The organism is Streptomyces sp. SCA2-17 (assembly GCF_044336695.1).
This window is the reverse complement of record NZ_CP117521.1, coordinates 2,624,007-2,677,717: the sequence shown is the minus strand read 5'-3', so window position 1 is coordinate 2,677,717 and position 53,711 is coordinate 2,624,007. Positions and strand designations below refer to the sequence as shown.

Genomic DNA, 53,711 nt, shown 5'->3' with positions numbered 1-53,711 from the left:
TCGGTCCAGATCGCCTTCGGCGAGATCGACCCGCGCAAGGTGAACAAGCCCCTCAAGGGTCACTTCGCCAAGGCCGACGTCACCCCGCGCCGCCACCTGGTGGAGCTGCGTACCGCTGACGCCAGCGAGTACACGCTCGGCCAGGAGATCACCGCTGCCGTGTTCGAGTCGGGCGTCAAGGTTGACGTCACCGGCAAGAGCAAGGGCAAGGGCTTCGCCGGTGTCATGAAGCGTCACAACTTCCGTGGCCTCGGCGCCGGGCACGGCACCCAGCGCAAGCACCGCTCCCCCGGTTCCATCGGTGGCTGCGCCACCCCGGGCCGTGTGTTCAAGGGCCTCCGCATGGCGGGCCGTATGGGCAACGAGCGGGTCACCACCCAGAACCTGACCGTCCACGCCGTTGACGCGGAGAAGGGCCTGCTCCTGATCAAGGGCGCGGTTCCTGGTCCGAACGGCGGCCTCGTCCTGGTCCGTACCGCGGCCAAGGGGGCCTGAGGTAACGATGAGCACCATTGACATCCTTTCGCCGGCAGGCGACAAGGCCGGGACCGTCGAGCTCCCCGCGGAGATCTTCGACGCGAAGGTCAGCGTTCCGCTGATCCACCAGGTCGTCGTCGCGCAGCTGGCCGCTGCCCGTCAGGGCACGCACAAGACCAAGACCCGTGGCGAGGTCCGCGGCGGTGGCAAGAAGCCGTACCGCCAGAAGGGCACCGGTCGCGCCCGTCAGGGTTCGACCCGCGCGCCGCAGTTCGCCGGTGGTGGCGTCGTGCACGGTCCCGTGCCGCGTGACTACTCGCAGCGCACCCCGAAGAAGATGAAGGCCGCCGCCCTGCGCGGTGCCCTCTCGGACCGCGCGCGTCACTCCCGCATCCACGTCGTCTCCGACGTGGTCGAGGGTGCGGCGTCCACGAAGGCCGCGAAGAGCCTGTTCGGCAAGATCAGCGAGCGGAAGAACCTGCTCCTGGTCGTCGAGCGCGCCAACGAGGCCGCGTGGCTCTCCGCCCGCAACCTGCCCCAGGTTCACATCCTGGAGCCGGGCCAGCTGAACACGTACGACGTGCTCGTCTCCGACGACGTGGTCTTCACCCAGGCCGCCTTCGAGTCCTTCGTGTCTGGCCCCAAGGCCGTTGAGACCGAAGGGAGCGAGGCCTGATGACTGAGGCCGTCGTCACCAGCAAGACGTTCTCGGACCCGCGCGACCTCCTGGTCAAGCCGGTCGTCTCCGAGAAGAGCTACGCGCTGCTGGACGAGAACAAGTACACGTTCATCGTCGACCCGCGCGCCAACAAGACCCAGATCAAGCAGGCCGTCGAGGCGGTCTTCTCGGTCAAGGTCACCGGGGTCAACACGATCAACCGTCAGGGTAAGCGCAAGCGCACCAAGACCGGTTTCGGCAAGCGTGCCAACACCAAGCGCGCCATCGTGACCCTCGCCGAGGGCGACCGTATCGACATCTTCGGCGGTCCGACCGCCTAAGGGCGGTCTGGATCGTCCGAAATCGGACGAGGACTGAGAAATGGGTATCCGCAAGTACAAGCCGACGACCCCGGGCCGTCGTGGCTCCAGCGTCGCCGACTTTGTCGAGATCACGCGGTCCACGCCGGAGAAGTCGCTGGTCCGCCCCCTGCACAGCAAGGGCGGCCGTAACAACGCCGGTCGTGTGACCGTTCGCCACCAGGGTGGTGGCCACAAGCGCGCCTACCGCGTGATCGACTTCCGTCGTCACGACAAGGACGGCGTGCCGGCCAAGGTCGCTCACATCGAGTACGACCCGAACCGCACCGCTCGCATCGCGCTGCTGCACTACGCAGACGGCGAGAAGCGCTACATCATCGCCCCGGCCAAGCTGAACCAGGGCGACCGGATTGAGAACGGCCCCGGTGCCGACATCAAGCCGGGCAACAACCTCCCGCTCCGCAACATCCCGGTCGGTACCACGATCCACGCGATCGAGCTCCGTCCCGGTGGTGGCGCCAAGTTCGCCCGCTCTGCCGGTTCCTCCGTGCAGCTGCTGGCGAAGGAGGGCCAGTACGCCCACCTGCGCATGCCGTCCGGCGAGGTCCGCCTGGTCGACGTCCGCTGCCGCGCCACGGTCGGCGAGGTCGGCAACGCCGAGCAGTCGAACATCAACTGGGGCAAGGCCGGCCGTATGCGCTGGAAGGGCGTTCGCCCGACCGTCCGCGGTGTCGCGATGAACCCGGTTGACCACCCGCACGGTGGTGGTGAGGGCAAGACCTCCGGTGGTCGCCACCCGGTCTCCCCGTGGGGTCAGAAGGAGGGTCGTACTCGTTCTCCCAAGAAGGCGAGCAACAAGTACATCGTCCGCCGCCGCAAGACGAACAAGAAGCGCTAGGAGCGGGTTTAGATGCCGCGTAGTCTCAAGAAGGGACCCTTCGTCGACGGACACCTCATCAAGAAGGTGGACGCTCAGAACGAAGCCGGTACCAAGAACGTCATCAAGACCTGGTCCCGTCGCTCCATGATCGTGCCGGCCATGCTCGGCCACACGCTCGCGGTGCACAACGGCAAGACGCACGTCCCGGTGTTCGTCACCGAGTCGATGGTCGGCCACAAGCTCGGCGAGTTCTCGCCGACCCGCACCTTCCGCGGCCACGTCAAGGACGACCGCAAGTCGAAGCGCCGCTAAGCGGGGTGCGAACGACTATGACTGACACCGAAGGGACAACCATGGAAGCCAGGGCCCAGGCGCGGTACATCCGCGTCACGCCCATGAAGGCCCGCCGCGTGGTGGACCTCATCCGTGGCATGGACGCCACGGAGGCTCAGGCGGTCCTGCGTTTCGCCCCGCAGGCCGCTAGCGTGCCGGTCGGCAAGGTGCTGGACAGCGCCATTGCCAACGCCGCGCACAACTACGACCACACGGACGCTTCGTCGCTGTACATCAGCGAGGCGTTCGTGGACGAGGGCCCGACCCTGAAGCGGTTCCGTCCGCGTGCTCAGGGCCGTGCCTACCGGATCCGCAAGCGGACCAGCCACATCACCGTGGTCGTCAGCAGCAAGGAAGGAACCCGGTAATGGGCCAGAAGGTTAACCCGCACGGGTTCCGGCTCGGCATCACCACGGACTTCAAGTCCCGCTGGTACGCCGACAAGCTGTACAAGGACTACGTCAAGGAAGACGTTGCCATTCGTCGCATGATGACGAAGGGCATGGAGCGCGCCGGTATCTCGAAGGTTGAGATCGAGCGCACCCGCGACCGCGTCCGCGTTGACATCCACACCGCTCGTCCGGGCATCGTCATCGGCCGCCGCGGCGCCGAGGCCGACCGCATCCGCGGTGAGCTGGAGAAGCTGACCGGCAAGCAGGTTCAGCTGAACATCCTCGAGGTCAAGAACCCCGAGGTCGACGCTCAGCTGGTGGCCCAGGCCGTCGCCGAGCAGCTGTCCTCCCGCGTCTCCTTCCGTCGCGCCATGCGTAAGAGCATGCAGTCGACGATGAAGGCCGGCGCCAAGGGCATCAAGATCCAGTGCGGTGGCCGTCTCGGCGGCGCCGAGATGTCCCGCTCGGAGTTCTACCGCGAGGGCCGTGTGCCCCTGCACACGCTCCGCGCGAACGTCGACTACGGCTTCTTCGAGGCCAAGACGACCTTCGGTCGCATCGGCGTCAAGGTCTGGATCTACAAGGGCGACGTCAAGAACATCGCCGAGGTTCGCGCCGAGAACGCTGCCGCCCGTGCGGGCAACCGCCCGTCGCGTGGTGGCGCCCAGGACCGCCCGGCCCGTGGTGGCCGTGGTGGCGAGCGTGGCGGCCGCGGCCGCAAGCCGCAGCAGAACGCCGCTGCCGAGGCCCCCAAGGCCGAGGTCGCTGCCGCTGCTCCGGCTGAGTCCACCGGAACGGAGGCCTGACCGACATGCTGATCCCTCGCAGGGTCAAGCACCGCAAGCAGCACCACCCCAAGCGGAACGGCATGGCCAAGGGTGGCACCGAGCTCGCCTTCGGTGAGTACGGCATCCAGGCCCTGACCCCGGCCTACGTGACGAACCGTCAGATCGAGTCCGCTCGTATCGCCATGACGCGTCACATCAAGCGTGGCGGCAAGGTGTGGATCAACATCTACCCGGACCGTCCGCTGACCAAGAAGCCGGCCGAGACCCGCATGGGTTCCGGTAAGGGTTCTCCGGAGTGGTGGATCGCGAACGTCAAGCCCGGTCGGGTGATGTTCGAGCTGTCTTTCCCGAACGAAAAGGTCGCTAAGGAGGCGCTCACCCGCGCCGCCCACAAGCTTCCGATGAAGTGCCGCATTGTTCGGCGCGAGGCAGGTGAGTCGTGATGGCCGCTGGTATCAAGGCGACCGAGCTGCGTGAGCTGAACGACGAGGACCTCGTCGCGAAGCTCCGTGAGGCCAAGGAAGAGCTGTTCAACCTCCGCTTCCAGGCGGCGACCGGGCAGCTTGAGAACCACGGTCGGCTCAAGTCCGTCCGTAAGGACATCGCCCGGATCTACACCCTGATGCGCGAGCGTGAGCTGGGCATCGAGACGGTGGAGAGCGCCTGATGAGCGAGAAGAATGTGACTGAGACGAACCAGCGCGGTTTCCGCAAGACCCGTGAGGGTCTCGTCGTCAGCGACAAGATGGACAAGACCGTCGTCGTCGCTGTCGAGGACCGTGTCAAGCACGCGCTGTACGGCAAGGTCATCCGCCGTACGAACAAGCTCAAGGCGCACGACGAGCAGAACGCTGCCGGTGTCGGCGACCGCGTCCTCATCATGGAGACGCGTCCGCTGTCGGCGAGCAAGCGCTGGCGCATCGTCGAGATCCTCGAGAAGGCCAAGTAATTACCTGAGGGGATTCCCTCTCAGGCCAGTTCCGCCAGGCTCGGCGTGGGGCCCTCACTCTCAGTGAGGCCCCCGCCGGGAACCGGCAGACGATCAGGAGATAGACGTGATCCAGCAGGAGTCGCGACTTCGGGTCGCCGACAACACTGGTGCCAAGGAGATCCTTTGCATCCGTGTTCTCGGTGGTTCGGGTCGCCGCTACGCGGGCATCGGTGACGTCATCGTCGCCACCGTCAAGGACGCGATCCCCGGTGGCAACGTGAAGAAGGGTGACGTCATCAAGGCCGTCATCGTTCGCACCGTCAAGGAGCGCCGCCGTCCGGATGGCTCGTACATCCGTTTCGACGAGAACGCTGCTGTCGTTCTCAAGAACGACGGTGACCCCCGCGGCACCCGTATCTTCGGCCCCGTGGGCCGAGAGCTGCGCGAGAAGAAGTTCATGAAGATCGTCTCGCTCGCGCCGGAGGTGCTGTAACCGATGAAGATCAAGAAGGGCGACCTGGTCCAGGTCATCACCGGTAAGGACAAGGGCAAGCAGGGCAAGGTCATCGTGGCCATGCCCAGCGAGAACCGCGTCCTCGTCGAGGGTGTCAACCGGGTCAAGAAGCACACCAAGGCCGGCCAGACCGCTCGCGGTTCGAAGACCGGCGGCATCGTGACGACCGAGGCCCCGATCCACGTGAGCAACGTTCAGCTCGTCGTGGAGAAGGACGGCAAGAAGGTCGTCACCCGCGTCGGTTACCGCTTCGACGACAACGGCAACAAGATCCGCGTTGCCAAGCGCACCGGTGAGGACATCTGATGACTGCCACCACCAACGCGCCGCGTCTCAAGCTGCGCTACCGCGAAGAGATCATCGGCAAGCTGCGTGAGGAGTTCTCCTACGAGAACATCATGCAGGTTCCCGGCCTCACCAAGATCGTGGTCAACATGGGTGTGGGCGACGCCGCCCGCGACTCCAAGCTGATCGAGGGCGCCATCCGCGACCTCACCACGATCACCGGCCAGAAGCCCGCCGTCACCAAGGCTCGCAAGTCCATCGCGCAGTTCAAGCTGCGTGAGGGCCAGCCGATCGGCGCCCACGTCACCCTCCGTGGTGACCGCATGTGGGAGTTCCTGGACCGCACCCTGTCGCTCGCGCTGCCGCGCATCCGCGACTTCCGTGGTCTGTCCCCGAAGCAGTTCGACGGTCGGGGCAACTACACCTTCGGTCTCACGGAGCAGGTCATGTTCCACGAGATCGACCAGGACAAGATCGACCGCGTCCGGGGTATGGACATCACCGTGGTGACCACGGCGACCAACGACGACGAGGGCCGCGCCCTCCTTCGTCACCTCGGCTTCCCGTTCAAGGAGGCGTAAGCGAGATGGCGAAGAAGTCTCTGATTGCCAAGGCTGCTCGCAAGCCCAAGTTCGGTGTGCGCGCGTACACCCGCTGCCAGCGCTGCGGCCGTCCGCACTCCGTGTACCGCAAGTTCGGCCTCTGCCGCGTGTGCCTTCGTGAGATGGCTCACCGTGGCGAGCTGCCGGGCGTGACCAAGAGCTCCTGGTAATAACCCACTTGGGTTGACCAGGGCTCTCGGTAAGCATCAAGGACGGTGGGGCCCGGCCTTTTGACTCGCGTAGAGTTGAAGGGTTGGGTGCCCGCCGCCCATGACCGTCTTACTACGCCGTAGGTCCCCGCGCCGCACCCGCTCCGACTCAGTTCGGGGAGAGGGATGGCGCACATAGGAAACCCCGGCGAGAGAGGCCGAAGGCCAAACATGACCATGACCGATCCGATCGCAGACATGCTGACCCGTCTGCGGAACGCGAACTCGGCTTACCACGACACCGTGGCCATGCCCCACAGCAAGATCAAGGCGCACATCGCCGAGATCCTGCAGCAGGAGGGCTACATCGCCGGCTGGAAGGTCGAGGACGCCGAGGTTGGCAAGAGCCTCGTCATCGACCTGAAGTTCGGTCCGAACCGCGAGCGCTCCATTGCGGGCATCAAGCGGATCTCGAAGCCGGGCCTGCGTGTCTACGCAAAGTCCACCAACCTGCCGAAGGTCCTCGGCGGCCTGGGCGTGGCGATCATCTCCACGTCCCACGGTCTCCTGACCGGCCAGCAGGCCAGCAAGAAGGGCGTGGGTGGGGAAGTCCTCGCCTACGTCTGGTAACCAGGGAACGGAGGAATAGCCAATGTCGCGTATTGGACGGCTGCCCATCCAGGTTCCCGCTGGTGTGGACGTCACCATCGATGGCCGTACGGTGCACGTGAAGGGCCCCAAGGGTTCCCTCACGCACGCCGTTGCCGCGCCCATCGAGATCGCTAAGGACGAGGACGGCACCCTTGTCGTCTCGCGTCCGAACGACGAGCGTCAGAACAAGGCCCTGCACGGCCTGTCCCGCACGCTGGTGGCGAACATGATCACCGGCGTGACCGCGGGCTACAGCAAGGCTCTCGAGATCAGCGGTGTCGGTTACCGCGTCCAGGCGAAGGGCTCCAACCTGGAGTTCTCCCTGGGCTACAGCCACCCGATCCTGATCGAGGCGCCCGAGGGCATCACCTTCAAGGTCGAGTCGCCCACGAAGCTCAGCGTCGAGGGCATCGACAAGCAGAAGGTCGGCGAGGTCGCGGCGAACATCCGCAAGCTGCGGAAGCCCGACCCGTACAAGGCCAAGGGCGTCAAGTACGCCGGCGAGGTCATCCGCCGCAAGGTCGGAAAGGCTGGTAAGTAAGCCATGGCATACGGTGTGAAGATCGCCAAGGGCGACGCTTACAAGCGTGCCGCCAAGGCCCGCCGCCATGTCCGCATTCGCAAGCACGTGTCGGGTACGGCGGAGCGTCCGCGCCTCGTCGTGACCCGCTCGAACCGCGGTATCACCGCTCAGGTCATCGACGACCTCAAGGGCCACACCCTTGCGTCGGCGTCGACCCTGGACGCTTCGATCCGTGGTGGCGAGGGCGACAAGTCCGCGCAGGCCAAGCAGGTCGGTGCCCTGGTCGCCGAGCGTGCGAAGGCTGCCGGTGTCGAGGCCGTCGTGTTCGACCGTGGTGGCAACAGGTACGCCGGGCGCATTGCCGCTCTGGCTGACGCCGCCCGCGAAGCCGGGCTGAAGTTCTAAGCCCCGGTTCCGGAGCTAGCGGACGTAACAGAGAGAGGTAAATCCAATGGCTGGACCCCAGCGCCGCGGAAGCGGTGCCGGTGGCGGCGAGCGGCGGGACCGGAAGGGTCGCGACGGTGGCGCTGCCGCCGAGAAGACCGCGTACGTTGAGCGCGTAGTCGCGATCAACCGCGTCGCCAAGGTTGTCAAGGGTGGTCGTCGCTTCAGCTTCACCGCGCTCGTCGTGGTGGGTGACGGTGACGGCACCGTGGGTGTCGGTTACGGCAAGGCCAAGGAAGTTCCGGCTGCCATCGCCAAGGGCGTGGAAGAGGCCAAGAAGAACTTCTTCAAGGTCCCCCGTATCCAGGGCACCATCCCGCACCCGATCCAGGGCGAGAAGGCCGCGGGCGTCGTCCTGCTCAAGCCGGCTTCCCCCGGTACCGGTGTTATCGCCGGTGGCCCGGTGCGTGCCGTGCTCGAGTGCGCCGGCGTTCACGACATCCTGTCGAAGTCGCTCGGTTCTTCGAACCCGATCAACATCGTGCACGCCACGGTGACGGCCCTCCAGGGACTCTCCCGTCCCGAGGAGATCGCCGCCCGTCGTGGCCTGCCGCTGGAGGACGTTGCTCCCGCCGCTCTGCTGCGGGCGCGTGCAGGGGCGGGTGCGTAATGGCTCGCCTCAAGGTCACGCAGGTCAAGTCCTACATCGGTAGCAAGCAGAACCACCGCGACACCCTGCGTTCGCTCGGGCTCAAGCGCCTGAACGACGTGGTTGTCAAGGAGGACCGTCCCGAGATCCGCGGCATGGTGCAGACCGTCCGCCACCTCGTGACGGTTGAGGAGGTCGACTGACATGGCGGAGCAGAACCCGCTGAAGGTCCACAACCTCCGTCCTGCCCCGGGCGCCAAGACCGCCAAGACCCGTGTGGGTCGTGGTGAGGCGTCCAAGGGTAAGACCGCAGGTCGTGGTACCAAGGGCACCAAGGCCCGTTACCAGGTTCCGCAGCGCTTCGAGGGCGGGCAGATGCCCCTCCACATGCGCCTGCCGAAGCTCAAGGGCTTCAAGAACCCGTTCCGCACCGAGTTCCAGGTCGTGAACCTGGACAAGCTGGCCGCGCTCTACCCGCAGGGTGGCGAGGTCACGGTGGCCGACCTGGTCGCCAAGGGTGCGGTGCGCAAGAACCAGCTCGTCAAGGTCCTGGGCCAGGGCGAGATCTCCGTGGCGCTGCAGGTTTCGGTTGACGCCGTCTCCGCCTCCGCCAAGGAGAAGATTGCCGCTGCCGGCGGCACCGTCACCGAGCTCGTCTGAGCTCGTTGAACTGACAACCGGGGATGTCCCAAAAGGGGCATCCCCGGTTGGTCGTTCCAAGGGGGGCACGGTCGCCGGTAAGGTGGCGTGCACTGTTAACCTCCGCGCGGCCTGTGTCCGCGCGGATTTTGACTGATAAGTAATCGTCGATCCTCAAGACCGTCACCTCTCGCGTGGCAACGTGAGAGGCGCAGGAGGCACCGTGCTCACCGCGTTCGCCCGGGCGTTCAAGACGCCCGACCTGCGCAAGAAGCTGCTGTTCACGCTGGGCATCATGGTGCTCTTCCGGCTCGGTGCTCATGTGCCGGTGCCGGGCGTCGACTACCGCAATGTCCAGATGTGCATGGACCAGACCAAGAGTGGTCAGGGACTCTTCGGCCTCGTGAACATGTTCAGTGGTGGCGCGCTGCTGCAGATCACGATCTTTGCGCTCGGGATCATGCCGTACATCACGGCGAGCATCATCCTGCAGCTCCTGACCGTCGTCATTCCACGGCTGGAAGCCCTCAAGAAGGAGGGTCAGTCGGGACAGGCAAAGATCACGCAGTACACGCGTTATCTGACCGTGGCTCTTGCGATCCTTCAGGGCACCGGCCTGGTCGCCACGGCCCGCAGCGGTGCCTTGTTCGGGGGCTGCACCGTCGGGAACCAGATCGTTCCCAACCAGTCGATCTTCACCACCGTCGTCATGGTCATCACCATGACCGCCGGTACCGCGCTGATCATGTGGCTCGGTGAGCTCATCACCGACCGCGGCATCGGCAACGGCATGTCGATCCTGATGTTCACCTCCATCGCCGCCGGCTTCCCGACCGCCCTCTGGGCGATCAAGCTGCAGGGCAGCCTGATGGGCGGCTGGCTGGAGTTCTCGCTGGTCATCCTCTGCGGCCTGGCCATGGTCGCGCTCGTGGTCTTCGTCGAGCAGGCCCAGCGCCGGATCCCCGTGCAGTACGCCAAGCGCATGATCGGCCGTCGTTCCTACGGCGGCACGTCCACCTACATCCCGCTCAAGGTGAACCAGGCGGGTGTGATCCCCGTCATCTTCGCTTCGTCGCTGCTCTACATCCCGGCGCTGCTCGTGCAGTTCACCGGGTCGAAGGCGGACTGGGCGGAGTGGATCCAGCGCAATCTGGTCAAGGGTGACCACCCGATCTACATGGTCACCTACTTCCTGCTGATCGTTTTCTTCGCCTTCTTCTACGTCGCCATCTCCTTCAACCCCGAAGAAGTTGCCGACAACATGAAGAAGTATGGTGGGTTCATCCCGGGCATCCGGGCGGGTCGTCCCACCGCGGAGTACCTGAGCTACGTGCTGAACCGCATCACGTGGCCGGGCTCTCTCTACCTGGGCCTGATCGCCCTGGTGCCCACGGTGGCACTGGTCACACTCAACGCGAACCAGAACTTCCCGTTCGGGGGAACCAGCATCCTGATCATCGTGGGTGTCGGTCTGGAGACTGTGAAGCAGATCGAGAGCCAGCTTCAGCAGCGCAACTACGAAGGGTTCCTCCGCTGATGCGAATCGTCCTCGTCGGGCCGCCCGGCGCCGGCAAGGGTACGCAGGCCGCGTACCTCGCCCAGAACCTCGCGATCCCGCACATCTCGACGGGCGACCTCTTCCGGGCGAACATCAGCCAGGGCACGCCCCTGGGGCAGAAGGCCCAGGAGTACATGCGGGCCGGCCAGCTCGTGCCGGACGAGGTCACCATCGGCATGGCCAAGGACCGCATGTCGCAGCCGGACGCCGAGGGCGGCTTCCTGCTCGACGGCTTCCCGCGCAACCTGGCCCAGGCCGAGGCGCTGGACCAGAACCTCAAGGCCGGCGGCCTCAAGCTGGACGCCGTCCTGGACCTGGAGGTCCCGGAGGACGAGGTCGTCAAGCGGATCGCCGGCCGCCGGATGTGCCGCAAGGACAGCAGCCACATCTTCCACGCGATCTACAACCCGCCGAAGACCGAGGGTGTCTGCGACACCTGCGGCGGCGAGCTGTACCAGCGCGAGGACGACAGCGAGGAGACCGTCCGCCGCCGGCTGGAGGTCTACCACAGCGAAACCGAGCCGATCATCGACTACTACAAGGCCCAGGGCCTCGTGGTGACGATCTCGGCCCTCGGCAAGGTCACCGAGGTCACGGAGCGGGCGATGAGCGCGCTCGACCGCGACTGAGCCTTTTGCAGCCAGGACTACGGCCGCGGCGCCCCCCAGGGGCACCGCGGCCGTAGTGTTGTTACCCGAGTCGGACCGCAGTCCCAGAAAGGCACCACCCCATGGTCGAGATCAAGACCGCCGAGCAGATCGCGAAGATGCGCGAGGCGGGGCTGGTCGTCGCCGCCATCCACGCGGCAACCCGGGAGGCGGCCGTGCCGGGTGCCACGACCAAGGACCTGGACGAGGTCGCCCGCAAGGTGATCGCCGAGCACGGCGCCAAGTCGAATTTCCTCGGGTACGGCGGCTTCCCCGCCACCATCTGCACCTCGGTGAACGAGGTCGTCGTCCACGGCATCCCGGACGAGAAGACGGTCCTCAAGGACGGCGACATCATCTCGATCGACGCCGGCGCCATCATCGACGGCTGGCACGGTGACGCGGCCTTCACGGCCTTCGTGGGCACCGGTCACGCTCCGGAGCTGATCGAGCTCTCCCGGGTGACCGAGGAGTCCATGTGGGCCGGCATCGCCGCCGTGAAGAACGGCAACCGCCTGGTGGACATCTCCCGGGCCATCGAGGGCTACATCCGCCGCCAGCCCCGCCCGGCCACCGGCAAGTACGGGATCATCGAGGACTACGGCGGCCACGGCATCGGCTCCGAGATGCACATGGACCCCCACCTGCTGAACTACGTCTCCCGTAAGCGCGGCAAGGGCCCCAAGCTCGTCCCGGGCTTCTGCATCGCCATCGAGCCCATGGTGAGCCTCGGCACGGCCCGTACGCACGTCCTGGAGGACGACTGGACGGTCCTCACGGACGACATGTCCTGGTCCTCCCACTGGGAACACTCCGTCGCCCTGACGGAGGAAGGCCCGCTCGTCCTCACGGCCGTGGACGGCGGCAAGGCGAAGCTGGCGGAATACGGCGTCACGGCGGCCCCCGACCCCCTGGCGTGACCGCCGGTTAAGGATCACTGCGGCCGGGCAGTCACCCCTGGATTAGTCTTTCGGGTTGCCCTGACGTAGACTGACGCGTCGGCTCTCGTGTATCCGCATGCCTCCGTACCGATGGCACGCACATACGAGAGTTGATCAAGGTAGCCGATTCGAAAGGCGAAGCGTGGCCAAGAAGCAAGGTGCCATCGAGATCGAGGGCACCGTGATCGAGTCTCTGCCGAACGCAATGTTCAAGGTGGAGCTCCAGAACGGTCACAAGGTCCTCGCGCACATCAGCGGCAAGATGCGTATGCACTACATCCGCATCCTTCCGGATGACCGGGTCGTCGTGGAGCTCTCTCCGTACGACCTGACGCGTGGCCGGATCGTCTACCGCTACAAGTAGATCTTGTCGCCGCCCCGGTCGTTCGGGGTGACGGCACTGACCCGGAGAACCTCACACCCATGAAGGTCAAGCCGAGCGTCAAGAAGATCTGCGACAAGTGCAAGGTGATCCGCCGTCACGGCCGGGTCATGGTCATCTGCGACAACCTGCGCCACAAGCAGCGCCAGGGCTGACGCAGAAACCTGCACTCCGCAGTTTCTTCGCGCGACGCGAGCAAAAATCGTACATACGCAGAACCCGTCCAGTGATCACTGGCGATACCTCCGGCGGGGGCCGGGGACCCGGAACGTACCTAGTACGGCGGCCGGGATCGGTTCTGTGTCAGACCCCCGAGAACATCTGGAGCCATTGAATGGCACGCGTTTCCGGTGTTGACATCCCGCGTGACAAGCGCGTGGAGGTTGCACTCACCTACGTCTTCGGTATCGGCCGCACCCAGTCGCAGGCGACTCTCGCCGCCACCGGTGTGAACCCGAACACCCGCGTTCGTGACCTTCCCGAAGAGGACCTGGTCAAGATCCGCGAGTACGTGGACGCCAACCTCAAGACCGAGGGTGACCTCCGTCGCGAGATCCAGGCCGACATCCGCCGCAAGGTCGAGATCGGCTGCTACCAGGGTCTGCGTCACCGTCGTGGCCTGCCGGTCCACGGTCAGCGCACCAGCACGAACGCTCGTACCCGCAAGGGCCCGCGTCGCGCCATCGCCGGCAAGAAGAAGCCGGGCAAGAAGTAGTCCACAGCGGACGCTGCGGTGCTCCGGGGGGTAACCCCTTAAGACGCCCGCAATCCAGCGGTCTTCGCTGTAGGACCGACCACCTCCCTCCATCAGGAGTAAGACATGCCCCCCAAGGGTCGTCAGGGCGCTGCCAAGAAGGTGCGCCGCAAGGAAAAGAAGAACGTCGCTCACGGCCACGCGCACATCAAGAGCACGTTCAACAACACGATCGTGTCCATCACGGACCCGACCGGCAACGTGATCTCCTGGGCCTCCGCCGGCCACGTCGGCTTCAAGGGCTCGCGCAAGTCCACGCCGTTCGCCGCGCAGATGGCTGCCGAGTCGGCCGCCCGCCGCGCGCAGGAGCACGGCATGCGCAAGGTCGACGTGTTCGTCAAGGGCCCGGGTTCCGGTCGTGAGACCGCCATCCGTTCGCTCCAGGCGACCGGTCTCGAGGTCGGCTCCATCCAGGACGTCACCCCGACCCCGCACAACGGCTGCCGTCCGCCCAAGCGTCGCCGCGTCTGATCCACGGGGTCTCCGACCCCTTGGTGTGACCGCCGCTTGATACGGCACACGGGCGGTACGGCTCCTCGGGGCCGTATCGCCCGTACCCTTGTAGTACTCAGGACATCAAATAGTGGGTGTCCATGACTGAAGGATTCATCGCATGCTGATCGCTCAGCGTCCCTCGCTGACCGAAGAGGTCGTCGACGAGTTCCGCTCGCGGTTCGTGATCGAGCCGCTCGAGCCGGGCTTCGGCTACACCCTCGGCAACTCCCTGCGTCGTACGCTCCTCTCCTCGATCCCGGGTGCGGCGGTCACGTCCATCCGCATCGACGGTGTCCTGCACGAGTTCACCACCGTGCCGGGCGTCAAGGAGGACGTCACCGACCTCATCCTGAACATCAAGCAGCTGGTCGTCTCCTCGGAGCACGACGAGCCGGTCGTGATGTACCTGCGCAAGCAGGGCCCGGGTCTGGTCACCGCCGCCGACATCGCCCCGCCGGCCGGCGTCGAGGTGCACAACCCCGACCTGGTCCTGGCGACCCTGAACGCCAAGGGCAAGCTGGAGATGGAGCTGACCGTCGAGCGCGGTCGCGGCTACGTCTCCGCCGTCCAGAACAAGCAGGTGGGCCAGGAGATCGGCCGTATCCCGGTCGACTCCATCTACTCGCCGGTTCTCAAGGTCACCTACAAGGTCGAGGCGACCCGTGTCGAGCAGCGCACCGACTTCGACAAGCTGATCGTCGACGTCGAGACCAAGCAGGCCATGCGCCCGCGCGACGCCATGGCGTCCGCCGGTAAGACCCTGGTCGAGCTGTTCGGTCTGGCCCGCGAGCTCAACATCGACGCCGAGGGCATCGACATGGGCCCGTCCCCGACGGACGCCGCCCTGGCCGCCGACCTGGCGCTGCCGATCGAGGAGCTCGAGCTCACCGTTCGGTCGTACAACTGCCTCAAGCGCGAGGGCATCCACTCCGTGGGTGAGCTCGTCGCCCGCTCCGAGGCCGACCTGCTCGACATCCGCAACTTCGGTGCGAAGTCGATCGACGAGGTCAAGGCGAAGCTGGCCGGCATGGGCCTGGCCCTCAAGGACAGCCCGCCCGGATTCGACCCGACCGCTGCGGCCGACGCGTTCGGCGCGGACGACGACGCGGACGCCGGGTTCGTCGAGACCGAGCAGTACTGATCGGTTTTGGCTGCAGGCCGGCTTCGGCTGGTCGCGCAGTTCCCCGCGCCCCTTCGGGGCGCGGGTCTCCGACGGGCAACCGCCCGCTCGGATACTGACTCCGGTACCTGATACGGCCGGGGCAGACACCTAGGAGAAACACCATGCCGCGTCCCACCAAGGGTGCCCGTCTGGGCGGCGGTGCCGCGCACGAGAAGCTGATGCTGGCGAACCTCGCCAAGTCGCTCTTCGAGCACGGCCGCATCACGACGACCGAGGCCAAGGCCCGCCGCCTGCGTCCGGTCGCCGAGCGCCTGATCACCAAGGCGAAGAAGGGCGACATCCACAACCGTCGCCAGGTGCTGCAGACGATCACGGACAAGGGCATCGTGCACGTGCTCTTCACCGAGATCGCTCCGCGCTTCGCCGAGCGTCCGGGTGGCTACACCCGTATCACCAAGATCGGTAACCGCCGTGGCGACAACGCGCCCATGGCCGTGATCGAGCTGGTCGAGGGCGAGATCGCCAAGAAGGCGACCGTTGCCGAGGCCGAGGCCGCCACCAAGCGTGCGGTCAAGGAGTCCGAGGCTGCTGCCGAGGCTCCGGCCGAGGAGTCGAAGGACGCCTGACGACGCTGATGCGTGTCAGTGACGGGCCCGCCCCTTCCGGGGGCGGGCCCGTCCCGCATTTCTGTGAGAGGAACTCTCGGTGAGTGACGAGGTGGCACCCGGTTTCGTGCGGGTGCGGCTGGACCTGTCGTACGACGGCAAGGACTTCTCCGGCTGGGCCAAGCAGCGTTCGGGCCTGCGCACCGTGCAGGGCGAAATCGAGTCCGCCCTCCGTACGGTGACGCGGTCGTCCGAGACCTACGAGCTGACGGTCGCCGGCCGTACCGACTCCGGGGTGCACGCCCGGGGCCAGGTCGCGCACGTCGACCTGCCGGCCGAGGTGTGGGCCGAGCACGAGGAGAAGCTGCTGCGGCGGCTCGCCGGCCGGCTGTCCCATGACGTACGGGTGTGGCGGGTCGCCGAGGCGCCGGCCGGTTTCAACGCGCGCTTCTCCGCGATCTGGCGGCGCTACGCCTACCGGGTGACGGACCATCACGGCGGTGTCGACCCGCTGCTGCGGGGTCATGTGCTGTGGCACGACTGGCCGTTGGACGTGGCGGCCATGAACGAGGCGTCGCAGGCGCTGCTCGGCGAGCACGACTTCGCCGCGTACTGCAAGCGGCGCGAGGGCGCGACGACCATCCGGACGTTGCAGCAGCTGAGTTGGGAGCGGGACGCTTCCGGCGTCATCACGGCGACCGTGCGGGCGGACGCGTTCTGCCACAACATGGTGCGGTCGCTGGTGGGCGCGCTGCTGTTCGTCGGTGACGGGCACCGGCCGGTGGACTGGCCGGGCAAGGTGCTGGCGGCGCGGGTGCGGGATTCCGCCGTGCATGTGGTGCGGCCGCACGGGCTGACGCTGGAAGAGGTCGGCTATCCGGCCGACTCCGAGCTGGCGGCGCGGAACCTTGCGGCGCGCAACAAGCGGACGCTGCCCGGCGCGGGTTGCTGCTGACGACACACGGGGAAACGCAGTGGGGCCCGGCGAAAGCCGGGCCCCACTCGCGTATCGAGGGTCAGACGGAGCAGCTCAGCGCCAGGTCGCTGTTGACCGTGAAGTACGGCTTGATGCCGTCGATCTTCGGGTACAGGTCCGTCTTGTTGCGGTCGACGATGTCGCCGATGAGGCGGGCGACCTTGACCGGCTCGCCGTCCGGGGTCAGGCGCAGGGCCAGGTCCCAGACGGTGTTCTCTTCGCCGGTGCCGCGGGCGTGCCGCAGGTCGGCGTAGGGAACGGTCACGCGGAAGGTCGTGCTGTCGACGGCGGTGACCTCGGCGGTCACCCGGTCGGCGGTGTCCGCGCGCGGGGTCGCGACGAGGACCGGCTGGGCGCCGTCGGTGAACTCGGCGCCGTGCAGGGTGCCTTCGACGGTGAGGGCGGTCTCGTCCTGGTGGAGGGCGCGGGCCTCGGCGTGGACGGGGCGGTTCCAGGCGCGCAGGGCGAGGAAGCCGTCGACCGTCGGGTAGGGCACCCACCAGGTGAAGGGGGAGCCGGGCAGGGCCTCCAGCTCGACGAGGCCGCGGCCTTCGGCGAAGCGGGAGACGACGCGGCGGCGGGCGTTGTCGTCGCCGCGGACGACGTGGAGGTCCCAGCGGCCCTCGCCGAGGCGGAGCTGCTTGCGGTCGAGGACCGCGGTGTAGGGGGCCTGGGGGCCGGCCGGTGCCTTGAGGGGCACGCTGACGGGCTTGCCCTCCTTGCGGCGGGTGACCGTGAGGGAGAGCTTCTCGCCGGAGAGGCCCTTGCGGTCGACGAAGACGTGGATGTTGCCGTCGGCGTCCACGCGGCAGGAGGCGGTGCAGCGCAGCGGCTTGCGGACGATCTCCTTGAGCGCGGCCTTCACCGGCGGGGTGGAGGGCTTGGCGACGCCGCGGCGCAGCGGGCGCAGCAGCTTGCCGGCGGTGCGCCGCAGCATCTTGGAGAGCGGGACGGGCGCGGGCTTGCGCTCGGCCGTTCCGGAGCCGCTGCCCGCGGGGGCGGCGGCCGGGGCGGAGCCGTCGCGGGCGCCGCCGAGGCTCTCGATGAGCTCCTCGTAGCGGCGGGCGATGGCGTCCGGGTGGTAGCGCTCGGCGGAGACCAGGGCGTTCTTGCCCATGGTGTGCCGCAGCTCGTCGTCCTCGATGAGCTTCAGGAGGCCCTTGGCGATGGCGTCGCTGTCGAGGTTGGTGACGAGGAGGCCGTCGTGGCCGTCCTTGATGATCTCGCCGGGGCCGTGCGGGCAGTCGGTGGCGACGACGGGGACGCCGCAGTTCATGGCCTCCACGATCGTCATGCCGAAGGACTCCTCGCGGGAGGTCACGGCGGCGATGGAGCCCTTGGCCCACTCGGTCTCGATGGGGGAGTGGGCGCCCATGAGGGTGATGTGCCCGGCGAGGCCGAGCTGGTCGATCTGCTCGCGGAGCTTGGCCTGCTGGGGGCCGCGGCCGTAGATGCGCAGCTTCCAGTCGGGCCGGGCGGCGGCGACGGTGGCCCAGGCCTTGACGAGGAGGTCGTAGCGCTTGACGGGGATGAGGCGGCCGGCGGCGACGACGAGCTTGGCGTTGCCGTCGGAGGGCTCGACCTCGGAGGCGGGGACGCCGTTGGGCAGCGCGATGAGCTTGGTCTTGATGCCGGGGAAGTGCTCGCGGTGGGTCGCGGCGTCGGCGTCGGAGACGGCGGTGTGCGCGTCGAGGTGGGGGATCGCCAGGTCCTGGGCGGCGCGGATGTTCGGCTCGTGGGTGCCGTAGATCCGGTGTTCCTGGCCGATCCGCAGATAGCGGTCCTGGCCGAACTCGGCCAGGTACATGACCAGGCCGGGGCGGGTGGCGATGACGACGTCGGCGTCGGTGCGGGCGAGGTGCTCGGCGACGCGCTTGTCGGTCAGGGCGCTGAAGTGGGCGCCCTTGGCCTCGACGGGCGGGACGTGGGCGCTGTCCTGCTCCAGCAGGGGGTTGTCCCGGTCGGCTCCGGTCTCGGCACGGGTGTCGATCAGGTGGACCAGCTTCACCTTGCGGTGCAGGGGGAGCTTGGGCGTGCCGCCCGTCCTGTGGATCGACACGATCTCCACGTCGTGCCGGGCGGCGAGCGCGCCGGCGACGTTGAAGGTGGAGCGGATCGTGCCGCCGATGCCGTAGGCGTTCTGCAAAAGGAAAGAGATCTTCATGGCGGTGTGTGCGCGGCGCGAGCGGGCGGCGCGTCCGTCCTTCCCCCTGGCCTGGGTGTGCGGGTCTCCCCTCGGCCGGACGCCTCGTCGGTCCGGTCCGATCCGTCGGTTAAGACCGTTGGGAGGGATTTCGGTTGCCTGTGCAGGCTACATTGTGGCTTGAGTCACATCGTTCACGTCAAGGGTGAGATCGTTCTCCGGGTCGAAGACGGGGCGCACGGCGACGCTGCCGCGGACGGGGTGGGCGAGGGTGCGCGCGGGGTGCACGTCGGTGCGCTTGCGGTCCACGCCGTCGCCCGTGAGACGCCCGAGCGGGATGTGCGGTTCCGCGGGCGCTGGGCGCAGCGCGAGCCGCCAGACGTCGTGGGCGGTGCCGCGGCGGGCGAAGAGCAGGTCGTACGGGACCGTGCAGCGCAGCTGCCGCTCGCCGAGGGCGGTGAGCGGCACCTCCACGTCGTACGCGGGGTCCGCGGGCGAGACGAGGACGAGGCGGGAGGCGGGCGTGAGGGGCGCTGCCGCGCCGTGCACGGTGGCGGTCACGGTCAGGGAGGCCTCGCCGACGGCGATCGCGTCCAGCTCGGCGTGGGCGGGGCGGCGCCAGGTGCGCAGGGTCAGGGAGCCGGCGGCGGTGACGTAGGGCACCCAGGCGGTCGCGTGGCCGTCGGCGTCGCGGCCGAGCGGGAGGGTCAGCAGACGGGCCTGTTCGACGAGGTCGGCGGCGACCCGGGCGCGCTTGCCGTCGTCGGCGCGCTCGACGAAGAAGTCCCAGCGGCCCTCGGCGAGCGGGGTGCCGGCCCGGTCGAGGACGGCGGTGAGCGGGCCCTTGCCGGTCGCGGGGCGGGCGAGGGGCAGCTCGATGCGCTCGCCTTCAGCGGTGCCGTCAGTGCCGCGCAGGCGGGCCGTGAGCGTCAGCCGCTCGCCCGTGACGCCCGCGCGGGGCAGCCGGACGGCCAGGCCGCCGTCGGCGGTGGCGCGGGCGGACGCGCGGGGGCGCAGCGGCTTCAGGGGCGCGGCCTTGGCCGGCGCTTCGGGCGCGGCCGCGGGGCGGGCCGGGCGGAGGGCTCCGGCGGCCTCGGCGGCCTTGCGGCGCAGCGGGCGTACGAGGCGGGCGGCGGTGCGGCGCAGGGTGGCGGGGGCGGGTGTCGTTTTCGCGGCCCCGTTTGCGGCCCCCTTCGCGGGCCCGGCCACCGGCTCCGGCAGGAGCTCCGGGCGGACCTCGCGCACGATCTGCTCGAACCGTTCGGCGATCTGCGCGGGGGCGTAGCGCTGGGCGGAGATGCGGGCGGCGCGGCCCATGGAGCGCCGCAGCTCCTCGTCGCCGATGAGCTTCAGGAGGCCCTCGGCGATCGCGCCGGCGTCCCCGGGGCGGACGAGGAGGCCGTCCACGCCGTCCTCGATGATCTCGCGCGGCCCCTGGGGGCAGTCGGTGGCGACGACCGGCACGCCGCAGTGCATGGCCTCCACGATGGTCATGCCGAAGGACTCGAAGTCGGAGGTCACGGCGGCGATGGAGCCCTTGGCCCACTCGGTCTCGATGGGCGAGTGCGGGCCCATGAGCGCGATGTTCTCGTTGATGCCGAGCTTGTCGATGCGCTCGCGCAGGGCGGTCCGCTCGGGGCCGCGGCCGTAGATGCGCAGGCGCCAGTCGGGGCGCTCGGCGACGACCTTGGCGAAGGCGTCGACCAGCAGGTCGTAGCGCTTGACGGGGATGAGGCGGCCCGCGGCGACGACGAGCTTGGCGTTGCCGTCGGAGGGCTCCACGGCGGCGGCCGAGACGCCGTTGGGCAGGGCGGCGATGTGCGTACGGGCCTCCGGCAGGGCCGCGCGGTGGGTGGCGGCGTCGGCCTCGGAGACGGTGGTGAGGGCGTCCAGGAGCGGGATCGCGGCGTCCTGCGCGGCGCGGACCTCCGGGTGGTGGCCGCCGTGGATGAGGTGCTCCTGGCCGATGCGCACGTAGGTGCGCTCGGTGGCGAGGCGGGTGAGGTGGACGAGGAGGCCGGGGCGGGTGGCGACGACGACGTCCGCGTCCGTGGCCTCCAGGTACTGGGCGACGCGCAGGTCGGCGAGGCGGGTGAAGGCCTTCACGTCGCGCTCGCGGGCCGGCAGGAGCGCGCTGGGCTGCTGCTGGAGCTCGTTGCCCGTCTCCGAGCCCGGGGCGTCCTTGCGGATGTCGATCAGCGAGGTGAGGCGGACGCGGCGGCCGGCGGGGAGCTGCGGGGCGTCCGCGCTGCGGTAGACGGAGACGAGCTCGACGTCGTGGCGGGCGGCGAGGGCGCTCGCGAGGTTGCCGGTCGCGCGGATGGTGCCGCCGATGCCGTAGGCGTTGTGGATCAGGAACGCGATCTTCATGGGCGTGCGCTCCTGTCTTCCGCTGGTCAGGTGTCGCCCGCATGTTCGGGCGAGCGAACTGTAGGGGCAGCCGTGAAGCCCCTGTCAAGCCGTACGTCGAACGGCAGTCCAGAGGGTAACCGTGTGGACTGGCGTGGCGCGGGGACGGACCTCCCGGGCGCTGGGAGGCTGGCCCTGTGAAGGCGATGGTGGCGGTCTCCGCGGTCGTGGCCCTCGGGCTGACGGCCGGATGCGGCGGCAGTGGCGGCGACGGCGGTACCGGTGGCGCGGCGAGCCGCGGCGGCTCCCGGGGCGAGGCCAAGGGCCTGCGCAGTGCCGTGCGGATACTGAGCCCCGCGCAGCTGCGGCACGTCGAGCTCGGCGCCCGCGAGGTCCCCGGCTTCCAGATCGAACGCGCCGGCACCAGTGCGGCGGGCGGCGGGCGGCCCCGTACGGACGCCGCCGCCTGCCGGCCGCTCGTCGACGCCCTCGGCTCCGAGCCGCGGCCCGAGCCGGCCGCGTCCGTCGTCAACACCTTCGCCAAGGCCGGCGAGGACCTCGACTTCCAGGGCCTCATGGGCATGATCCGCGTCTCCGCTTACCGCGGTGACGGCGCGGCCGCGACGCTGCGCGGGCTGCGCTCCGCCGCGGGGCGCTGCGCGGGCGGCTTCGCCATGCTCACGGGCGAGGGCGAACCGCAGGAGTTCCGGGCCGTACGGACCGTCGCCGCGCCGCGGCTGGGCGACGAGGCCGTCGCCTACCGCCTGGAGAACGCGGCGGAACGGGCGCCGAGCCTGATCACGGTCGTCCGCTCCGGCGCGACGCTCGCGATGTTCTTCGCAACGAGCCTGGGCGACCCCGAGGACGTGGAAATCCCCCCGGACCTGGTGACCGCGCAGGTGAAAAAGGTCGAGCAGGCGGAACAAAAGGCCCCCACGGCACCGCCCCCGTCGTCGCCGATGGCGGCGGGCGAGGGCGGGGAGGCGGGGGACGGGGGCGACGGGGGCTGAGCCCGGTGGGCGCCCCGCTGCCCCCGCAGGGGCTTACGCCTCCTTCTTCGCGCCCGGCGTCGGCGTTGCCACCGAAGCCGACGCCTGGGCGTTCGCCCGGGCCATGATGCGGCGGAACGTGTAGCCCGCCACGTCGCGGCCGGCCTGGAGGGCGTCCTTGTCGTCGTCGGGGACGGCCTTGCCGTTCGTGTAGCCGGCGACCGTGAAGTACGCGTAGCGCCCCTCCGCATTGGCGGTCAGGCGGCAGGCCGTGGCCCGGCAGAAGGACGGGCCGTCGCCCGCGAGGGACTCGATGTTCCCCGTGGACTGCTCCTTGGCCTTGTCCGCCGCGGCCTTCGTGTCGAAGACGGCGACGCCGACCGTCACCGCGACCCCCTCCCGTACGTACGTGGCCCGCAGCACCTCGCGGCAGCCGTTGGCGGTGAGGACGGCGCCGAGGCCGCCCTGCGCCGCCGTGGCGCAGTCCTTGTTGCTGGTCGTGGCCGTGCGGTCGTACTTGCGCTTGTCCAGGGACGGCTTGCTGTGCGGGAACAGCGTCTTCGTGCTCAGCGGGGCCGTGTCCTTGTCCGCGCCGGCTATGAAGTCCCGCGGATTGGGCGGGGGCGGCGGGGCGACCTGCGAGAACGACGGCTCGGGCGAGCCGGAGGAGCTGGGGAGCTTCTGCGGCGAGGGCAGGCCGTCGGCCTTGCTGTTCTTGCCGGAGCCGATGACGAGGGCCGCCACGGTGCCGGCGACGGCGACCGTGGCCAGCGCGCCGCCGCCGATCAGCAGCCACTTGCGGCGGCGGCCGCGGGAGGCGGTGTCGTCGGCGAGGGCGTCCCAGTCGGGGGTCTGCGAGGCGGCCTGCCCCGGGGCGGGGCCCCAAGGGCCCGGCTGCTGGGGCTGCGGCTGCGGCTGGGACGGGGCCTGGGACTGCTGGGGAGCCTGCGGCAGCAGCACCGGCGGCGGACCGAACTGCCCGGCCGGCGGCATCGGCTGCCCGCCCGGCGCCGGCGCCGGCGCCGGCCCCGGCCCCTGACCCGGCGGCGGCCCCGGCTGCTGCGGATCACCCGGGGCCCCGTGCGGCCCTCCCTGCCCAAAGTTCATGGCGTGCATCGTAAACCGCGGAAACTGGTTGGTCGCCCCCTGTGGAAACAGGGAGAATCCCGCCCATGGGACATGTCGAAGCGGGCCACCTGGAGTACTACCTCCCCGACGGGAGGGTGCTCCTCGGCGACGTCTCCTTCCGCGTGGGCGAGGGCACCGCGGTCGCCCTCGTCGGCGCCAACGGCGCGGGCAAGACCACGCTGCTGCGCCTGATCGCGGGCGAGCTCCAGCCGCACGGCGGCGCGGTCTCGGTGAGCGGCGGGCTCGGCGTGATGCCGCAGTTCGTCGGCTCGGTCCGGGACGACCGTACGGTCCGCGACCTGCTGGTCTCCGTCGCCCAGCCCCGTATCCGCGAGGCCGCGAAGGCCGTCGACGAGGCCGAGACCGCGATCATGGAGCGCGATGACGAGGCCGCGCAGATGGCGTACGCGCAGGCGCTCTCCGACTGGGCCGAGGCCCGCGGCTACGAGGCCGAGACCGTGTGGGACATGTGCACCACGGCCGCGCTCGGCGTCCCGTACGAGAAGGCGCAGTGGCGCCAGGTGCGCACGCTCTCCGGCGGCGAGCAGAAGCGGCTGGTCCTGGAGTCCCTGCTGCGCGGCACGGACGAGGTCCTGCTGCTGGACGAGCCGGACAACTACCTCGACGTCCCCGGCAAGCGCTGGCTGGAGGAGAAGCTGCGCGAGACGAAGAAGACGGTGCTCTTCGTCTCCCACGACCGCGAGCTGCTGGCCCGCTCCGCCGAGAAGATCATCAGCGTGGAGCCGGGCCCTGCGGGCAGTGACGTCTGGGTGCACGGCGGCGGCTTCGCCACGTACCACGAGGCGCGCAAGGAGCGGTTCGCCCGCTTCGAGGAGCTGCGGCGGCGCTGGGACGAGAAGCACGCCCAGCTGAAGAAGCTGGTGATCACGCTGCGGCAGGCGGCCGCGGTCAGCCACGAGATGGCCTCGCGCTACGCCGCCGCGCAGACCCGGCTGAAGAAGTTCGAGGAGGCGGGCCCGCCGCCGGAGCCACCGCGCGAGCAGGACATCCGGATGCGGCTGCGCGGCGGGCGCACCGGCGTACGGGCGGTGACCTGCGAGAAGCTGGAGCTCACGGGGCTCATGCAGCCGTTCGACCTGGAGGTCTTCTACGGCGAGCGGGTCGCGGTGCTGGGCTCGAACGGCTCGGGGAAGTCGCACTTCCTCCGCCTCCTGGCCGGGGAGGCCGTAGCGCACACGGGCTCCTGGAAGCTGGGCGCCCGCGTGGTGCCGGGGCACTTCGCGCAGACGCACGCCCACCCGGAGCTGCTGGGCCGCACGCTCGTCGACATCCTGTGGACGGAGCACGCCAAGGACCGCGGCGGGGCGATGTCCGCCCTGCGGCGGTACGAGCTGGAGAAGCAGGGCGACCAGCCCTTCGAGAAGCTGTCGGGCGGGCAGCAGGCCCGCTTCCAGATCCTGCTGCTGGAGCTGGCGGGGACGACGGCCCTGCTGCTGGACGAGCCCACGGACAACCTGGACCTGGAGAGTGCGGAGGCCCTCCAGGAGGGCCTGGAGGCGTACGAGGGCACCGTGCTGTGTGTCACACACGACCGCTGGTTCGCCCGGACGTTCGACCGCTTCTTGGTCTTCGGCGCCGACGGCCGTGTCCGTGAGGCCCCGGAGCCCGTCTGGGACGAGGGCCGGGTGGCCCGCAAGCGCTGACGCGCGAGCGGTGAGACGATGTGTTTTGACCCCGCCGGTGGGCGCCCGGTACTCTACGAGTTCGTTATGCGTATTGGCTTGGTCGTTCTCACGCGAGGGGCCCTTACGCTTGCCCACCAGAGTGGCCGCCAGCGGCCCGCACCCGGGTTGCGTCCCCGGAGTGCGTCCCTCGCCGGCAGCCGCCTCAGGCGGGCCGTGTCAGGACCCACTCACTGAAGAAGCGAAGGCTACGACCGTGCGTACGTTCAGCCCCAAGCCCGGCGATGTCCAGCGCCAGTGGCACATCATCGACGCGCAGGACGTCGTCCTGGGCCGTCTGGCCTCTCAGGCCGCCAACCTCCTGCGTGGCAAGCACAAGCCCGTGTACGCCCCGCACATGGACATGGGTGACTTCGTCATCATCATCAACGCCGACAAGGTGCACCTGTCCGGCAACAAGAAGACCCAGAAGATGGCGTACCGCCACTCTGGCTTCCCGGGTGGTCTGCGCTCCGTCCGCTACGACGAGCTGCTCGACAAGAACCCCGAGAAGGCCGTCGAGAAGGCCATCAAGGGCATGGTTCCCAAGAACTCCCTCGGCCGTCAGATGCTCTCGAAGCTGAAGGTCTACTCGGGCCCCGTGCACCCGCACGCCGCCCAGAACCCGCAGCCGTTCGAGATCACCCAGGTCAAGCAGGGCTAGTCCCGGCCACCGCCGACCAGACAGAAAGTATCTGAGGAGAATCGTGGCTGAGACCACCGCCGAGACCCCCGTCATCGACGACGAGGCTGGCGTCGAGGAGTACACCACCGAGACCGAGGTCGTCGAGTCGGAGTACACCTCCGAGTCGCTCGCTTCCCGTTTCGGTGACCCGCAGCCGGCTGCCGGCCTGGGCCGTCGCAAGAACGCCATTGCCCGCGTCCGGATCGTTCCGGGCTCCGGCAAGTGGAAGATCAACGGTCGCACCCTTGAGGACTACTTCCCCAACAAGGTGCACCAGCAGGAAGTCAACGAGCCCTTCAAGGTGCTCGAGCTCGACGACCGCTACGACGTCATCGCCCGCATCGCGGGTGGCGGCGTTTCCGGCCAGGCCGGCGCCCTGCGCCTCGGCGTGGCCCGCGCGCTGAACGAGGCGGACGTGGACAACAACCGCGGCCCGCTGAAGAAGGCCGGCTTCCTCTCCCGCGACGACCGTGCGGTCGAGCGCAAGAAGGCCGGTCTCAAGAAGGCCCGCAAGGCCCCGCAGTACAGCAAGCGCTAATCACGCGGCTTCGCTGCTTCTGCTCGAACGCCCCGGCGGCACGCTCCGTGCCCGCCGGGGCTTTCGGCTATCAGGCACCTGGGACGTATCGGCGTATACCTGAAGTCAACGTTCCGGTTCCGGACCCGACACTTTTGTTTGCGGGGCCCGTTCACAGGCAGGCCCCGTATCCGCGCGTTTTTCGGAGGACACCAGTGGGACGACTCTTCGGTACGGACGGTGTGCGCGGCGTCGCCAACGCCGATCTCACGGCGGAGCTCGCGCTCGGCCTGTCGGTCGCCGCGGCGCACGTGCTCGCCGAGGCGGGCACGTTCGAGGGCCACCGCCCCGTGGCGGTCGTGGGCCGGGATCCGCGCGCTTCGGGCGAGTTCCTGGAGGCCGCCGTCGTGGCCGGCCTGGCCAGCGCCGGCGTCGACGTGCTGCGGGTGGGCGTGCTGCCCACGCCCGCCGTCGCCTACCTCACCGGCGCGCTCGGCGCCGACCTCGGCGTGATGCTCTCCGCGAGCCACAACGCCATGCCCGACAACGGCATCAAGTTCTTCGCCCGCGGCGGCCACAAGCTCGCCGACGAGCTGGAGGACCGCATCGAGCAGACCTACCGGGCGCACGCCTCCGGCGAGCCCTGGGACCGGCCCACCGGTGCCGGCGTCGGCCGCGTCCGCGAGTACGACCAGGGCTTCGACAACTACGTCGCCCACCTCATCGGCGTCCTCCCCAACCGCATGGACGGCCTCAAGGTCGTCATCGACGGCGCCCACGGCGCCGCGGCCCGCGTCTCCCCGGAGGCCTTCGCCCGCGCCGGCGCCGAGGTCATCACCATCGGCACCGAGCCCGACGGCCTCAACATCAACCACGAGTGCGGCTCCACGCACCTGGACAAGCTCCGGGCCGCCGTCGTCGAGCACGGCGCCGACCTGGGCGTGGCCCACGACGGCGACGCCGACCGCTGCCTCGCCGTGGACCACAAGGGCAACGAGGTCGACGGCGACCAGATCCTCGCCGTCCTGGCCCTCGCGATGCGCGAGTCCGGCGCGCTGCGCAAGAACACCGTCGTCGCGACCGTGATGTCCAACCTGGGCTTCAAGCTGGCCATGGAGCGCGAGGGCGTCGAGCTCGTCCAGACGGCCGTCGGCGACCGCTACGTCCTGGAGGAGATGAAGGCGCACGGCTTCGCCCTCGGCGGCGAGCAGTCCGGCCACGTCATCGTCCTCGACCACGCCACCACCGGCGACGGCACGCTGACCGGCCTGATGCTGGCCGCCCGCGTCGCCGCCACGGGCCGCTCGCTGGCGGACCTGGCCGGCGTGATGGAGCGCCTGCCGCAGATCCTCATCAACGTCCGCGACGTCGACAAGTCCCGGGTGAAGTCCTCGGAGGAGCTCGCCTCGGCCGTCGCCGACGCCGAGCGGCAGCTGGGCTCCACGGGCCGCGTGCTGCTGCGCCCGTCCGGCACCGAGCCGCTCGTCCGGGTGATGGTGGAGGCCGCCGACATCGAGCAGGCGCGCACCGTCGCGCAGCGCCTCGCCGACGCGGTCAAGTCCGCCCTGGGCTAGGCCTTGGTGCTTGCCGCGACCGTACGCTTGCGCTGCCTCGCCCAGAACCACTTCTGGGCGAGGAGCGTGAGCGTTCCCGCCACCACGATCCCCGCGAGGTTCAGCGCCAGCTGGACCGCCGACCCGCGGGTCTCGGCCCAGTCCCCGTAGGACAGGGCGACGGCCGCATTCGCCGCGGCCGGGACCGTCGTCACCGAGATCGCCACGCCGATCAGCGCCCCCGACTTGGCCGAGGTCAGGGAGAGGATGCCGGCGATGCCGGCCAGGAACGCCACCACGAAGGAGAAGGCGTCCGGCTGCCAGATGAAGGACGTCTGGGGGCGGGGGGCCAGGAACTTCGCCTCGTGGAAGAGCCCCAGCGCATCCATCAGGACGCTGAAGCCGCCGGTCAGCGCCATCGCCACGGGGAAGCCCACGAGCAGCGCGGCCATCGACCGCCAGGCCAGCCGGGGCGCGCGCCGCACGATCGCCGTGCACAGCCCGGCCAGCGGGCCGAACTCCGGTCCCACCGCCATCGCGCCCACGATCAGGATCGCGCTGTCCATGATCACGCCGCAGGCGGCCAGCATTGTCGCCACGGTCAGGAAGGCGAGGAACGTGACGGTGAGCGTCGACTCCTCGTGGGTCTCCTCGACCAGCGACTCCCACACGATCGCGTCCGCGCCCGAGCCGGGTGCGGCCAGCTCGGCGTGCTCGGCGCGCCGGGAGAGCACCAGGCCGGCGTCCGCCACGGAGACCGAGCCGACCTCGGGCAGGCCGCTCGCGCGCAGCGCGCCCAGCAGCTCGTCCGCCGCCTCGCGGGCCACGTCGCACAGCACGATGTCGCCGTGCGGATTGCGGGCAGCGCCGGGGACGACGGCCAGGTGTGTGGTGCCCGCGGTGCGCTCGATGAGCGCGACGACGTCGTCGGTACGGGCGGGTGGACTGATCATCCGCAGGTGGAGCATGGCCGTCCCGGTGTGGTCGGTGGTCGTCAGAGCTTGCGCAGCGACAGCCGCTGCACCTTGTGGTCCGGCCCCTTGCGCAGGATCAGGTTCGAGCGGCCGCGCGTGGGCGCCACGTTCTCCAGCAGGTTGGGCTTGTTGATGGTCCGCCAGTTGCGGCGCGCGTAGTCCAGGGCCTCCTCCTCGGAGACCTCGGTGTAGCGGCTGAAGTACGAGTCGGGGTCGGTGAAGGCCGTGGCGCGCAGTTTCTTGAACCGCTCGTAGTACCAGCCCTCGATGTCCTCCGCGCGCGCGTCCACGTACACGCTGAAGTCGAAGAAGTCGGCGAGCCCGACGCGCGTGCGGCCGTCCTTGCCGGGCAGGGCCGGCTGGAGGACGTTGAGGCCCTCGATGATGAGGATGTCCGGGCGGTGCACGGTCAGCCGCTCGCCGGGCACGATGTCGTAGATCAGGTGGGAGTAGACGGGGGCGGTGACCTCGTCCTTGCCGGCCTTCACGTCGGCGACGAAGCGGGTCAGGGCGCGCCGGTCGTACGACTCGGGGAAACCTTTCCGCGACATCAGGCCGCGGGCGTGCAGCTCGGCGTTGGGCAGCAGGAAGCCGTCGGTGGTGACCAGCTCGACGCGCGGGTGCTCGGGCCAGCGCGCGAGCAGCGCCTGGAGGAGGCGGGCGGTGGTCGACTTGCCGACCGCCACGCTGCCGGCGACCCCGATGACGAAGGGCGTGCCGGGCTGGGAGTGGGAGCCGTGCCCGTCGCCCACGTCGCCCAGGAAGGTGTTCAGCGTGGCGCGCAGCCCGCTGGTGGCCTCCACGTAGAGGTGCAGGAGCCGGGACAGCGGCAGGTAGACCTCGCGGACCTCGTCCAGGTCGACGACGTCTCCCAGGCCGCGCAGCCGCTCGACCTCCTCGGCGGTCAGCGGCAGCGGGGTGTCCTCGCGCAGGGCGCTCCACTCGGCGCGGGTCAGGTCCACATACGGGGACGAGTCGGCGCGGCGGCGCTGCTGCTCTGTGGTGGTCGGCACGGGCCCATTGTGCGCGGCCGGGGCGCGGCGCTCACTTCCGGGTGGCGGGAGCGGGCGTTCTCGTGGGGTTTGCGCGCCTCGTACGGGCGGTAACCGGCCGGGGCCGCTGGGTGAACTTTCACGGATCCCTGTACCTACTGACCGGTCAGGCACTACGTTCCGCTCGCGGGCCGCACGCGCACCTGCCCCCCACGCGGCCGCATCACGCTAGGGACGGCCGTGTTCGCGCTCAGAACCACCCCCCGTGTCTTCCGCCGCAGGTCCGCCGAGGCCGACCGGGAGGCCTTCGCCGCGCGCGTCTGCGCCGAGCTGGCCGACGACCTGCCCGACGAGGACCTCACCCAGGACCTGGACGACTGCCTCGACCGCTACGAGCTCGGCAGCAAGCCGCGCTGCGAGGAGGTCGAGTACCTGGAGATGGTGCAGGACGCGATCGACAGGATCGAGCGGGGCTGCTGAGGCGCGCGCGGCGGGTCATTGCGCCATTGCCGCCCCGGACGGCCCCTCCCTGGCCGTAACCTGCTCCGCATGTGCGGAATCGTTGGCTATGTGGGAGGGCAGTCCGCCCTCGATGTCGTATTGGCGGGGCTGCGGCGGCTGGAATACCGCGGCTATGACTCGGCCGGGGTCGCGGTGCTGGCCGACGGCGGCCTCGCCGCGGCGAAGAAGGCGGGCAAGCTCGCCAACCTGGAGAAGGAGCTGTCCGACCGGCCGCTGCCGTCCGGCCCGACCGGCATCGGCCACACGCGCTGGGCCACGCACGGCGCGCCCAACGACGCCAACGCCCACCCCCACCTGGACAACCCGGGCCGCGTCGCCGTCGTCCACAACGGCATCATCGAGAACTTCGCCGCGCTGCGGGCCGAGCTGGCCGAGCGGGGCCACGCCCTCGGCTCGGAGACCGACACCGAGGTCGTCGCGCACCTGCTGTCCGAGTCCTTCTCCTCCTGCGGCGACCTCGCCGAGTCGATGCGGCAGGTCTGCCTCCGCCTGGAGGGCGCGTTCACGCTGGTCGCGGTGCACGCGGACGAGCCGGACGTGGTGGTCGGCGCGCGCCGCAACTCCCCGCTCGTGGTCGGTCTCGGCGACGGCGAGTCCTTCCTCGCCTCCGACGTCGCCGCGTTCATCGAGCACACCCGCGAGGCCGTCGAGCTGGGCCAGGACCAGGTCGTCGAGCTGCGCCGCGACGGCGTGACCGTCACCGGCTTCGACGGGGCGCCCGCGGACGTCCGCCCGTACCACGTCGACTGGGACGCCTCGGCCGCCGAGAAGGGCGGCTACGACTACTTCATGCTCAAGGAGATCGCCGAGCAGCCGAAGGCCGTCGCGGACACGCTGCTGGGCCGGATCGACGCCGCGGGGACGCTGTCGCTGGACGAGGTGCGGATCCCGGCGTCCGTGCTGCGCGAGGCCGACAAGATCGTCATCGTGGCGTGCGGGACGGCGTACCACGCGGGGATGATCGCCAAGTACGCGATCGAGCACTGGACGCGGATCCCCTGCGAGACCGAGCTGGCCAGCGAGTTCCGCTACCGCGACCCGATCCTGGACCAGCGGACGCTGGTGATCGCGATCAGCCAGTCCGGCGAGACGATGGACACCCTGATGGCGCTGCGGCACGCGCGGGAGCAGGGCGCGAAGGTCCTCGCCATCTGCAACACCAACGGCTCGACGATCCCGCGCGAGTCGGATGCGGTCCTGTACACGCACGCGGGCCCGGAGGTGGCCGTCGCCTCCACGAAGGCGTTCCTCACGCAGCTGGTGGCCTGCTACCTGGTGGCGCTGTACCTGGGGCAGGTGCGCGGCACCAAGTGGGGCGACGAGGTCGTCTCCGTGATCCGCGAGCTGTCGCAGATCGCGGGGCAGGTGGAGGAGGTCCTGGAGACCATGGAGCCCGTGCGGGAGCTCGCGCGCTCCCTGGCGGGCAAGAACACGGTGCTGTTCCTGGGCCGACACGTGGGCTATCCCGTGGCCCTGGAGGGCGCGCTGAAGCTCAAGGAGCTCGCGTACATGCACGCGGAGGGCTTCGCGGCGGGCGAGCTCAAGCACGGGCCGATCGCGCTGATCGAGGAGGACCTGCCGGTGGTGGTGGTCGTGCCGTCGCCGCGGGGCCGGTCCGTCCTCCACGACAAGATCGTCTCGAACATCCAGGAGATCCGGGCGCGGGGCGCGCGCACGATCGTGATCGCCGAGCGGGGCGACGAGGCGGTGCGGCCGTACGCCGACCACCTCGTGGAGATCCCGCCGACGCCGGTGCTGCTCCAGCCCCTGGTGGCCACCGTGCCGCTCCAGGTCTTCGCGTGCGAGCTCGCGACGGCCCGCGGCAACGAGGTCGACCAGCCGCGCAACCTCGCGAAGTCGGTGACCGTCGAATGATCGTCGGAGTGGGCATCGACGTCGCCGAGATCGAACGCTTCGACGCCGCCCTGCGGCGCACGCCCGCGCTGGCGGAGCGGCTGTTCGTGGAGCGGGAGCTGTACCTGCCGAGCGGGGAGCGGCGCGGCATCGCGTCCCTGGCCGCGCGCTTCGCGGCGAAGGAGGCCGTGGCCAAGGCCCTGGGCGCGCCGGGGAACCTGCTGTGGACGGACGCGGAAGTGACGACGGAGGCGAGCGGTCAGCCGCGGCTGCGCGTGTCGGGAACGGTGGCGGCGCGGGCCGAGGAGCTCGGGGTGACGTCCTGGCACGTGTCGCTGAGCCACGACGCGGGGGTCGCTTCCGCTGTGGTGGTGGCGGAGAAGTAGCCGCCGCCGCGCGGTCGCTTACGCGGACAGGTGCGGCAGCTTGCCGGCGGTCTCGTCGTCCGCCGGCAGGCAGGCGACGAGGCTGAGGCCCGGCGCGTCGGCGGCGTGGAGCTTGACGTAGTCGAAGGCGAGGCGACCCAGGCGCGGATGGTCGAACCCGCGCCGGGACGGCCGGAAGTCGGCGACGTCGTGGGTGTCCCACCACGTACGGAACTCCTCGCTCGCGGCGCGACCGGAGGAAGTCGGCGACGGCGCGGCGGCGGTTCATGGCTCCTCGGGTCTTTGGCCTGGTGTGGTGCGATCAGCATAGAGAGGGCGCCGCCGGGCACTCACCTTTGCCCTGCCGCAGGGCAGTTGGCCTGTGGACAGTGGGCCTGCCTGTCACAGGGCAGGAGTACGGTTTCCGTGTCGCGTCAGAAACGGAGCCACGTATGCCCCCGCACTTTGACGAACACACCGGCCACACCGGCGCACGCATCGCCGGCGCGCGGAAGGTCCGCCGCCTGACCCAGCGCGAGTTGTCGGACCTGGCCCACGTCTCGTACAGCACCCTGACCAAGGTCGAGCAGGGAGCTCTGCCCGCAAGTCCTTCGGTCATCGGGGCGCTGGCCCGTGCGCTGTCCTTGCCCGTCACCGAACTGACCGGCCAGCCCTACGTCGACGAGCTGCGCGCGGACCAGCTGGACGGGCTGATCCAGCCGATCCGCGAAGCACTGGACGTCTACGACCTCGGGCCCGATCCGGACGTCAGGCCGCGCGCCCTGCCCGAGCTGGAGGCGCACGCCGACGAGCTGTGCGCCATGGTCCGTGCGACGAACATCAAGCAGGTCGCCGCCGATCTGCCCGTGCTGATCCACGAGGCGACCACGGCGGCGCACACGGCCCCCGGGGACCGCAGCTGGCGCGTCCTGGCCAGCACGTACCGCACGGCCTACGACGTGACCACGAAGCTAGGCTTCCTCGATCTGTGCACGGTCGCGCTGGACCGCCTGGAATGGGCCGCGCAGCGCGCCTCGGACCCGGTCCTCGGCGGGATGCGCCAGTACTTGCGAGCTCTGGCCTACCTGCGTGCCAGTGACTACCGCACGGGCAAGCGGCTCGTACGGCTCGGCATGGCCACCTTGGCGCAGGCCGAGGCGGGGCGGGTGCGCGACGTCGTCACGGGCCAGCTGCACCTGGGTGCCGCCGTCCTCGCGGGCCGCGACAAGGACGAGGGCGCCGCCACCGGGCATCTCGACGAGGCGCGGCGGATCGCGGAGCGCACGGGCGAGGCCGGGAAGGTGCACTGGCTGTCGTTCGGGCCGACCAACGTCGGGGCGCACCACGTCAGCGTCCTCGCCGAGCTGGACCGGTATCCGGAGGCGGTACGGGCGGCCGAGGACACGGTCATCCCGGCCTCGTGGCCGCCGTCCCGCCGGGCCCACCACTACACCGAGGTGGCCCGGGCCGAACTGTGGACCGGCCGTACGGACGCGGCCTTCAGGAACCTCCAGCTGGCGCGGAAGGTCGCGCCGCAGCAGACGCGCTACCACCCGGTGGTGCGGGAGACGTTCGCGGGGCTGGAGTCGGCGAGGCGGCGCATGCCGGAGACGTTCAGCAACTACGGGGCCTGGCTGGGTCGGTAACGCAGGGTCGGGTCGTGGCCCGGGCTATCAGCAACTCCTGGTAGTTGCAGCCCCGTTGCGGCGGCACTGTGTGGCGTGACGGAAGACCCCCGCGGCCGCGCGAACGGCCCGGGGGCATGGCCAACGCCACGTAGGAGCGCCGACATGCGCAAGACTATCCGCCGCCTGACCGCCTGGCTGAGGATCGGCCGCGAACCGGCCACCGTCCAGGAACCGGCCGCCCCGGAATCCGCCGCCGTCCCGGACGCGCCCCCGCCGCCGCGGGAAAAGCCCGCCGCGTGCGGCATCTACGTCTGGGCGACGGCCCACGGCATCGACCTCAGCCCCCGGCACTCCCTGCTCAGCTGCACATGCTCCACGCGCGCAGACCGCGTCGCGCCCGCCGTGGGGACGCTCGTCGTGGACAAGCGCGACGAAAGGCCGGCCCGCGTCGTAGCGACGGAAGGCCGCACCCTCCGCCTCCGCCCGCCCACGGGCGGCCCCGAATGGCACGCGGAACTCCCCCTGCTCCGCCCCGCCACGGAAGCCGAACAACTAAGCGCCAAGGTGGCGGAGGCGAACCGGTCGAGCCGGTGGGGGAGCGGCACGTAGACGCGGAGGCGCGACCGGCCCTGCCCGAAGGCCCCGCACCACAACCACCACCAAGGAGGACACGTGCACGCAAGCCTCGAAGGCACGGAGACGACCGCGCAGGCCCCGTGGCGACTGCGCCGCATGGCTCCGCTGCGCAATGGTTCCGCCTCGCCCTGGACGTACGCGGGCCTTGACCCCGTCACGCAGACCGGCCGGTGGGTAGGAGAGGACGGCGTGATGACGCCGGCCGAACTCGGCAAGCACGGAACGAGTGTGAACACGTATCCGCCTACGCAGGTCGGGAAGGACGGCAAGATGGACGCCGACTCCGGCCACGACGCGACGCAGGACTAGGAGACGCCGTCATGGACGGACGCCCGGTGCTGGTCTGCACGCAGGATGAGGATGCAACCGCTGATCTGGTCATCGCGGAACTGAACCGGCGCCGGGTGCCCGTCCTCCGGTTCGATCCGGGACAGGACTTCCCGACCCTTGCGGTGCTCGCCGCACGTACCGGGGCAGGCGGATGGGGCGGCCGGCTCACGGTCGGGGAGAGGACAGCCGACCTGTCCGCCGTGCGCGCTCTGTACCACCGCCGGCCGAACGTCTACGCGACGGACGGCGGGGAGCAGACCGCTCGGTTTGCCGCTCAGGAGAACCGGCGTGGGCTGGGCGGAGTGCTGAACGCACTCCCGGGATGTCTGTACGTCAGCCACCCGCAGGCCATCGCGCGGGCGGAGTACAAGCCTGCCCAGCTGGACGTGGCGACCCGGGTGGGGCTCACGGTCCCGGCGACCCTGATCACGAACGATCCGGTGGAGGCCAAGGCCTTCTGCGCTGAACAGCCGTCGATTTACAAGCCCTTGCACGCCGGGGCGTATGACGTCGGAGGAGAACCTGCCGGAATCTGGGCCGCTCCGGTCGGGCCCGGAGAGATCGATGGCGCGGTGGCCCGCAGCGCCCACCTGTTTCAGGCTCACGTGCCCAAGGTGGCCGATGTGCGCGCGGTTGTCGTCGGAGAGCGGGTGTTCAGCGCCCGGATCACCGCGCCGCCGGGCGTCGTGGACTGGCGAGCCGAGTACCAGAGCCTCGCCTACGAGCCGGTGACCTGCCCGGACGGGATACGCGGGGCGCTGCTGCGGTTCCTCGCCGACTTCGGTCTGCGTTTCGGCGCCTTCGATTTCGCCGTGACCGCGGACGACGCCTGGTGGTTCCTGGAGTGCAACCCCAACGGTCAATGGGCGTGGTTGCAGGCCGCGGCCGGACTTCCGATCACGAACGCAATCGCGGACCTGCTGGCGAACGGAGCGAGCCGTCATGACTGATCCCGTGCTCTCGAAAGGCCGAAGGGCCGACCTCGCGCGGCGCCTGTCCGAGGCCGGTGCTTTGCGCAGCCCGGAATGGGAGGCGGCCGTGCTGTCCGTGCCCCGCGAGTCGTTCCTCTCGCGGGGGTGGTTCGAGTACGAAGAGGGCCGCTGGTACCGGCCTGTGCCCGGGGGCGACGCGGTCGGGCTCGCCCGGATTTACGAAGACGACTCCCTCGTGACGCAGGTGGCGGGGGGCGTCTTTCCCGACCAGGTCGAGGGACGCATCGCGGCGGCACCCTCTTCATCGTCCACCATGCCGAGCCTGGTCGTCCGGATGCTCGAAGACCTGCGGGTGCCCGAAGGCGGACAGGTCTTGGAGATCGGCACGGGCACGGGGTACTCGACGGCGCTGCTCTGTCATGTCGTCGGCGAGGACAACGTGACTACCGTCGAAGTCGACGCGGAGGTGTCGGCCCGTGCCGGGATGGCGCTCGCGGACGCCGGGTACCGGCCTGCCCGTGTGGTGGGCGACGGCCTGGAGGGCTGGAGGGACGGCAGCCCGTATGACCGTGTGATCGCCACATGCGGTGTGCATACGGTGCCGGCCGACTGGCTCGCGCAGACGTGTCCCGGTGGTGAGGTCCTGGTGACGGTCGGGGGATGGATGCACGCATCCGAACTCGTGCGGCTCACGGTCGCCGAGGACGGCACGGCGAGCGGCCCGGTCCTCGGTGGCCAGGTCTCGTTCATGCTTGCTCGTCCGCACCTGCCGCCCCCGCTCGGAATCCTGCCGGATCTCAGTGAGGGCGAGGCAGCGCCCGCAGAACTGGGCGCGGACGTACTGGAGGACTGGACGGCTCGTTTCGTCGCACAGTTCGCAGTGCCGCGCGCGCAGCGGTTCGCGCTCGAACGGGACGGCAGGACGGAGCACGTCGTCGTCGACGTCGGGGCCGGCTCCTGGGCGGTCGTCTTTCAGGAGCGCGGACAGTGGATGGTGAGGCAAGGCGGCACGGCACGGCTGTGGGATCAGATCGCCGAACGCGTCACCCGCTGGCAGGCGGACGGGCGACCGCCGGCCGACCGGATGCGGCTGCACGTCGGCCCCGACGGGCAACGCCTCACATGGGCGTAGCCGTCGGTCGCCTGCTCGTGGCGGCCGGCCGCCGGCCGGGGCCCGGTTCCCCGGGGCGGCCGGGGCGGGGGCTAGTCGGTGATGCAGACGTTCCCGGCGGTCTGGTTGAGCAGGCCGATGACGTTGATGGGGAAGGAACACAGCGTGATCGGCACGCGGATGGGCACCTGGATCGTGTTGCCCGTGATGACGCCTTGGGAGTCGGCGGCGGCGCCGGCCGCGACGCTGTCCGCGGAGGCCGTACCCGCGGTGGCGGCGCCCGCGGCGGCGAGGAGCGTGGCGGTGGCGGCCGCGGTGGCCGCCTTGGTGGAGGGGGTCATGGGAGCTCCCGGGGATGGGGGTTGATGCGCGGCCAAGTCTCGCGCATAATTCTCCCTTTTTGTCTCATTTGTCGTGTGTGCCGTTCCGGGCCCCGAACCTAGACTCGCCGCCCATGACGGCAAGAGACTCTCTGGCCACGGTCCAGCGCTCGATGGGCGACCCGTCCTTCACCCACCCGCTGTGGCCTCCGCTCACGCAGGGCTGCCCCGCGACGAGTACGGCCGAACTGGCCTATCCGCTCGAAGTGGACTACGCCTACGACCAGTACGAAGAATGCGACCAGTACGACTACGCCGCCCGCAGCGCCGGCCTCGACCGCTGGGCGCCCCTCCTCCCGCCCCTCGCGGCGCCCGGACTGGGCGAGGGGCACACGCCCTTGATCCCGATCGGGGGCGTCGCCGATCGGGAGGTGTACGTCAAGGACGAGTCCCGGAACCCCACCTGGAGCCACAAGGACCGGCTCAACCGCTGCACGGTCTCCGCCGCCGTGGGCGTCGGCGCGCCCGGGATCGTCGTCGCGTCGTCGGGCAACCACGGCGCGTCCGCCGCGGCCTACGCGGCCCGCGCCGGGCTGCGTTGTGTCGTGCTGGCCTCGGCGGACATGCCGGCGGCGGTCGACGCGTTCCTCAACTCCTACGGCGCGGTCGTCCTGCCCGTGCCGCAGGAGGCGCGGTGGCCGCTGATGCGGCAGATCGGCGACCGGCTGGGGCTCCACCCGGTCAGCAACCTCACCGTCACCCACACCGGACACCCCTTCGGCCCCGAGGGCTACAAGACCATCGCCTACGAGATCTTCGCCGACATCGGCGTGCCGGCGGCCGTGTTCGTCCCCACCGGCTACGGCGAGTGCCTCTTCGGGATCTGGAAGGGCTTCGCCGAACTGCGCCGGCTCGGCCTGAGCGGGACGGTGCCGAGGATGTTCGCGTGCGAGCCGGCGGCCGGCGGGCCGCTGGCCGCCGCGGTGCGGCGGGGAGTGCCGGCGGCGCGGGTGAGCTGCGGCCCGACCGACGCCTACGGGATCGCCTGTGAGGTCGGGGGCTACCGCGGCGTGCGGGCGGTCCGGGAGAGCGGCGGCGGCGCCCTGCTCGTCACGGACCGGCAGCTGCGGGAAGCCCAGCAGGAGCTGGCCCGCCAGGGGATCTGGGCCGAACTGTCCGGCGCGGCCTCCCTCGCCGGCCTGCGCTCCCTGCCGGACGGGAACGCCGCCAAGGGCCCGGACGGGAGCACCGCCAAGGGCCCCGACGCGAGCACCCTCGACGGGCCCGTCGTCTGCCTCTCCACCTCCAGCGGCTTCAAGGACCGCGCGGTCGGCACCAGGACCGCCTCCGAGGTGATCGAACCGACGTGGGAGGAGGCGTACCGTCGCCTGCGGGCAGCCGGCCTGGAGGCGTGACACGCCGGTCCCCGGCAGCCCCCTGAAATCCGGTGTTGACTCTCCAGCGACCGGAGACTCCAAGGTGAGGGACATGGACGACGACACCGCGTACGCCTCAGGCTCCCTGCACTCGATCGGGGAGCTGGCCCGGCTGACCGGGCTGACGGTCAGGACGATCCGGTTCTGGTCCGACACGGGCGTGGTGCCGCCGACCGACCGCACACCCGCGGGCTACCGCCTCTACGGCCCCGACGCCCTCGCGCGCCTCGGCCTCGTGCGGACGCTGCGCGACCTCGGGGTGGGTCTGCCCGTCATCCGGCAGGTGCTGGAGCGGGAGATCACCGTCGCCGAGGTCGCGGCCGTCCACGCCGAGGCCCTGGACGTGCAGATCCGCACCTTGCGGTTGCGTCAGGCCGTGCTGCGGGCGGTGGCCGGGCGCGGGTCGACACCGGAGGAGATGGAACTCATGCACAAGCTCGCGACCCTGTCGGATCAGGAGCGGCGCCGCCTGATCAACGAATTCATCGACAGCGCCTTCGAGGGCCTGGACGTCGACCCCGGCTTCCTCGCCTCGATGCGCAGCGGCATGCCCGAGCTGCCGGAGGACCCCTCGCAGGAGCAGCTCGACGCCTGGGTGGAGCTCGCGGAGCTCGTCCAGGACGAGGGGTTCCGGGCCGGGATCCGGCGGGCGGCCGAGGACCAGACGCGCGTGTGGAAGGAGTCCGGGCGGCCCGACGGCGAGCGCACGAAGCGGGCCGCGCAGGCGATCAAGGAGAGGTCGGAGGCCGCGCGGCGGGCCGGCATCGCGCCGGACAGTCCCGAGGCCCGGCCGTACGTCGACGAGCTCGCCGCCGCCCTCGCGGAGGTCTCGGGCCGCGAGGACGGGCCGGAGTTCCGGGCCTGGCTGCTGGAGCGGCTGGAGACCGGCAACGACCCGCGCTACGGCAAGTACTGGCGGCTCATCGCCGTGATCAACGGCTGGACGCTGCCGGACATGGAACCGGCGACGGAGTGGTTCACGGCCGCGGTACGGGCGGCGGTACGGGGGTAGCCGGCCGGCGGTGACTTACGAGGTGGTCGACCGGCGGTGACTCACGGGGGTAGCTCACCGCCGGTCGCGCACGATCCGGTGATCCCGGTGAACCCGGTGATCCCGTTGAACCTCCTCTCACCTCCCCTCTCCTGACGTATCGTCGGTCCGCGGAAACGTGGTCGGAGGGGATACGGGTGCACCCGGCGAAGGAACGCATCGCGGCGGTTTTCGGGCGGAGTCAGGGCAGCGGATACCTCCTCGCCCCGAACCTGGTCCTGACCGCCGCACACGTGATCGGCGATTGCGCGCACCCGCGCGCGATCGTCCCCGGCGGCACCGGCCAGGTGCGCTGCAAAGCGGTCTGGGCGCGCGACGACAACCGCCGCTGCGACGTCGCCCTGCTCGTCGGCGAGCGCGACTTCGTCCCCGCCGAGGACGCCGAAGCCTTCGAGCCCCTCGTCTGGGGCCGGGCCTACGACCTGCGGGTCTGGCCCGGCGCCCAGGCCGTCGGCTTCCCGCACGTCCAGCGGGACGCGGCCGGCGAGCTCGACACCGAGCAGGTCGTCGGCACCCTCAAGCCCGGCAGCAACCTGCTCAGCGGCCGGCATGTCCTCGACGGCGAGCACGGCCCCCCGCTGCCGCCCGCCGACGGCGGATCGCCATGGGCCGGCATGTCCGGCGCCGCCGTCTTCGTGGACGGCCTGCTCGCGGGCGTGGTCTGCGCCGACCCGCACGGCTGGCGGCACGGCCGCCTCACGGTCACCCCGTCGGCCACGCTCTGGCAGGACTTCGCCTTCCTCAGCGCGTGCCTGCTCGCGGGGCACAAGCCGGAGTCCCGCTCCCTCGCCTCGCCGCGGCAGCTGGAGATCGAGGCCTTCGAGCGGCGCCTGCGCGACTACATCGTCGGGAAGTGCGGCGAACTGACGATCATCGGTCTGACCCTCTCCGACGGCGAGGGCGAGACCTGGCCCCTGGACACCGCCTACCTCAGCCTCGAACTCACCGGAGGCGGCGGCGCGCAGAGCGGCGGCGGCCACGCCGAGGCGCGCGTCCCGGACGAGTGGGCGGCGCAGAACTCCACGCCCTCCCCCAAGCGCGCCGAGGAGGCCCTCGCGGGCCGTCGCCGCGTCCTCCTGCGCGGAGCCGCCGGCTCCGGCAAGACCACGCTGCTGCAATGGCTCGCCACCCTCACCGCCCGCGGCGACCTCCCGCCCGGCCTCGGCCACCTCAGCGGCTGCATGCCGATCACCCTCCCCCTCCGTACGCTCATCCGCCGCGGCGAACTCCCGCAGCCCGAGGAGTTCCTGGCCGCGGCCGCGGGCCCCCTCGCCGGCCTGCCCGCCGCGCAGGGCTGGGTGACCCGGCGGCTCACGGAGGGCACGGCGCTGCTGCTGATCGACGGCGTGGACGAGGTCCCCGAAGCCGCCCGCCGCCGCACCCTCACCTGGGTCAAGGACCTCCTCGCCGCCTATCCCGACGCCCGCTACGTCATCACCACCCGCCCCTCCGCCGTACGCGAGGGCTGGCTCGCCGACGCCGGCTTCACCGAGCTGGAACTGCTCCCCATGAGCCGCGGCGACGTCGCCGCGTTCATCCACCGCTGGCACGACGCGGCCGGCGCCCGCCACCACGAGCCGCTGCGGCACTTCCGCGACGCCCTCACCACCGCCGTCGTCACCAAGCGCGACCTCGGCATGCTCGCCACCAACCCCCTGATGTGCGCCCTGATCTGTGCCCTCAACCGCTCCCGCAAGGGCTATCTCCCGCACGGCCGCATGGAGCTCTACCGCGCCGCCCTGGAACTCCTGCTCGTACGGCGCGACCGCGAGCGGGGCGTGGTGACCGGCGAGGACGGGCCGGAGCTGGAACACGCCCAGCAGGTCGCCCTGCTCCAGAAGATCGCCTACTGGCTGATCCGCAACGGCCGCTCGGTCATCGAGTGGCACAAGGCCGTCGAGATCCTCGACCGGGCCCTCCCCGCGATGCCGGCCGTCGCCGCGCGCGGCGGCGCCGAGGACATCCTGCGCCACCTCGTCCTGCGGAGCGGACTGCTGCGCCGCCCGACGACCGAGACCCTCGACTTCATCCACCGCACCTTCCAGGACTACCTGGGCGCGCAGGCCGCCGTGGACGACTGGGACTTCGACGTCCTCGTCAACCACGCCCACGACGACCTGTGGGAGGACGTCCTGCGCATGGCCGTCGGCCACGCCCCGCCGCGCGCCCGCGCGGAGCTGCTGCGGATGCTCCTGGAGCGCGGCGACAAGGAACCGGCGAACCGGGCGCGCCTCCATTTGCTGGCCGCAGCCTGCCTCGAACACGCCACGGAGGTGGACTGGGAGGTCCGCGCGCGCGTCGAGAAGGCGGCGGGGGAGCTCGTACCGCCGCGGGATCTGGAGGCGGCGAAGGAGCTGGCGGCGGCGGGGCGGGTGGTACTGGACCTCCTGCCCGGCCCGGAGGGGCTTTCGGACGAGGTCGCCCACGCGGTGGTCGTCGCGGCGACGACGGTGGCGGACGAGCGGGCGCTGCCGTTGCTTTCGCGGTACGTGGATCATCCGCACCAGCAGGTGCGGGCGCAGCTGGCATGGGCGTGGGACCGGTTCGAGACGGAGGCGTATGCGGAGGGGGTGATCGGGCGGCTGGCGTACGAGGGCGAGGCCTACGAGGGGCTGGAGTTCGTCGCGAAGACGGAGGAGCACCTTGCCGCGATCAAGCGGCTCGGCGGGCGGCCGCGGGTGCAGCTACGGGACTGGCCGGCCGGCGGGGATCTGGTGGACCTGGCAACGCCGGTGCTCAGTCATGTGACGTTCTGGGGGCACGGGGAGACGGTTGACCTGCGGGTGCTGCGCGGGTGCCCGCCGCTGCGGGGCCTGCGGGTCGTCGACTTCGGGCGCCTCCTCCACCTGGACGCGCTGGACGTGCGGGCCCTGCAGAGCCTGCACTTGTGGCTGGCCGAGCACCTCTACGACTTCGGAACCATGCGGCGCATGACGGAGCTGCGCGAGCTGACGCTGTCCGGACGGGCGGCGACGGCCTCGCTGGGCTCCATGGAGCTGTCCCTGCCCCCGAAGCTCCGGTACCTGAACCTCGGGCCGGGCCCCTCCATGGTCACGCACTTCTGGGGCCTGGAGGGGCACCCGGCGCTGGAGGAGCTGGCGTTCCGCGCCGGCACCGGCTACCGGAACGCGTTCGCCCTGCCGTCCCTGCCGTCCCTGCCGGCCCTGCGGACCCTGCGGATCTGGCGAGAGGACCTGACGGCCGTGACGGCGTGCGGACCCGTCCCGCAGGTGGAGACGCTCAACCTCACCGAGGCGTACGGCATGGCCGGGCTGGGCGGCGTGCGGCACGCGTACCCCGGCCTCAAGGAGCTCCACCTCATCGACCCCGTGGTCGCCGACGGCACTCCCTTCGACCTGGCCCCCCTCGCCGCCCTCGGCCCGGTGAAGCTCGTCGTCCGGCACCCGGGCCCGGTCATCAACCAGGAAGCACTGGCGGAAGGCTGCGAACTGACCCTCATCACCCAGCGGCAGTGAGCACGTCCCTCCACACCCCCCGCAACCCCTCCGCCACCCCCACCGCCGTAAGCGGCGCCTCCCCCAGCTCCCGGGCCGCCAGCCCGTGCAGATACGCCCCCACCGACGCCGCGTCCCGCCCCGACAGGCCCGCCGCCAGCAGTGACCCCGTCAGCCCCGACAGGACGTCACCGCTCCCCGCCGTAGCGAGCCACGGCGTCCCCGTCGGGTTCACCCGTACCGTGTGGTGCCCGCGGCTCCCCGGGGCCGCCGCGATCAGGGTCGTGGAGCCCTTCAGCAGGGCCGTGACCCCGTACCGCTCGGCGAGGGCGCGGACCGCCGCCAGGCGGCCGGACTCGACCCGTTCGCGGGAGACGCCCAGCAGGGCCGCCGCCTCGCCGGCGTGCGGGGTCAGGACGGTTTCCGCCGTCCGGCCGCGCACCGCTTCGGGCGACATCAGCCGCAGCCCGTCCGCGTCGACGAGGACGGGGACGTCCGAGGCCAGGACGTCCTCCAGCGCCTGCCGGGCGTCCGCGCCGTCGCCGAGGCCGGGGCCGACGACCCACGCCTGGACGCGGCCCGCCTTCGACGGGGGGCCGGCCGAGACGAGGGTCTCGGGGAAGCGGGCGATCACGGCGTCCGCGGCGGGGCCCGCGTAGCGGACCGCGCCCGCGCCGCCGTGCAGGGCGCCCGCGACGGCGAGGGCGGCCGCGCCGGGGTAACGGGCCGAGCCCGCGACGACGCCGACCACGCCCCGCCGGTATTTGTCGCTCTCCGCCTCCGGCCGCGGCAGCAGCGCCGCGACGTCCGCGTGCTGGAGGGCCTCGGCGTCCGGCCGGGGCGGCAGCTCCAGCCCGATGCCGACGAGCCGGAGCGCGCCCGCGTGCTCGCGCGCCGGGTCGATGAGCAGTCCGGGCTTGTACGAGCCGAAGGTGACCGTCGCGTCGGCGCGTACCGCCGTGCCCCGTACCTCGCCGGTGTCGGCGTCGACGCCGCTCGGCAGGTCGACGGAGACGATCACCGCGCCGCCGTCCGAGGCGGCCCGGGCGAGCTGGGCCGCGTCGGGGCGCAGGCCGCCCTTGCCGCCGATGCCGACGATCCCGTCGACGACGAGGTCCGCGCCGCGCAACGCCCGGTCCGCGGCCTCCGCGGAGGCGACGCGGCCGCCCGCGGCGAGCAGCGCGGCGAGGCCCTCGGCGTGGGCCCGCTCGGGGTTCAGGAGTACCGCGGTCACCCCCGCGCCGCGCCGGGCGAGCCGGGCGCCGGCGAAGAGGGCGTCGCCGCCGTTGTCGCCGCTGCCGACGAGCAGGGCGACCCGTGCCCCGTACACGCGCCCGAGCAGGCCGGCGCAGGCGGCGGCGAGCCCGGCGGCGGCGCGCTGCATCAGGGCGCCGTGGGGGAGCTGGGCCATGAGCGCGCGCTCGGCGGCCCGTACGGTCTCGACGCTGTAGGCAGTCCTCATGCCCTCAGTCTCACAACGGCGGGCCGTTCACGCCCCCGAAATGACACCCTGTCTCCCTCCCTGAGCCCCACCCCTCACCTCCTCCCCGGCCGTCCTGAGAGACTGACGTGGATGAACGAGACTCCGCTTCGCGCCCGCGAGACCCCGATGCGCGCCCGTGCCCTGGTCGACCTGGCCGCGCTGCGGGCCAACGTGCGCACGCTCAAGGCCCGCGCTCCCCGGTCGCAGCTGATGGCCGTGGTCAAGGCGAACGCCTACGGCCACGGCGCCGTGCAGTGCGCCCGCGCGGCCCGCGAGGCCGGTGCCGAGTGGGTCGGCACGGCCACGCCGGACGAGGCGCTGGCGCTGCGCGCGGCGGGCGACACGGGCCGGCTGATGTGCTGGCTGTGGACGCCGGGCGGCCCCTGGCGCGAGGCCGTCGAGGCGGACGTCGACGTGTCGGTGAGCGGCGTGTGGGCGCTCGCGGAGCTGGTGGAGGCCGTACGGGCCGCGGACCGCCCCGCGGGCCGTCCCGCCCGCATCCAGCTGAAGATCGACACGGGCCTGGGGCGCAACGGCTGCCAGCCCGACGACTGGCCGGAACTGATCGCCGTGGCGCGCGAGGCGGAGGACGCGGGCCTCGTGAAGGTGACCGGCATCTGGTCGCACTTCGCGTGCGCCGACGAGCCGGGCCACCCGTCCATCCAGGCCCAGCTGGGCGTCTTCCGGGACGCGGTGGCGTACGCGGAGCGGCAGGGCGTCGAGCCCGAGGTGCGGCACATAGCCAACTCGCCGGCGACCCTGACGCTGCCCGAGGCGCATTTCGACCTGGTCCGGACGGGCATTGCGATGTACGGGGTGTCGCCGAGCCCCGAGGTCGGCACGCCGCAGGACTTCGGCCTGAAGCCGGTGATGACCCTGTCGGCGTACCTGGCGTCGGTGAAGCACGTGCCGGGCGGCCACGGCGTCTCGTACGGGCACCACTACGTCACCCCGGGCCCCACGACCCTCGCGCTCGTGCCCGTGGGCTACGCGGACGGCATCCCGCGCGCGGGCTCCGGCACGGGCCCGGTCCTGGTGGGCGGCAAGTGGCGGACGGTGGCGGGCCGGGTGGCCATGGACCAGTTCGTGGTCGACCTGGGCGGCGACGACACGGCGCGGGTGGGCGACGAGGCGGTGCTGTTCGGGCCGGGCGACCGGGGCGAGCCGACCGCCGAGGACTGGGCGCGTGCCACGGGCACGATCGCCTACGAGGTTGTCACGCGCATCTCCAATCGGGTGCCGCGCGTCTACGTCGGTGAGAACGTGGACGGATACACGGAGTAGGACCGGTAAGAAGCTGGATCAACTAGTTCAGCTGAATCACCTGAACCAGCTGAACTAGGTGAATCGGCCGGCCCAGCACCACCAGCACCACCACCAGCACAGCCCAGTACGACCAGCACGACGAGTACGCGGACGTGGACATGCCGAAAAACGGGGACACGGGGGCGCGCGATGAGCAGTGACAGCGGGAGCGCGGGCACAGCGGCGGCCGGGGCCGCCGCGACCGCCGGGGCGATCGGAGCCATCGAGGCGATCGGGGCGATCGCCGGGAGCGGCGCGGCTGTGCAGGGCCCGGCCGGCGGCTGGCGGCGCGGGGCGGGGGTCGCGGGCGCGGCCCTGGGCGTCCTGGCCGCGGGAGCCGCGGTCGGCGTGGCGGTCGAGCGGCTGACGGTCGGGCGCGGCATGCGCCGCAAGGCGCGGCTGGCCCTGGACTCGTCGGGCCCGTACGGGACGCTGCGGGGGACGCCGGGCTCGGTCGTCGCGGAGGACGGCACGCGGCTGTACTACGAGGTGGACGAGCCGGGCGAGGGCGAGGCCGCGGGGGGAGCCGCCTCGCGGCGGCTGTTCGGCGGCCGGCGCGGGCCCGCAGCCCCGCCCCTCACGGTCGTTTTCAGCCACGGCTACTGCCTCAGCCAGGACTCCTGGCACTTCCAGCGCGCCGCCCTGCGGGCCGCCGGCGTCCGCGCGGTCTTCTGGGACCAGCGCAGCCACGGCCGCTCCGAGCGCAGCCGTACGGCCGCCGTCTCCATCGACCTCTTCGGCCGCGACCTCCGGGCCGTCATCGACGCCGCCGCCCCCGAGGGGCCGCTGGTGCTCGTCGGGCACTCGATGGGCGGCATGACGACGATGGCGCTGGCCGCGCAGTACCCCGGCCTGATCGCCGAGCGCGTCGTCGGCGCGGCCTTCCTCGGGACGTCCTCGGGCGGGCTCGCGGAGAACACGTACGGGCTGCCGGCCGCCGGGATGAGCCTGGTGCGGCGGCTGGTGCTGCCGGGGGCGTTCAAGCTGATGGCGGCCCGGCCCGAGCTGATCGAGAAGGGCCGCCGGGCCACGGCCGACCTGTTCGCGGGCGTGCTGCGCTGGTACTCCTTCGGCTCGAAGGACGTGGACCCGGCGGTCGTGCGGTTCGCGGAGCGGCTGATCGAGGCCACGCCGGTCGACGTCGTCGCGGGGTTCTACCCGGTCTTCGCCGAGCACGAGAAGCGGGAGGCGCTGTGCGCCTTCGAGCGCCTGCCGGTGGTCATCGTGGCCGGCGACAAGGACCTGCTCACGCCGAGCGAGCACAGCGAGGCCATCGCGGAGGCCCTGCCCGACTCCCGGCTCCTCCTCCTGGAGGACACCGGCCACCTGGTGATGCTGGAACGGCCCGAGGTCGTCACCGCCCAGCTGGCCGACCTGCTCACCGCGGCGGCGGACGGCGGGGCGCTGGGGCGCGGGCGGCGCGCGGCGGCGGGGGCGCGCGGTCGCGCCTGAAACGCGCCGGGGCCGCCCGGCCCCGTACCATCGGCGGGTATGAGCGCCCAGCCTGACATCACCTCCGCAACCACCGCTGAGACCCCCTCCGCAACCACCGCCGAGGCCGCCTCCACCGGGGCCGGCACCGAGACCGAGCTCACGGTCAGGACCGCCGACGCCATGCGGGAGGTGGGCCGCCGGCTGGCCGGCCTGCTGCGCCCCGGCGACCTGGTGCTGCTCACGGGCGAGCTCGGCGCGGGCAAGACGACCCTGACCCGCGGCCTGGGCGAGGGCCTCGGCGTCCGCGGCGCGGTCACCTCCCCGACGTTCGTCATCGCGCGCGTCCACCCCCACCTCGGCGGCGGCCCGGCGCTCGTCCACGTCGACGCGTACCGGCTCTCCGGCGGCCTGGACGAGATGGAGGACCTGGACCTCGACGTCTCCCTCCCCGAGTCCGTGATCGTCGTGGAGTGGGGCGACGGCAAGGTCGAGGAGCTCTCCGAGGACCGGCTGCACGTGGTCATCCACCGGGCGGTCGGCGCGAGCGCCGCGGACGCGGCGGACGTGGCCCACGCCGCGGACGACACGGACGACGTGCGGAGCGTACGGGTGACGGGCGTGGGCGCGCGCTGGGCGGGCGTGGACCTGTCACAGCTGGGCTGAGAGGCACGCGACTCCGGGCCGGGGAAGCCGGGGGAACACGCGCTGCTGTACGCCGTTATACGTTCCGACAAGCCGTCGGCAAGATGTTGCGTCGGCGGCTGCGGGCGTGGTCACATGGTAGGCAGAGACACGGTTAGGTCTACCTAACCTTGCCCAGTTGCCCCCAGGAGGCGCCATGCCGGCCCCAGAGCAGCAGACGCAGTCCGAGTCCGGGACCCGCTCGGAAGAGCGGCCCCCGTCGACGTCGATGCGCGACCTGCTGGCTTCCTGCGCGGCGGCGGACGCGGTGTCGAAACCACCGCGGGCGCCGGAGGCGCCGAGTGACGACGAGCAGGGCCGGGACGCCGCGTAAGAAGCCCTGTCCCGTAACAACAGCCTGTCCGGGGCCTTGAGGACAACGCGCGTCAGCGCGGACAGGGGGGCCGGGGCGCAGCCCCGCGCGCGAGAAAGAGCCTCGCGGGAAAGGTTGCGGCCGGGGAGAAACCCCTACGCGACCACGACCACCTTCGTGCCGTTCAGCGCGAAGTCCCACATGGCACGCCCGTCCGCAGGCGTCTCCCGCACCGCACCCGTCTTCTTGCCCGCGGCCGCCGGATCCGGCAGGGACCCGTCCACCGCCGCGCTGAAGCCGAAGACGACCCCCGCCGGGTTGGTGTGGAACCGCACCACGTGCTCGATGGCCTTGCCGTCGGAACCCGTCCCCGTAGCCGACCGCGAGGTCACCGCGTAGGGCCCCGGCACCGGGTTCACCGCGCTCGGCGCCACCTCGAAGCTGTGCGTCGCCTTGCCGTCGGCGCCGACCAGCCACACCCGCTTCTGCCCGACCGCGTAGACGACCCGCTTGCCCGTACCGGAGCCGGCCGGCACCTCCGGGAGGGCGGCCTGCGCGCCGCTGTCCTTGCCGGAGCCCTCGCCGGTGCCCGCGCCGGCGGGGCCGTCCTTGCCCTTGTCCTCGGCCTTGGCGCCGCCCGAGGCGTTCGCGTTCGCGTGCGAAGCCTGCGGCTTGTCGGGTGCGGCATCGGCCTGGACGGCGAGGAAACCGACTCCCGCGAGGGCCGCCGCGGTGAGCGCGGCCACGATGACCCCCGAGCTGCTGCGTGCCACGGCTGCGCACCCTTCTCTTCCTGCGTATTGCTACCTGCGTACATACGCATACGGCGATGCGGTGACCGTAGCACCCGCGGCCACCCGCCCCGCGCCGCCTGCACCGGGCCGCCGCGCAGCCTCCGCCGGGCCCCCGTGCCGCTCGCGTCCACGACCCCGCGCCGCCTGCGACCGCGCCCCCGGGGGCGCCTGCCCGGCTCCTCGGGAGTCGCCCACCCCACGGCGAGCCGTAGTCTGTCAGTGTGCTGCTGCTCGCTCTTGATACCGCCACGCCCGCCGTCACCGTAGCCCTCCACGACGGCGACAAAGTCGTCGCCGAATCGCGTCAGGTCGACGCGCGCAGGCACGGTGAGCTGCTGCTTCCCTCCGTCGACCGGGTGCTCCGCGAGGCGGGCCACAAGCTGGACGCCGTCACGGACATCGTGGTGGGCGTCGGCCCCGGCCCGTACACCGGCCTGCGGGTCGGCATCGTCACCGCCGCGACCTTCAGCGCCGCGCTCGGCGTGCCCGTCCGCGGCCTGTGCTCGCTCGACGGCATCGCGTACGCGGCCGGGCAGGCGGGCCTGGAGGGCGAATTCGTCGTGGCGACGGACGCCCGCCGCAAGGAGGTCTACTGGGCGCGGTACGCGGACGCCCGTACCCGCGTCACCGAGCCCGCCGTGGACCGCCCGGCGGACCTGACCGAGAAGCTGGCCGGCCTCACCGTCATCGGCGCGGGCGCGGTCCTCTACGCCGACACCTTCACGGACGTACGGGCCGACATGCCCGAGCACCAGTCGGCCGGGGCCCTGGCGGCCCTCGCCGCGGAGCGCCTGCGCACGGGCGGCGAGTTCCTCCCCGACCAGCCGCTCTACCTGCGCCGCCCCGACGCCCAGGTCCCCGCCAACTACAAGGTGGTCACTCCCAAGTGACCACGAACGTGCGTGTCCGTGAGATGCGCTGGTGGGACATCGGGCCGGTGCTGGAGCTGGAGCGCGCGCTGTTCCCGGACGACGCCTGGTCCAAGGGGCTGTTCTGGTCCGAGCTGGCGCACGCGCGCGGCCCGGGCGCCACGCGCCGCTACGTGGTCGCCGAGGGCGGCGACGGCCGCGTCGTCGGCTACGCCGGCCTGGCGGCGATCGACGGCACCGGCGACGTGCAGACCATCGCCGTCGCCCAGGAGCACTGGAGCACCGGCCTCGGCTCCCGGCTCCTGCGCGAGCTCCTGACCGCCGCGACCGACTTCGAGTGCCGCGAAGTGCTCCTCGAAGTGCGGGTCGACAACACCCGCGCCCAGCGCCTGTACGAACGCTTCGGCTTCGAGGGCGTCGGCGTGCGCCGCGGCTACTACCAGCCCGGCAACGTCGACGCCCTCGTGATGCGCCTCTCCGATCCCCTCTCCGCAGTGCAAGGAATGACCCATGGCTCGCAAGGCTGACGAACCCCTCGTCCTCGGCATCGAGACCTCGTGCGACGAGACCGGCGTCGGCATCGTCCGCGGACACACCCTGCTCGCCGACGCGGTCGCCTCCAGCGTGGACGAGCACGCGCGCTTCGGCGGCGTCGTCCCCGAGGTGGCCAGCCGCGCCCACCTGGAGGCGATGGTCCCGACCATCCAGCGGGCCCTGAAGGAGGCGGGCGTCTCCGCCAAGGACCTCGACGGCATCGCGGTCACGGCGGGCCCGGGCCTCGCGGGCGCGCTCCTGGTGGGCGTCTCGGCGGCGAAGGCGTACGCGTACGCCCTCGGCAAGCCGCTCTACGGCGTGAACCACCTCGCCTCCCACATCTGCGTCGACCAGCTGGAGCACGGCCCGCTGCCGGAGCCGACGATGGCCCTGCTGGTCAGCGGCGGCCACTCCTCCCTGCTGCTCGCCCCCGACATCACCTCCGACGTCCGCCCGCTCGGCTCGACCATCGACGACGCGGCGGGCGAGGCCTTCGACAAGGTCGCCCGCGTCCTGAACCTCGGCTTCCCCGGCGGCCCGGTCATCGACCGCTACGCCCGCGAGGGCAACCCGGACGCCATCCGCTTCCCCCGCGGCCTCACCGGCTCCCGCGACCCCCTCTACGACTTCTCCTTCTCCGGCCTGAAGACGGCCGTGGCCCGCTGGATTGAGGCCAAGCGCGCGGCGGGCGAGGACGTACCGGTCGCGGACGTGGCCGCCTCGTTCCAGGAGGCCGTCGTGGACGTCCTCACGCGCAAGGCCGTCCGCGCGTGCAAGGACGAGGGCGTCGACCACCTGATGATCGGCGGCGGCGTGGCGGCGAACACGCGCCTGCGGGCGATGGCGCAGCGGCGCTGCGAGGACGCGGGCATCACGCTCCGCGTACCGCGGCCGAAGCTGTGCACGGACAACGGGGCGATGGTGGCGGCGCTGGGCGCGGAGATGGTGGCGCGGGGGCGCGCGGCGTCGTCGTGGGAACTGTCGGCGGACAGCTCGCTGCCGGTGACGGAGACGCACGTACCGGCGGAGGAAGGCCATGAGCACGGTCACGAGCACGAGCACGAGCACGGGCATGGTCATGGTCATGGTCACTCGCACGCCCATGACCACGACCACGTCCACGAACTGAGCAAGAAGAACCTGTACGAGTCGTAGCCGCATGGGCATAGCGAAGCTGCCGCCACCGCCTCCGCCGTGGCACCTGAGCACGTGGCCGACGCGGGAGGCCATGCTGGCGGACCGGTGGAGGGCGCTGGACGCCCTGATAGGCAAGGTGCTGTCTCCGGGCCGCCTGCTGCTGGCATGGCTGCTGACGGGTGTCTTCATGCTGGGCTGGACGTTCGCGGTCCTGGGCCTGAAGTCGGCGACCGAGGGCGGGATCTCGTACGTGTACGCGGCGGCGTACTTGATCCTGGCGGCAGGCTCAACAATCCCGTCCCTCCTGGGCATCCGCGCAGGCCTCCGGACGGAGAAGCAAGCCCGGCAGCGGCTTCGTCTGTGGACGGCCCTGGACAGCGAAGCGGTGCGCGACCCGGGATTCCGGGCGGCCGGCCGCGTGTGGTTCTGGCTGCTGATGTCACTGCTGCCGTGCGCGGGCGCGCTGGCGGTCGGGGGCGCGGCGGTAGCGGACCTGATGACGGCGACGGAGGCCCCGAAGGACGGCTCGTCCCTGGCCTACGCGTGGGGCCTGACGGCCCCGATGGCAGCAGCAGGCGCACACGGCCTCGCCACCGCCCTGACCCACCACCGCTGGTACTGCTCCCTCAACCGGCAGCGGTGCTGAGCGTATTCTGGCGAGGAGCGGACAGGGCAGGCGGTTGGGGAGGAGCCGGACATGGATTGGCTCTGGTGGGTGCTGATCTTCTTCGGCGTGGGCGGTTTCACCAAGGTCGCCGACACCGCCCGCACGGCCCTGCGCACCCGCCACGAACGCAAGCTGGAGCTCCTGGAGACGGAGCGCGCCGAACGTGCGGCCCTGGAGGCGGCGGCGAAGCCGCCCCAGCCCATATGCGGCTGCACCCACCACTTGGCCAAGCATGACAAGCAGGGCAAGTGCCACGAGTCGGTGGAGACCCCGGTCGCCTGGGACGCGGAAAAGAAGCCGACGTCGTACGAACTACGCCAGTGCAACTGCCAGCAGTACGTGGGGCCGCAGCCGCTGACGACGTTCTACGCGGAGGATCTGACGGATCTGGCGTGAGACCGTTCAGAGGTGCTGGAACGGCGGAGTGACCTGGACGACCGCGACCATCTTGAGTCGGGGTGCCGGCAGTACGTGCACCCAGCCGTCGGGAGACAGTTGCAGACGACGCACTCCGCCGGGGCGGCCGTGAGGCCCGCCTTCTCCCAGCTCGGATACGTCGACCCCTACGTTGCACAGCGTGACCAGGTCATCCGCAACCTTCTCGACCTGGGTGACAACAATCGCGGGTAAGCCGCCGACGACATGTTCACGGTCCGGGTCGTACTCCCAGACCCACCGCTCATGTTGCGCATCGTTCACCGGGCGGCCGACCCGCGGGAGATTCCGGCGTCGTCGGATGCCTGATCCAGGATGCGGCCGATCTCGGTGGCGACGGCCCGCGCTTCGTCCAGGGAATCCGTCGATTCGGCCAGGTCTTCGAGCTCGCGGAGTCTGGCGGCGCGATCAGGAAAGCGTGCGATGGCGACGTGCACGGCCCACAGGCTGATCAGCTGGCGCATGGGTCCTGCATTGCCCGTACGGCGTGCTTCCCGCAGCGCCTCGGTGCGATCGGCGTCGAACTTCGCCAGGGCCTTCGGCATGATCTGGGCGATGGCGGCCCTGAGGTCTTCCGGGTTGTTGGCAGGCTGAGGAATGAGCGGCCCGTCAGGCCTTTCCGATGCAGCGGTGCTCATGAGGCAGCACTCTCCTGGGTCGCGTCGGCCGCACCGCTGACGGTCCCCGGTGGCACCGGCGCTGCGGTGTGCTGAGTGGAGCACCTCAAGCTTAGAGGGGACGGCGGGAAAACT

At 71.0% G+C, this 53,711-nt stretch carries 65 protein-coding genes and 1 pseudogene (1 of these 66 only partly in view); 55 read left to right on the top strand and 11 right to left on the bottom strand.

Annotated elements, in window-relative coordinates; translation table 11 throughout:
* From rplC to truA, 30 genes are all read left to right on the top strand, one after another.
* Positions 1-495, top strand: the 3' portion of a protein-coding gene (rplC, locus tag PS271_RS11915; protein ID WP_030368416.1) for a 50S ribosomal protein L3. It extends 150 nt beyond the left edge of the window; only the last 495 of its 645 coding nucleotides appear in the window; the start codon falls outside the window, past its left edge; the stop codon is at positions 493-495.
* A gap of 7 nt (positions 496-502) precedes the next feature.
* The gene (rplD, locus tag PS271_RS11910) at positions 503-1,153 is read left to right on the top strand and encodes a 50S ribosomal protein L4 (RefSeq protein WP_120756559.1); all 651 of its coding nucleotides are present in this window, start codon (positions 503-505) and stop codon (positions 1,151-1,153) included.
* Positions 1,153-1,476 (top strand): 50S ribosomal protein L23, encoded by a 324-nt coding sequence (rplW, locus tag PS271_RS11905; RefSeq protein ID WP_030368414.1) that lies wholly within the window; start codon positions 1,153-1,155, stop codon positions 1,474-1,476. The genes rplD and rplW overlap by 1 nt, the downstream gene beginning before the upstream one ends.
* Positions 1,477-1,516: 40 nt before the next feature.
* On the top strand, positions 1,517-2,353 hold the full coding sequence (rplB, locus tag PS271_RS11900; protein WP_120756560.1) for a 50S ribosomal protein L2: 837 nt from the start codon (positions 1,517-1,519) through the stop codon (positions 2,351-2,353).
* Between the two features lie 12 nt (positions 2,354-2,365).
* Positions 2,366-2,647 carry a 30S ribosomal protein S19 gene (gene rpsS / locus PS271_RS11895; protein ID WP_004950443.1) on the top strand — a complete coding sequence of 94 codons (282 nt, stop codon included), beginning with the start codon at positions 2,366-2,368 and terminating at the stop codon, positions 2,645-2,647.
* A gap of 41 nt (positions 2,648-2,688) precedes the next feature.
* The gene (gene rplV, locus PS271_RS11890; protein WP_031012097.1) at positions 2,689-3,036 is read left to right on the top strand and encodes a 50S ribosomal protein L22; all 348 of its coding nucleotides are present in this window, start codon (positions 2,689-2,691) and stop codon (positions 3,034-3,036) included.
* Positions 3,036-3,866, top strand: a complete 831-nt coding sequence (gene rpsC, locus PS271_RS11885; RefSeq protein ID WP_398381910.1) for a 30S ribosomal protein S3 — start codon at positions 3,036-3,038, stop codon at positions 3,864-3,866. Before rplV ends, rpsC begins: the two co-directional genes overlap by 1 nt.
* Positions 3,867-3,871: 5 nt before the next feature.
* Entirely contained in the window at positions 3,872-4,291 is a 420-nt protein-coding gene (rplP, locus tag PS271_RS11880; protein ID WP_030368409.1) for a 50S ribosomal protein L16, read from the top strand.
* The gene (rpmC, locus tag PS271_RS11875; protein WP_030368408.1) at positions 4,291-4,515 is read left to right on the top strand and encodes a 50S ribosomal protein L29; all 225 of its coding nucleotides are present in this window, start codon (positions 4,291-4,293) and stop codon (positions 4,513-4,515) included. Before rplP ends, rpmC begins: the two co-directional genes overlap by 1 nt.
* Positions 4,515-4,796: a 30S ribosomal protein S17 gene (rpsQ, locus tag PS271_RS11870; protein WP_120756561.1), complete on the top strand. Its 282-nt coding sequence runs from the start codon at positions 4,515-4,517 to the stop codon at positions 4,794-4,796. The genes rpmC and rpsQ overlap by 1 nt, the downstream gene beginning before the upstream one ends.
* Before the next feature lie 106 nt (positions 4,797-4,902).
* Positions 4,903-5,271, top strand: a complete 369-nt coding sequence (gene rplN, locus PS271_RS11865) for a 50S ribosomal protein L14 (protein WP_030368406.1) — start codon at positions 4,903-4,905, stop codon at positions 5,269-5,271.
* A gap of 3 nt (positions 5,272-5,274) precedes the next feature.
* Positions 5,275-5,598, top strand: coding sequence for a 50S ribosomal protein L24 (gene rplX, locus PS271_RS11860; RefSeq protein ID WP_120756562.1), 324 nt, complete (start codon positions 5,275-5,277; stop codon positions 5,596-5,598).
* The gene (rplE, locus tag PS271_RS11855; RefSeq protein WP_087927569.1) at positions 5,598-6,158 is read left to right on the top strand and encodes a 50S ribosomal protein L5; all 561 of its coding nucleotides are present in this window, start codon (positions 5,598-5,600) and stop codon (positions 6,156-6,158) included. Before rplX ends, rplE begins: the two co-directional genes overlap by 1 nt.
* Positions 6,159-6,163: 5 nt before the next feature.
* Positions 6,164-6,349, top strand: a complete 186-nt coding sequence (locus PS271_RS11850) for a type Z 30S ribosomal protein S14 (protein ID WP_030368403.1) — start codon at positions 6,164-6,166, stop codon at positions 6,347-6,349.
* A gap of 210 nt (positions 6,350-6,559) precedes the next feature.
* The gene (rpsH, locus tag PS271_RS11845; protein ID WP_030368402.1) at positions 6,560-6,958 is read left to right on the top strand and encodes a 30S ribosomal protein S8; all 399 of its coding nucleotides are present in this window, start codon (positions 6,560-6,562) and stop codon (positions 6,956-6,958) included.
* 22 nt (positions 6,959-6,980) lie between these two features.
* Complete coding sequence (rplF, locus tag PS271_RS11840; RefSeq protein WP_398381909.1) at positions 6,981-7,520, top strand: 50S ribosomal protein L6; 540 nt, start codon at positions 6,981-6,983, stop codon at positions 7,518-7,520.
* A gap of 3 nt (positions 7,521-7,523) precedes the next feature.
* On the top strand, positions 7,524-7,907 hold the full coding sequence (gene rplR, locus PS271_RS11835; protein WP_398381908.1) for a 50S ribosomal protein L18: 384 nt from the start codon (positions 7,524-7,526) through the stop codon (positions 7,905-7,907).
* A gap of 46 nt (positions 7,908-7,953) precedes the next feature.
* The gene (gene rpsE, locus PS271_RS11830) at positions 7,954-8,556 is read left to right on the top strand and encodes a 30S ribosomal protein S5 (RefSeq protein WP_030368399.1); all 603 of its coding nucleotides are present in this window, start codon (positions 7,954-7,956) and stop codon (positions 8,554-8,556) included.
* Positions 8,556-8,738 (top strand): 50S ribosomal protein L30, encoded by a 183-nt coding sequence (gene rpmD, locus PS271_RS11825; RefSeq protein WP_087927574.1) that lies wholly within the window; start codon positions 8,556-8,558, stop codon positions 8,736-8,738. Before rpsE ends, rpmD begins: the two co-directional genes overlap by 1 nt.
* Before the next feature lies 1 nt (position 8,739).
* Positions 8,740-9,195, top strand: coding sequence for a 50S ribosomal protein L15 (gene rplO, locus PS271_RS11820; RefSeq protein WP_190021806.1), 456 nt, complete (start codon positions 8,740-8,742; stop codon positions 9,193-9,195).
* Positions 9,196-9,397: 202 nt separating this feature from the next.
* Positions 9,398-10,711, top strand: a complete 1,314-nt coding sequence (gene secY / locus PS271_RS11815) for a preprotein translocase subunit SecY (protein ID WP_120756564.1) — start codon at positions 9,398-9,400, stop codon at positions 10,709-10,711.
* The gene (locus PS271_RS11810) at positions 10,711-11,361 is read left to right on the top strand and encodes an adenylate kinase (RefSeq protein WP_398381907.1); all 651 of its coding nucleotides are present in this window, start codon (positions 10,711-10,713) and stop codon (positions 11,359-11,361) included. The genes secY and PS271_RS11810 overlap by 1 nt, the downstream gene beginning before the upstream one ends.
* A gap of 101 nt (positions 11,362-11,462) precedes the next feature.
* Positions 11,463-12,299, top strand: a complete 837-nt coding sequence (map, locus tag PS271_RS11805) for a type I methionyl aminopeptidase (protein ID WP_398381906.1) — start codon at positions 11,463-11,465, stop codon at positions 12,297-12,299.
* Positions 12,300-12,462: 163 nt separating this feature from the next.
* Positions 12,463-12,684, top strand: coding sequence for a translation initiation factor IF-1 (gene infA, locus PS271_RS11800; RefSeq protein WP_003956442.1), 222 nt, complete (start codon positions 12,463-12,465; stop codon positions 12,682-12,684).
* Positions 12,685-12,743: 59 nt separating this feature from the next.
* Positions 12,744-12,857, top strand: a complete 114-nt coding sequence (rpmJ, locus tag PS271_RS11795; protein ID WP_003956441.1) for a 50S ribosomal protein L36 — start codon at positions 12,744-12,746, stop codon at positions 12,855-12,857.
* 179 nt (positions 12,858-13,036) lie between these two features.
* Positions 13,037-13,417 carry a 30S ribosomal protein S13 gene (gene rpsM, locus PS271_RS11790; protein WP_030368393.1) on the top strand — a complete coding sequence of 127 codons (381 nt, stop codon included), beginning with the start codon at positions 13,037-13,039 and terminating at the stop codon, positions 13,415-13,417.
* A gap of 105 nt (positions 13,418-13,522) precedes the next feature.
* Positions 13,523-13,927 (top strand): 30S ribosomal protein S11, encoded by a 405-nt coding sequence (gene rpsK / locus PS271_RS11785; RefSeq protein WP_003948617.1) that lies wholly within the window; start codon positions 13,523-13,525, stop codon positions 13,925-13,927.
* A gap of 142 nt (positions 13,928-14,069) precedes the next feature.
* Positions 14,070-15,092, top strand: coding sequence for a DNA-directed RNA polymerase subunit alpha (locus PS271_RS11780; RefSeq protein WP_004946635.1), 1,023 nt, complete (start codon positions 14,070-14,072; stop codon positions 15,090-15,092).
* Between the two features lie 143 nt (positions 15,093-15,235).
* On the top strand, positions 15,236-15,700 hold the full coding sequence (gene rplQ / locus PS271_RS11775; protein ID WP_030368392.1) for a 50S ribosomal protein L17: 465 nt from the start codon (positions 15,236-15,238) through the stop codon (positions 15,698-15,700).
* A gap of 79 nt (positions 15,701-15,779) precedes the next feature.
* Positions 15,780-16,634 (top strand): tRNA pseudouridine(38-40) synthase TruA, encoded by an 855-nt coding sequence (gene truA, locus PS271_RS11770; protein WP_398381905.1) that lies wholly within the window; start codon positions 15,780-15,782, stop codon positions 16,632-16,634.
* 61 nt (positions 16,635-16,695) lie between these two features.
* On the opposite strand, the gene PS271_RS11765 is transcribed toward truA, so the two are convergent.
* Together PS271_RS11765 and PS271_RS11760 are read right to left on the bottom strand one after the other, a co-directional pair.
* Entirely contained in the window at positions 16,696-18,819 is a 2,124-nt protein-coding gene (locus tag PS271_RS11765) for a glycosyltransferase family 4 protein (RefSeq protein ID WP_398381904.1), read from the bottom strand.
* Between the two features lie 147 nt (positions 18,820-18,966).
* Positions 18,967-21,168 carry a glycosyltransferase gene (locus tag PS271_RS11760; protein WP_398381903.1) on the bottom strand — a complete coding sequence of 734 codons (2,202 nt, stop codon included), beginning with the start codon at positions 21,166-21,168 and terminating at the stop codon, positions 18,967-18,969.
* Between the two features lie 176 nt (positions 21,169-21,344).
* On the opposite strand from PS271_RS11760, the gene PS271_RS11755 reads away from it, so the two are divergent.
* A complete protein-coding gene (locus PS271_RS11755) occupies positions 21,345-22,157 on the top strand; it encodes a hypothetical protein (RefSeq protein WP_398381902.1) in 813 nt (270 codons plus the stop codon).
* 33 nt (positions 22,158-22,190) lie between these two features.
* On the opposite strand, the gene PS271_RS11750 is transcribed toward PS271_RS11755, so the two are convergent.
* Positions 22,191-23,243, bottom strand: a complete 1,053-nt coding sequence (locus PS271_RS11750; RefSeq protein WP_398381901.1) for a hypothetical protein — start codon at positions 23,241-23,243, stop codon at positions 22,191-22,193.
* 65 nt (positions 23,244-23,308) lie between these two features.
* Here PS271_RS11750 and PS271_RS11745 point away from each other — a divergent pair, with 65 nt between their 5' ends.
* The 4 genes from PS271_RS11745 (at position 23,309) to glmM (ending at position 27,722) form a co-directional block, all read left to right on the top strand.
* Positions 23,309-24,928: an ABC-F family ATP-binding cassette domain-containing protein gene (locus PS271_RS11745; protein ID WP_398381900.1), complete on the top strand. Its 1,620-nt coding sequence runs from the start codon at positions 23,309-23,311 to the stop codon at positions 24,926-24,928.
* A 235-nt stretch (positions 24,929-25,163) separates the two neighbouring features.
* Positions 25,164-25,610, top strand: coding sequence for a 50S ribosomal protein L13 (gene rplM, locus PS271_RS11740; protein ID WP_120756571.1), 447 nt, complete (start codon positions 25,164-25,166; stop codon positions 25,608-25,610).
* Between the two features lie 43 nt (positions 25,611-25,653).
* Positions 25,654-26,169, top strand: coding sequence for a 30S ribosomal protein S9 (rpsI, locus tag PS271_RS11735; protein WP_087927587.1), 516 nt, complete (start codon positions 25,654-25,656; stop codon positions 26,167-26,169).
* Positions 26,170-26,363: 194 nt separating this feature from the next.
* Positions 26,364-27,722 (top strand): phosphoglucosamine mutase, encoded by a 1,359-nt coding sequence (glmM, locus tag PS271_RS11730; protein ID WP_398381899.1) that lies wholly within the window; start codon positions 26,364-26,366, stop codon positions 27,720-27,722.
* On the opposite strand, the gene PS271_RS11725 is transcribed toward glmM, so the two are convergent.
* A complete protein-coding gene (locus PS271_RS11725; RefSeq protein ID WP_398381898.1) occupies positions 27,719-28,669 on the bottom strand; it encodes a DUF389 domain-containing protein in 951 nt (316 codons plus the stop codon). The two genes, glmM and PS271_RS11725, sit on opposite strands and share 4 nt — an antisense overlap.
* Before the next feature lie 26 nt (positions 28,670-28,695).
* Positions 28,696-29,688, bottom strand: coding sequence for a type I pantothenate kinase (gene coaA, locus PS271_RS11720; protein WP_356285930.1), 993 nt, complete (start codon positions 29,686-29,688; stop codon positions 28,696-28,698).
* Positions 29,689-29,907: 219 nt separating this feature from the next.
* Here coaA and PS271_RS11715 point away from each other — a divergent pair, with 219 nt between their 5' ends.
* The 3 genes from PS271_RS11715 (at position 29,908) to PS271_RS11705 (ending at position 32,429) form a co-directional block, all read left to right on the top strand.
* A complete protein-coding gene (locus PS271_RS11715; RefSeq protein WP_398381897.1) occupies positions 29,908-30,147 on the top strand; it encodes a hypothetical protein in 240 nt (79 codons plus the stop codon).
* Positions 30,148-30,216: 69 nt separating this feature from the next.
* Positions 30,217-32,064: a glutamine--fructose-6-phosphate transaminase (isomerizing) gene (gene glmS, locus PS271_RS11710; protein ID WP_398381896.1), complete on the top strand. Its 1,848-nt coding sequence runs from the start codon at positions 30,217-30,219 to the stop codon at positions 32,062-32,064.
* Positions 32,061-32,429, top strand: a complete 369-nt coding sequence (locus tag PS271_RS11705; protein ID WP_120756577.1) for a holo-ACP synthase — start codon at positions 32,061-32,063, stop codon at positions 32,427-32,429. Before glmS ends, PS271_RS11705 begins: the two co-directional genes overlap by 4 nt.
* Positions 32,430-32,447: 18 nt before the next feature.
* On the opposite strand, the pseudogene PS271_RS11700 reads toward PS271_RS11705, so the two are convergent.
* A pseudogene (locus PS271_RS11700) lies at positions 32,448-32,648 on the bottom strand (MmyB family transcriptional regulator); the annotation flags it as partial.
* 212 nt (positions 32,649-32,860) lie between these two features.
* Between PS271_RS11700 and PS271_RS11695 the strand changes: the two are divergent.
* The 5 genes from PS271_RS11695 to tgmC all read left to right on the top strand — a co-directional run bounded on the left by PS271_RS11695 (position 32,861) and on the right by tgmC (position 37,066).
* Positions 32,861-34,054: a helix-turn-helix domain-containing protein gene (locus tag PS271_RS11695; RefSeq protein ID WP_398381895.1), complete on the top strand. Its 1,194-nt coding sequence runs from the start codon at positions 32,861-32,863 to the stop codon at positions 34,052-34,054.
* A 144-nt stretch (positions 34,055-34,198) separates the two neighbouring features.
* The gene (locus PS271_RS11690) at positions 34,199-34,645 is read left to right on the top strand and encodes a hypothetical protein (RefSeq protein ID WP_398381894.1); all 447 of its coding nucleotides are present in this window, start codon (positions 34,199-34,201) and stop codon (positions 34,643-34,645) included.
* Between the two features lie 63 nt (positions 34,646-34,708).
* A complete protein-coding gene (tgmA, locus tag PS271_RS11685) occupies positions 34,709-34,981 on the top strand; it encodes a putative ATP-grasp-modified RiPP (protein WP_398381893.1) in 273 nt (90 codons plus the stop codon).
* An 11-nt stretch (positions 34,982-34,992) separates the two neighbouring features.
* Entirely contained in the window at positions 34,993-35,952 is a 960-nt protein-coding gene (tgmB, locus tag PS271_RS11680; protein WP_398381892.1) for an ATP-grasp ribosomal peptide maturase, read from the top strand.
* Positions 35,945-37,066, top strand: a complete 1,122-nt coding sequence (tgmC, locus tag PS271_RS11675) for an ATP-grasp peptide maturase system methyltransferase (protein ID WP_398381891.1) — start codon at positions 35,945-35,947, stop codon at positions 37,064-37,066. Before tgmB ends, tgmC begins: the two co-directional genes overlap by 8 nt.
* Before the next feature lie 71 nt (positions 37,067-37,137).
* Here tgmC and PS271_RS11670 read toward each other — a convergent pair whose 3' ends face one another.
* Positions 37,138-37,386: a chaplin gene (locus tag PS271_RS11670; protein ID WP_398381890.1), complete on the bottom strand. Its 249-nt coding sequence runs from the start codon at positions 37,384-37,386 to the stop codon at positions 37,138-37,140.
* Positions 37,387-37,499: 113 nt separating this feature from the next.
* On the opposite strand from PS271_RS11670, the gene PS271_RS11665 reads away from it, so the two are divergent.
* From PS271_RS11665 to PS271_RS11655, 3 genes are all read left to right on the top strand, one after another.
* Positions 37,500-38,780, top strand: a complete 1,281-nt coding sequence (locus tag PS271_RS11665) for a threonine synthase (RefSeq protein WP_398381889.1) — start codon at positions 37,500-37,502, stop codon at positions 38,778-38,780.
* 73 nt (positions 38,781-38,853) lie between these two features.
* A complete protein-coding gene (locus tag PS271_RS11660) occupies positions 38,854-39,813 on the top strand; it encodes a MerR family transcriptional regulator (protein ID WP_398381888.1) in 960 nt (319 codons plus the stop codon).
* 176 nt (positions 39,814-39,989) lie between these two features.
* Positions 39,990-43,328, top strand: coding sequence for an NACHT domain-containing protein (locus PS271_RS11655; RefSeq protein WP_398381887.1), 3,339 nt, complete (start codon positions 39,990-39,992; stop codon positions 43,326-43,328).
* Here the strand turns inward: PS271_RS11655 and PS271_RS11650 are convergent.
* On the bottom strand, positions 43,312-44,769 hold the full coding sequence (locus PS271_RS11650; protein WP_398381886.1) for an NAD(P)H-hydrate dehydratase: 1,458 nt from the start codon (positions 44,767-44,769) through the stop codon (positions 43,312-43,314). The genes PS271_RS11655 and PS271_RS11650 overlap by 17 nt on opposite strands.
* 111 nt (positions 44,770-44,880) lie before the next feature.
* Here PS271_RS11650 and alr point away from each other — a divergent pair, with 111 nt between their 5' ends.
* From alr to PS271_RS11630, 4 genes are all read left to right on the top strand, one after another.
* Positions 44,881-46,074 (top strand): alanine racemase, encoded by a 1,194-nt coding sequence (gene alr / locus PS271_RS11645; RefSeq protein WP_398381885.1) that lies wholly within the window; start codon positions 44,881-44,883, stop codon positions 46,072-46,074.
* A 171-nt stretch (positions 46,075-46,245) separates the two neighbouring features.
* Positions 46,246-47,547 carry an alpha/beta fold hydrolase gene (locus PS271_RS11640; RefSeq protein ID WP_398381884.1) on the top strand — a complete coding sequence of 434 codons (1,302 nt, stop codon included), beginning with the start codon at positions 46,246-46,248 and terminating at the stop codon, positions 47,545-47,547.
* Between the two features lie 39 nt (positions 47,548-47,586).
* Complete coding sequence (tsaE, locus tag PS271_RS11635; RefSeq protein WP_398381883.1) at positions 47,587-48,192, top strand: tRNA (adenosine(37)-N6)-threonylcarbamoyltransferase complex ATPase subunit type 1 TsaE; 606 nt, start codon at positions 47,587-47,589, stop codon at positions 48,190-48,192.
* 175 nt (positions 48,193-48,367) lie between these two features.
* The gene (locus PS271_RS11630; protein ID WP_398381882.1) at positions 48,368-48,544 is read left to right on the top strand and encodes a hypothetical protein; all 177 of its coding nucleotides are present in this window, start codon (positions 48,368-48,370) and stop codon (positions 48,542-48,544) included.
* Positions 48,545-48,678: 134 nt separating this feature from the next.
* Here the strand turns inward: PS271_RS11630 and PS271_RS11625 are convergent, their stop codons facing one another.
* Complete coding sequence (locus PS271_RS11625; RefSeq protein WP_398381881.1) at positions 48,679-49,296, bottom strand: hypothetical protein; 618 nt, start codon at positions 49,294-49,296, stop codon at positions 48,679-48,681.
* A 242-nt stretch (positions 49,297-49,538) separates the two neighbouring features.
* On the opposite strand from PS271_RS11625, the gene tsaB reads away from it, so the two are divergent.
* From tsaB to PS271_RS11600, 5 genes are read left to right on the top strand one after another with little or no spacing between them, the layout of a single operon-like run.
* A complete protein-coding gene (gene tsaB, locus PS271_RS11620; RefSeq protein WP_398381880.1) occupies positions 49,539-50,207 on the top strand; it encodes a tRNA (adenosine(37)-N6)-threonylcarbamoyltransferase complex dimerization subunit type 1 TsaB in 669 nt (222 codons plus the stop codon).
* Positions 50,208-50,230: 23 nt separating this feature from the next.
* Positions 50,231-50,713 (top strand): ribosomal protein S18-alanine N-acetyltransferase, encoded by a 483-nt coding sequence (rimI, locus tag PS271_RS11615; RefSeq protein WP_120756814.1) that lies wholly within the window; start codon positions 50,231-50,233, stop codon positions 50,711-50,713.
* Entirely contained in the window at positions 50,697-51,875 is a 1,179-nt protein-coding gene (gene tsaD, locus PS271_RS11610) for a tRNA (adenosine(37)-N6)-threonylcarbamoyltransferase complex transferase subunit TsaD (protein ID WP_398381879.1), read from the top strand. The genes rimI and tsaD overlap by 17 nt, the downstream gene beginning before the upstream one ends.
* Before the next feature lie 4 nt (positions 51,876-51,879).
* A complete protein-coding gene (locus PS271_RS11605; protein ID WP_398381878.1) occupies positions 51,880-52,503 on the top strand; it encodes a hypothetical protein in 624 nt (207 codons plus the stop codon).
* Between the two features lie 51 nt (positions 52,504-52,554).
* Positions 52,555-52,920 (top strand): hypothetical protein, encoded by a 366-nt coding sequence (locus PS271_RS11600; protein WP_398381877.1) that lies wholly within the window; start codon positions 52,555-52,557, stop codon positions 52,918-52,920.
* Between the two features lie 6 nt (positions 52,921-52,926).
* Here the strand turns inward: PS271_RS11600 and PS271_RS11595 are convergent, their stop codons facing one another.
* Together PS271_RS11595 and PS271_RS11590 are read right to left on the bottom strand one after the other, a co-directional pair.
* On the bottom strand, positions 52,927-53,223 hold the full coding sequence (locus tag PS271_RS11595) for a hypothetical protein (RefSeq protein WP_398381876.1): 297 nt from the start codon (positions 53,221-53,223) through the stop codon (positions 52,927-52,929).
* A complete protein-coding gene (locus PS271_RS11590) occupies positions 53,220-53,597 on the bottom strand; it encodes a DUF6247 family protein (protein ID WP_398381875.1) in 378 nt (125 codons plus the stop codon). The genes PS271_RS11595 and PS271_RS11590 overlap by 4 nt, the downstream gene beginning before the upstream one ends.
* Between the last annotated feature and the right edge of the window lie 114 nt (positions 53,598-53,711).

Coding starts and splice junctions, on each gene's coding strand:
- PS271_RS11725 (WP_398381898.1), bottom strand. CDS start 28,669: ATGCTCCACCTGCGGATGATCAGTCCACCCGCCCGTACCGACGACGTC.
- tsaD (WP_398381879.1), top strand. CDS start 50,697: ATGGCTCGCAAGGCTGACGAACCCCTCGTCCTCGGCATCGAGACCTCG.
- PS271_RS11760 (WP_398381903.1), bottom strand. CDS start 21,168: ATGAAGATCGCGTTCCTGATCCACAACGCCTACGGCATCGGCGGCACC.
- rplE (WP_087927569.1), top strand. CDS start 5,598: ATGACTGCCACCACCAACGCGCCGCGTCTCAAGCTGCGCTACCGCGAA.
- tgmB (WP_398381892.1), top strand. CDS start 34,993: ATGGACGGACGCCCGGTGCTGGTCTGCACGCAGGATGAGGATGCAACC.
- rplX (WP_120756562.1), top strand. CDS start 5,275: ATGAAGATCAAGAAGGGCGACCTGGTCCAGGTCATCACCGGTAAGGAC.
- PS271_RS11670 (WP_398381890.1), bottom strand. CDS start 37,386: ATGACCCCCTCCACCAAGGCGGCCACCGCGGCCGCCACCGCCACGCTC.
- PS271_RS11750 (WP_398381901.1), bottom strand. CDS start 23,243: ATGAACTTTGGGCAGGGAGGGCCGCACGGGGCCCCGGGTGATCCGCAG.
- PS271_RS11850 (WP_030368403.1), top strand. CDS start 6,164: ATGGCGAAGAAGTCTCTGATTGCCAAGGCTGCTCGCAAGCCCAAGTTC.
- PS271_RS11600 (WP_398381877.1), top strand. CDS start 52,555: ATGGATTGGCTCTGGTGGGTGCTGATCTTCTTCGGCGTGGGCGGTTTC.
- rpsE (WP_030368399.1), top strand. CDS start 7,954: ATGGCTGGACCCCAGCGCCGCGGAAGCGGTGCCGGTGGCGGCGAGCGG.
- map (WP_398381906.1), top strand. CDS start 11,463: ATGGTCGAGATCAAGACCGCCGAGCAGATCGCGAAGATGCGCGAGGCG.
- PS271_RS11810 (WP_398381907.1), top strand. CDS start 10,711: ATGCGAATCGTCCTCGTCGGGCCGCCCGGCGCCGGCAAGGGTACGCAG.
- rplV (WP_031012097.1), top strand. CDS start 2,689: ATGGAAGCCAGGGCCCAGGCGCGGTACATCCGCGTCACGCCCATGAAG.
- rplD (WP_120756559.1), top strand. CDS start 503: ATGAGCACCATTGACATCCTTTCGCCGGCAGGCGACAAGGCCGGGACC.
- PS271_RS11605 (WP_398381878.1), top strand. CDS start 51,880: ATGGGCATAGCGAAGCTGCCGCCACCGCCTCCGCCGTGGCACCTGAGC.
- rplW (WP_030368414.1), top strand. CDS start 1,153: ATGACTGAGGCCGTCGTCACCAGCAAGACGTTCTCGGACCCGCGCGAC.
- PS271_RS11665 (WP_398381889.1), top strand. CDS start 37,500: ATGACGGCAAGAGACTCTCTGGCCACGGTCCAGCGCTCGATGGGCGAC.
- rpsQ (WP_120756561.1), top strand. CDS start 4,515: ATGAGCGAGAAGAATGTGACTGAGACGAACCAGCGCGGTTTCCGCAAG.
- PS271_RS11640 (WP_398381884.1), top strand. CDS start 46,246: ATGAGCAGTGACAGCGGGAGCGCGGGCACAGCGGCGGCCGGGGCCGCC.
- PS271_RS11650 (WP_398381886.1), bottom strand. CDS start 44,769: ATGAGGACTGCCTACAGCGTCGAGACCGTACGGGCCGCCGAGCGCGCG.
- rpsC (WP_398381910.1), top strand. CDS start 3,036: ATGGGCCAGAAGGTTAACCCGCACGGGTTCCGGCTCGGCATCACCACG.
- PS271_RS11690 (WP_398381894.1), top strand. CDS start 34,199: ATGCGCAAGACTATCCGCCGCCTGACCGCCTGGCTGAGGATCGGCCGC.
- rplR (WP_398381908.1), top strand. CDS start 7,524: ATGGCATACGGTGTGAAGATCGCCAAGGGCGACGCTTACAAGCGTGCC.
- rplO (WP_190021806.1), top strand. CDS start 8,740: ATGGCGGAGCAGAACCCGCTGAAGGTCCACAACCTCCGTCCTGCCCCG.
- rpsM (WP_030368393.1), top strand. CDS start 13,037: ATGGCACGCGTTTCCGGTGTTGACATCCCGCGTGACAAGCGCGTGGAG.
- rpsS (WP_004950443.1), top strand. CDS start 2,366: ATGCCGCGTAGTCTCAAGAAGGGACCCTTCGTCGACGGACACCTCATC.
- rpsH (WP_030368402.1), top strand. CDS start 6,560: ATGACCATGACCGATCCGATCGCAGACATGCTGACCCGTCTGCGGAAC.
- glmS (WP_398381896.1), top strand. CDS start 30,217: ATGTGCGGAATCGTTGGCTATGTGGGAGGGCAGTCCGCCCTCGATGTC.
- PS271_RS11780 (WP_004946635.1), top strand. CDS start 14,070: ATGCTGATCGCTCAGCGTCCCTCGCTGACCGAAGAGGTCGTCGACGAG.
- PS271_RS11745 (WP_398381900.1), top strand. CDS start 23,309: ATGGGACATGTCGAAGCGGGCCACCTGGAGTACTACCTCCCCGACGGG.
- PS271_RS11695 (WP_398381895.1), top strand. CDS start 32,861: ATGCCCCCGCACTTTGACGAACACACCGGCCACACCGGCGCACGCATC.
- rpmJ (WP_003956441.1), top strand. CDS start 12,744: ATGAAGGTCAAGCCGAGCGTCAAGAAGATCTGCGACAAGTGCAAGGTG.
- tgmC (WP_398381891.1), top strand. CDS start 35,945: ATGACTGATCCCGTGCTCTCGAAAGGCCGAAGGGCCGACCTCGCGCGG.
- rplQ (WP_030368392.1), top strand. CDS start 15,236: ATGCCGCGTCCCACCAAGGGTGCCCGTCTGGGCGGCGGTGCCGCGCAC.
- rpmC (WP_030368408.1), top strand. CDS start 4,291: ATGGCCGCTGGTATCAAGGCGACCGAGCTGCGTGAGCTGAACGACGAG.
- PS271_RS11630 (WP_398381882.1), top strand. CDS start 48,368: ATGCCGGCCCCAGAGCAGCAGACGCAGTCCGAGTCCGGGACCCGCTCG.
- rpsK (WP_003948617.1), top strand. CDS start 13,523: ATGCCCCCCAAGGGTCGTCAGGGCGCTGCCAAGAAGGTGCGCCGCAAG.
- PS271_RS11705 (WP_120756577.1), top strand. CDS start 32,061: ATGATCGTCGGAGTGGGCATCGACGTCGCCGAGATCGAACGCTTCGAC.
- rplF (WP_398381909.1), top strand. CDS start 6,981: ATGTCGCGTATTGGACGGCTGCCCATCCAGGTTCCCGCTGGTGTGGAC.
- tsaE (WP_398381883.1), top strand. CDS start 47,587: ATGAGCGCCCAGCCTGACATCACCTCCGCAACCACCGCTGAGACCCCC.
- rimI (WP_120756814.1), top strand. CDS start 50,231: ATGCGCTGGTGGGACATCGGGCCGGTGCTGGAGCTGGAGCGCGCGCTG.
- rplB (WP_120756560.1), top strand. CDS start 1,517: ATGGGTATCCGCAAGTACAAGCCGACGACCCCGGGCCGTCGTGGCTCC.
- alr (WP_398381885.1), top strand. CDS start 44,881: ATGAACGAGACTCCGCTTCGCGCCCGCGAGACCCCGATGCGCGCCCGT.
- rplP (WP_030368409.1), top strand. CDS start 3,872: ATGCTGATCCCTCGCAGGGTCAAGCACCGCAAGCAGCACCACCCCAAG.
- PS271_RS11660 (WP_398381888.1), top strand. CDS start 38,854: ATGGACGACGACACCGCGTACGCCTCAGGCTCCCTGCACTCGATCGGG.
- PS271_RS11590 (WP_398381875.1), bottom strand. CDS start 53,597: ATGAGCACCGCTGCATCGGAAAGGCCTGACGGGCCGCTCATTCCTCAG.
- rpmD (WP_087927574.1), top strand. CDS start 8,556: ATGGCTCGCCTCAAGGTCACGCAGGTCAAGTCCTACATCGGTAGCAAG.
- PS271_RS11765 (WP_398381904.1), bottom strand. CDS start 18,819: ATGAAGATCTCTTTCCTTTTGCAGAACGCCTACGGCATCGGCGGCACG.